Genomic DNA, 57671 nt, shown 5'->3' with positions numbered 1-57671 from the left:
GAACCATAGCGATTGTTCCATTCGCCCATACGTTGGCCCAAATAGTAGCCATCCCAGAAACCGCGATTGAACACTGTGCTCAGACGCTTGTTCCACTCGTCCACTTTTTCCTTTGAGTAGGTGCCGTCGAGCACTGCATTGATAGCTTCACGATAGCACGATGCCACTTGCAGCACATACTCTGCCGGACGGGCACGCCCCTCAATCTTGAAAACACGGACTCCGGCTTCCATCATTTTATCGATGAAACCGATGGTATTCAAGTCCTTCGGACTCATGATATACTGATTGTCCACATCCAGTTCGACGCCTGTTTCACGATCCTTCACCGTATAGCCACGCCGACAAACTTGCATACACGCACCTCGGTTGGCAGAATGGTTGAGATTGTCAAGCGAAAGATAGCACTTACCGCTAACAGCCATACAAAGGGCACCGTGGCAGAACATCTCTATACGTATCTGTTTCCCACTGGGGCCGCAGATGTTCTGCTCCACAATCTGACGATGAATATCAGCCACTTGCTCAAGATTCAACTCACGGGCCAATACCACAACATCGGCAAATTGCGCGTAAAACTTGAGGGATTCGATATTAGTGATATTGAGCTGTGTGGAGAGATGCAGTTCCTGTCCAATCTGATGACAATAGGAAAGCACGGAAACATCGGAGGCTATAATCGCACTGATCTTTGCTTCCTTCGCTGCATCACAAATTTTGCGCATCAAGGTGAGGTCCTCACCATAGATAATTGTGTTCACCGTCAGGTACGACTTCACACCATGTTCTGCCGTGATTTGGGCAATTTCATGTAAGTCGTCGATGGTGAAATGATTGGCAGAATGAGCACGCATATTGAGCGACTCAATACCAAAATAAATAGAATTTGCACCTGCTTTTAAGGCTGCTGCCAAGGACTCTCGAGAGCCCACGGGTGCCATTATTTCATATTCTTCGTTCATAATACTATTTTAGGGAACAAAAGTACGACAAGCGGCCCGTAACACAAAAAACATTCTGTAAAATAGTGTTGTAAGTGGGCAGAAGTAGTCTCTCTGTGAAGTTTCTGAACCTACAAAAGACAATGATTCACAAGCAAAATGAGGAAAAAGGAATACTTTCTGACAAGAAAAAGGGGAAATTTCGCCATCTGCTAAAACTTCACTTTTCTTGCTTCCACCTCATCACTACATTGATACAAAAAACGGTGCACATCTGAAAAAGCCTTTACCAAGCAAAGTTTTACCATCCCTCTACTTTATTACATATCAACACATTATAAACAAGATTAAACTTCTAAAGCTTTTCCCAATCAGTCTCTATGAGAGAGGAATACAATACTTAAAAGGAAATCGTAAATATCCTTATTGCGTTTGAAAATACAATAAGGCTGTCAGCTGACATCCTTATTGCGTCAGCTGACACAATAAGGATATTTTTTGCCAGGTGCTTTATAAGGAAATCGCACATAAAACAGACCGTCCGCAATGCCTTTTCTGCGACATTGCGGACGGTAATAAGTCTTTATCGAGTAGGTACTCTCTGTTTTGTCCCTCTCATCTGATTGCTCACAGTCTTTTCCTATGCAAAATCTTCGCCCAACTGGATGCGAGCTTCTTTGGCCAAACGCTTGACAAGGCCTGGATCGTTGTTCGGACAAATAAGAAGGACGTTCCCTTTATCCGCTACCAAATATCCGTCCAAACCACAAACGATGGCGGCTTTCTGCGAAGGAACCATCACGAGATTGTTCTGACTATCGGAGAGTTCCACGTGTCCTCCACCTATCACAGCATTACCATCAACGTCTTTATCAACAACGTGGTAGAGTTCGGGCCAGCAACCAATATCTGCCCAGCCGAAACTGCATTCCATCACATAGACATTCTCACACTTATCCAAGATAACGAGGTCTATACTGCGGTGTAAGTTAGCAGGGTAGAGTTGCTGAACAAGATCCAGCTCACGTTCGGTTTTTATGCTGCCATTTTCCTGCAACAACTGCTCTTCCAGCACAGGCATCATCTCGTGTAGCAGTTTCCGGAATGTGCGAGCGTTCCACACGAAGAGACCTGTGTTCCAAAGAAACTCTCCACTCTGCACAAAAGTTTCAGCGTATTCCGCATCGGGTTTTTCCAAAAACGATTGAACTTTATAGAGCTTTTCCTCGATGGAATCGCCCATTTGGATATACCCGTAAGCCGTATTGGGCTGTGTAGCTTTCACGCCCAAAGCCAGAAATACGCTGTGGCTACTCGCGAAATCGAGTGCCGCCCGCATCTCCTTCTCAAAAAGGTTTTCGTTGAGAATCATCTGGTCGCAAGGCGTCACGAAAATAGTGGCATCGGGATCGCGCAGAATGATGTGATAAGCCGCCCAAGCTGTAGCGGGCGCAGTGGACAACTGCACCGGCTCGGCCAATATTCGCTCCACTGTCACCTCCGGCAACTGCTGCTCAACGAAAGGCACATATTCCTCGAAAGTGGATATATAAATATGGTCGGTAGGCACAATCCGTGCAATGCGGTCATACGTCTGTTGCAACAGAGTACGCCCCGCCCCAAAAAAGTCCAAAAACTGCTTCGGCATATTCTTACGACTGCTCGGCCAAAGGCGCTTGCCAAGCCCTCCAGCAAGAATCACGCAATAGTCATTGTGTTTTCCCATTTTTGTGTAAGTTTTATTGATACCGCTAAAATAGACCTATTTTCTATTCTTTGCAACTCCTTTGCCATTAAAAAAACAAAAAATGCCTCCCTGCCAATACCTTCCCCGCAACATCCCTCACTTTTCCCTCAACCTCACAACGAGCCTCACCGCCACCTTTCGCCCTTTTTTCGCCCACTTTATCCCCTCCACCCTCACATTTTTCTAATTTTATTTTGCCATTACTATACATTCCCCTATCTTTGCACCCGAATCAAGCCCAGATGGCGGAATCGGTAGACGCGATGGTCTCAAACACCATTGGAGCAATCCGTGCCGGTTCGACCCCGGCTCTGGGTACAGAGTAAAAAGCTAAGTAATTGAATACTCAATACTTAGCTTTTTCTTATTTTACAAATGTTCCCAATTTGTTCCCAATCAGTATTAATCAGCATTCCATAACTGATCAGGGAAAATTCTTTTTATAGACTCTATTTCCTTTGTCCCTCTCAAATAATCCAAAGCCCTATGTCTATAATCTCCCATATTAAAATATTTCTCTATTACAGAATGCAGCCCTTTATTATTATATAACATGATGGCCTTTTTATATTTTTTGTTAGCTATTACGTCATTTATATAAGATTCCCGTTCATTGAATAACTTGTTAATATCAACTTCTGACATAAAATTTTGAAAATTTTGTTCTACTTCTTCTTTCTTGTTACCAACCGAGATATGAGATGCTTTAAAATAAGCATTGATTGCTGATGAAACATATTGGGAAATTTGTGTTTGTTTATCTTGTTCGAACTTTTTTAAAATACGTGTCTCAATATCTTCTATATCACACTCTTCGTTTTTATACTTAGCAAATCCAGTGATAACATCAGGCAATAAGAAAAGGTTTTCTATTTCTGCAACACCATAAGAGAACACATTTTGTTGTTTTAATTTCTCAAGTTGATCTTCAGAATGAAAATCACGATCAATTATACCATAAGCCTTTGCTACAGTATTAGGTATTTTATTAAATGCTTTTGTAAAGTTTATTACGTCTTTGCATGTTTCTACAGGAGTTATTGTATAGTCTTCAAATAACAATTCAAAGATTTTTGAATCCAAACTATTTCTTTTACCCTCACAAAACAATATTTTCTTTCTACTGCCTAAGAGTTTCAATAATAATTCTTCAGGAATCACATTATCTTGAATCTCTTCAATATTCCATTTAGACGGATATTCAAATGAACGTATCCAACATTTCTTCGCGTCTCTACTTGCTGCAAATTGTAAATCGTGTGTTAAATATAGAAAAACACAATCTTGTCTTTCCCATTCCAGCTTATTCCATAGTTTGTCGACAATGGTTTTATGCAAATACATCTCTGGTTCATCAATTATTATGAGAGCCCTTTCTGGAGCTAATAAGACCCGCCCAACAAGATATAAAATAATACGTTCTCCATCGCTCATTTGAAAAGCAGGGTAACTACCATTGACACCATCGCCTGTTAGAACCAAATTGTTACTATCGTCACATTGCAAGGTTCTGTGTTCTATTAGAAAATTCCATATATTTATAACCACATCCAAGGCACTCTGTAATTGTTGCCTTGCTAGTTCTTCACCTCTTTCATAGGCATCACAGAACTTGTTTCGCTTAGCCATTCTTTCAGAGTATAACGTAGCTAAAACTTTTTTAAATTCCGAGCCATATTGTCGTGTTGTTTCCCAAGGAATATCATCTTCCTTAGAAGCATTAAAGGTTTGCTTATCATCTAATATTGTTCTTTGGTATTGATTATATGTTTCTGCAGTAGTGGCATAATTGGGGGTACTGCTAAATGTTGGTATGATGAGTAGTTTTTGAGCAGGAATAACGATGCCGTCTTTTACATTTAAGGATTTCTGTAACGTATTAGCTAAGGTTGTTTTACCACAACCATTAGCTCCTACAACCACGGTGTTTTCTTGTGCAAATCCTAAACTCTTGTAGAAGTGATAACTATCTATATTTGCTACTATTTGAGACAAAAAGAACTTATCAAGATTTTCAATCTTCTCTATCGTTTTATTTCTTATATTTTGTCTTATTACATCCATCATTGGAGAAAGAAAGTCAAAGCTATTTATTAGTATATTATCATAAGAAGATGGTATTACCTCCCCTTCTAGATCTTCATTGATTTCTTTCACCCACAAGATAGTGTTAAGAATGCTTTGAGCACACTTTACATCTGTATTTTGACACTGCTCTTGTATTGCGATTAACTCACTAACATTATTTTTAAGCATTTGCTCAAACTCGTTTATCTCCATAATGTTTTTATATCTTCGCTCTAATTAATGTTTAATTTGGAACAATATTGAACTATCTTTTTGACATAGATATTCTATCACTTACTGTACCAATAAGGATATTATACAGGCTGTCGAGCAGTTTTTCGTCTAAGCCAAAACACTTTAATATAGTTGCATCAAAATTACGCCTATCAGTAAGAGTTGCCTCTTTCATAACAGAATTAATTGTTCGGTTCTTAATTGGTCGAAAAGCGGAGATAATAGCATCAACTTTTTCCTTGTTTAATAAGCTTGGATTTAACATCTTGAGTTGTTTTAAGAAATCAGCATTTAAATCTAAAGCACCCAAATTACGTGAAGTACCACGCATTTCAAGTATTAGGAATGTTATAACAGAGTTGAGTAGGGCAGCAATCAGCTCTACATCATAACCTTCCTGCACCTGCATTGCGATCAAACGCTGATCAATAACAAATGGTTCTTTTGCAAAAGTAAAGAAGAAACGCTCATATGGGTTAATTGCAGTGATAATGTGTGCCCTTTTGGGATTCAGAGAATACCAATAAGGACGGTGTCCTGCGCATGCCTCTGATATTGTTTGGCTACCATTCTTATTAGGTGCGTTCACAAATTTATCAATCCATGATTTTGTCCCTTTGTCTATTGCATTTTCCTCATCTTGGCAGACGAATGCCCTAAACTTATAATTATCATCAAACTCTATCTGTTGAAGCTCTGATGATGATTTCACATACGGAACCAAATACTTTCTTCCAATATGTGATGGCTTTACATCCTTATCTTTAATGACGAACATAGGATTCCAACCTGTTCGCTCTCCTCTAAATACTTTTACTATGCTTGGATAATATTGAGTCAAACAATTTTCAAAGCTACCAAACAAGTTGGTAGAAAGAAAGAATTGTCCCCAATTAGTCTTGTTTTCAAGACTATCTAACAAACAGACCTTAGATGCCAAGCATACAGATAAACTTCCATCTTTACGCTTATACAAATCAGCAAAGAAGTTATCCTTCTCCCATAGCTCATTATGAGAATAACTGCAATTATCTATATCACTATAAAAATCTTCAATCTGCAGTATTTGTTCGTTCTTAGATTCTGCAACAAACAACTCACTCAACTTACGATTGAGTGTGATAAACTTCGTTGGTTTACAACTTTGCATCTTATCTAAGACAAAATAAATAGTGGACACTTGAGAATCCTTAAACCAGTGTTCAGCATTGCTTTTTACAACATATCGTATATGGAAGTTATCCAACAAGAACTTCTTGAATTGAAATCCATATTCCTTGCCTAGCCACGCATTAGATGTTATTGCTGACAAGCAACCATCAGGCTTGAGAAATTTATCAGCATTATAAATACAGTATGTAAAATAATCAGAACGCTCATTAATTTTGAATGTTTTGTCTTTCAAAAAAGCTTGCTGCCCACTCTGAAATTGTTCTCTAAAGAAAGCTGATAGTTTCTCATTGGGAATATCCTCCTGCTGTATGAACGGGAAATTACTTGCTATACCATCAAAAGTTGGTAGAGGTACATCAATATGCTTATTATGGTCATGCGAATCAGGAAAAACTACCTTTTCTCCAACTTCCAAATTAAAGAAATCATTACGCATAACACGAGGGAAGTTGTCTGTAGCCACTACATCTTGCTTATATAAGTTGACAACAGATAAAATTGCAGGGAAATGAGAAACATCATTACCCCATATCTGCCTTAGTAGTTTCTCATGATCTTTTGTTCCTAAAGCTTGTAAAATCTCATAAAAAGAGCTTAGGAAAGTACCTGTCCCACAAGTTGGGTCGAACAATACGTCCTTATTGGTCTTAATAACAGGGAAAGCCACAAGTTTTGCCAAGACTTCATTAGTAAAGTATTGTCCAAACTTCTGCTTCTCATCATCAGGCACAAGGTTTTCCAATATATGTCCAATAACTTCTGTTGGCAACACTTTGAAATCAAAAGTGGTCAGCACTTCCAATAGAGCATAAATTGCTTTATCGACCAAAACAGAATATTCTATACTATCTGTAAAATATGGTCTAAAGATAGCTTGATAATCTATCTTCTTTGCTTTGTCAAAATAGCTATTCAATAAATCTTTACTAGACTCATTTTCATCAAAAGTAATCGGTTCCAACTCTCCACTTAAGTTCTCGCAAAGCGTCAAATAGAAAATGGCCTTTCCTATCAAGTTGTAAAAAGTAAACTTTGCCAACACCTGTTCTGGTATGACATACTCCTTCTTTCTTGATGAAGATTCTAAAATCTTCAAAGTGGAACTTTCATAAATTTTCCATTTATTAAATTCATCTCTAAACGCACGATTACTACCCTTCTCCTGAATTATCGCCTCTTGAAATTGTGGAATAATGGTAGTAGATGCTTCTCGTACAGCAGAAATGATATTTTTAGAAATATCAAGCGCAGGTTTCAAAGCGCCATTACGGTACAAAGAATCTAAATCATGCAGGATTTCCTCTGTACGTTCTTTCAATAATGGTTCGTGCTGTGCAAACTTTACAGGATCAGCTAAATCCTCACGACTATTGATAGTTGAAACCTTTGGATAAACTTTTAACTTTGATAGCCCATCAAGTGTATATTCTTCATCGTTTATATGCCAAATGATAGCTTCAGCACCATTCCATGTAACAAAGGAATCAGAGTGTAGCTTATGCGCCTTTTCCAGCGCATTCTCCAACATAATGGTATCGTCAACGGCAGTATCTGGAAACTTCAATTCCCAGCCATTGAATATTACACCAGAAGTCTTATCAATGAAAAGAAGAATATCAGGAAATTTAGTTCTTCCCGATTTCATTTTTACACCTGTATCATTAGTTGCATCTTGAAAAATAGTAGTCTTTCTGTCAATAGCTGATTTTATCCAACTAATCAACTGTCCTGCCCAATCTCTCTCATTTCTCTTTATATCAAGTTTCACCATGACTGCTATTTAACTGCTGAAGCATATACTTTGTTATCAAATAAACCTTGTAGAACAGGCTGTTTTTCATCGTGCTGCCTTGCCGTAACCTCTGCAAGACGATCAGCACATACTTGGATGTAGTCTATTGCTTTGACCTTATGAAGCATTACATTCTGATTTTTTTCGATTCCGATATACTTTCTATGCTCCATTGCTGCCGCAACTAAGAAACTGCCACTACCACAAGCATTATCAAGAATAATATCCCCAGGATTAGAGAAAGTTCTTATTAAGTATCGTCCCAATTCAATGGGCTTTTGGGTAGGATGATACACTGGTCCTTCTGACTCTGCCGTTTTAACATACAAAAAGTCTTCTATTGGCAATTCATTATCGTCCATAAACAGAACGTCATTTGGATAGCGCATGCCATTACTTTGAACATGCTGTGGCTTAAAATCTCCATAACTTCCTGTATATTGATTTTTACGAATACCCTTATCATAACTCTCTCCCTTTGTCATTTGAGGATTATATGTGGGTTGCTGTTTATAAAACACACAAATATCTTCATGTTTTCGCAAAGGCTGTTTCTTGGCATTTAAGAAATTCGTTGATTTTGATTTTATCCAAACTATTTTATATTTGAACCAATCCTCATTGCTTAAAATCAGTTTTGCAGTAAAAAGACCTTGTGCTGTCAGGACAATAGCACCATTATCTTTTATTATACGCATATATTGTTGCCAAAGCTTATTTAAGTCAATAACAGAATCCCACTTATTTTGTGTTGTACCATAGGGTAAATCACACAAAATCATATCTACAGATTTGTCTGGAATATTAGGCATAACTTTCAGACAATCATCTTCAATAACCTTATTAATAAAATCTTGAATATTATTTTCCATATTCACGTATATTTTCTGCAACCATATTTATTACTCCATCAGCACAATCTTCTTCTGCTAAAACATCATAGACCTTATCTGCAAGCCATAATTGCAAAAGTTCTTTTTCGTTTGTGCCAAGCAACTTTGCCAATAAAATGACTTGCTCTCTTTTGGCTTTTCTCTCCCCTCTTTCAATACGGCTATACATAGGAGTATCTATCTCCAATGCAGAAGCCAATTGCCTTTGAAGTAATTGCTTCTTTTCTCTTAATTCTTTCAATTTATCAGCAAACAGCATATTTGTCAATAGTTGATTTGTCTTTATTTGGCAAATATACTGTTTTCATATGAAATAAACAAATTATTCTCACTTTTTTACTCATTATTATATTGTAAAAATATAAATACTCCTCTCTGTGATTGTAGAAGAGTAACATACTACTCAAAATAGAATTAGATACTACTCCTTTAATATAACGTGAGTTCGACGAATTCAGAACAATGCAAGCTGTGTATCAATAGTCCTTTGTACATTGATACACGGCTTCTTTGGAAACAGACAATAGGCAGCAATTGCCCCTAATAAGTTGACGATGAAATTGTCAAAGCATCTATGTCTGGAGTGCTCCACTTGTGCAATGTTCTTAAGTTCATCATTCACCGTTTCTATAATGGCTCTTTTTCTGAGTAAAAGTCTGTCTGAAACGCTCATTAAAGCTCCTTTCATGTTACTTTTCAATTTGGTAATAAGTTGTATTCCGTCAACGAAAAGCCTTTGAAAGAGGTTCTTACTGATGTACCCCTTGTCACCGACCAGCTTACCATGTATAAACTCTACAAAAGCTTGATACTCCAAAGGTTTACGGTCATCAATATCTCCCGGCGTTATCATAAAGTTGAGAAGCTCTCCTTTCTCATTACAAATCAAATGCAATTTGAAACCGAAGAACCACCCCATAGAGCATTTTCCTCTTTGGGCTATGCCTTTGAAAACTTTGTGAATATGTATTCTTTGGTTTTTGCAGACACGCAGTGGTGTGCTGTCAACGAAGTTTATGCTCGTGCATTTTCCCAAGAGGACCTTCTTGATAAACAAGGTTAAGGGTATGACTACCTCCCTTTCCAATTCTACTAAACGGTTATAAGAAACAACTTTAGGAAACAGATGGCGAAGATGCTTACATACTTTTTCAAGATAGAAATGTTTAAAGCAGCGATAACCGGAAGTGTGGAAAAGAATCATTATCAGCATGACTTCTGCCTTTGACATTGTAGAACTTCGATGATATTTTCTTTTTCCAGTAGGTTTTAGCGTATATTTTGCTGTTATAGCATCAAATAACTTGCAGAAGTCGTCTGCCATACAAAAGATTTCTGTAATTTTGTTCTCGGTGATCATAGCGATTTTTTGTTTGTAACTGTTTGTATATTAGTTCTTTAAAGTTACAACAAATTTCGCTAATCACCAAATTTATAGACACTTATAATTCGTCGAACTCACGTTAAATAAAGAAAGATGAAGATAGTAGGAAGATTTATTGTGCTGATATTCGTGGCTTTTGCAATGATTTTCTCGTTAATATTCTGCTTCGACTCATCAGATACACTCACAAATATTGAGTTGATAGGTGGATGGATTCTCTTTTGGGGAATCGTTCTCTATGGGTTAAAGAAAATGCGAATACTGTGAGAAAAGGACAAACGGAGATCTGAAGAAAAACTTATAAAATCAAGCAACAGAACTGTGGGAGTTGGTGTATCTTTGCTTGTATAAAACGAAAGAAAGAATAATGAAGTACGATAATTCTGGAGTGCGGCGACAGGATAGGTTGCTGGATGAAGAGAGTGCGCTGGAGTTGCTCAAGGATGCTGACTTCGGATTTTTGGCGATGCAGGCTGAAGATGGCGGTGGGTATGGCGTTCCGCTCAACTATGTTTATGACGAAAGTGAGGATGTGGTGTATCTGCACTGTGCGCCAGAGGGGCGGAAATTGAGATGTATAGAGCGGGAACCGCGCGTGACGTATACGATCATCGGGAAGGACTGCCACGTTGTGTCCAATAAGTTTACGGAGGCTTACAGGAGTCTTGTGCTGACGTGTAGGGCGGAGATTGTGAAGGATGAAGAGCGGAGGCGGCAAGCTATGCGGCTTTTCGTGGATAAGCTCAGCCCGAACGACAGGATTGTGGGTTATAAATACATAGAAAAGAGCCTTCACCGTACGGCTATCATCTGCCTGCACGTGGAACACTTTACGGGAAAAACGAAGCGCGTTACGGCGCAAACGCCTATTATCAGTAAGGGAGATTGAAGATTAGAGTTTTCGGAGTACTCGACAAGGATTGCCGGCGGCAACAACGCCGGCGGGAATATCGCGCGAAACAACACTGCCTGCACCTATGACAGAATTGTCGCCAATGATGACGCCCGGAAGCACACAAACCTGCGCTCCAATCCATACATTATTGCCCACACGGATGGACTCGGCACGCTCTTCGCCACGATTGCGCTGCTCAACATCGAAGGGATGAATCGCTGTATGAAAACCACACATAGGACCGACGAAAACATTATTGCCGAAAGTTACATGCCCGCCATCGAGGATTTGGCAACCTTTGTTCATAAAAAAATGATGACCTACGCTGATATTCACGCCATAATCGCAAAGGAAAGGTTGGAGAATGCAGCACTCCTCGCCCACCTGCCCCAGAATCTGACGGATGAGCGCATCGCGCCCCTCGCTATCGGACGGGTGGAGGCGGTTGTAATCGTAGAGCAAAGCTTGCGTACGCTTCATTTGCTGCCGGAGTTCGGGATCGGCAGCGGGATTATACCACTGCCCCGATAATGCTTTTTCTCGATCTGTCATCATTCCGCAAAGATACATAAAATATAGAAAAAGTTCGAGGCTCTCGGTATTCGCATACGGAGAGCCTCTAGATGGTATTATTAAAACTTTACAAAATTTACTGTACTTGAGATTCGCATCTGAAGAGACAGCGGAGATGATAAATACTATAATAGATGAGTGTTATTATCATGATCCTCGGAAGGAGAGTCTTTTGCTCTCTTTTCCTTATTGTTGACGCAAAGATATAGGTTAAATCCAAAACTACCAAGCGTCTGCTCAATTATTTCTCAAGATTTACCTATATTTTTGTAAAGTCTATGCATCAATATTGGCATATGTAGCATTTCGCTCAATAAACTCGCGACGAGGCCCAACATCTTCACCCATGAGCATGGAGAAGGTGAAATCGGCGTTGGTAGCGTTTTCGAGCGTTACTTGCTTGAGAAGGCGCGTTTCGGGGTTCATGGTGGTTTCCCAGAGTTGACTGGGATTCATTTCACCCAAACCTTTGTAGCGCTGCGTCACGATATTGTCTTCTGATCCTTCACCGTAGTCTTTGATAAACTGCAAGCGTGCTTGTTCATTATAGCAATATTCTTCGTGGTTTCCCTTCTTACTTTTGCAACGATAGAGGGGCGGCATGGCAATGTAAAGATAACCGTCCTCAATGAGTTGTGGCATATAGCGATAGAAGAGAGTCATGATGAGCGTTGCGATGTGCTGACCATCGACATCGGCATCGGCCATGATGATAACCTTGTGATAGCGCAATTTCTCGATATTGGCTTCTTTACTTTCACCGTCCAGACCGAAGCGAACGCCCATGGCCTGAATGATATTATTAACCTCATCGCTCTCGAAAGCTTTGTGCCACATGGCTTTCTCTACGTTGAGAATCTTACCACGGAGCGGCAGAATGGCTTGCGTGCGACGACTGCGTCCCTGCTTGGCAGAACCACCTGCAGAGTCACCCTCGACAAGGAAAAGTTCGCATTCTGCAGCATCTTTGCTAGAGCAGTCGGCCAACTTACCTGGTAAACCGCCACCCGTGAGCGGACTCTTGCGCTGCACACTCTCGCGTGCCTTTCGCGCAGCGATGCGGGCTGTTGCTGCCAGAATCACTTTGTCGACAATGAGCTTTGCCTCCTTAGGATGTTCCTCCAAATAATTGGTGAAAGCCTCACCCACTGCTTGATTGACGGCACCTGTCACTTCACTGTTGCCAAGACGCGTCTTAGTTTGCCCCTCAAACTGAGGTTCGGCCACTTTGACACTGATGACAGCAGTGAGACCCTCGCGGAAGTCTTCGCCACTGATTTCGATTTTAGCTTTCTCTATCTGCTTTGCTGCTGTCTGTTCAGCGTAGTTTTTAAGCACACGCGTGAGCGCTTGGCGGAAACCTGTCAGGTGAGTACCACCTTCTATCGTATTGATATTGTTGACATAGGAATGGATATTTTCAGAATATCCTGTGTTGTACATCACAGCCACATCGATGGGCAAGCCATTTTTGTTGGTTGAGATATGGATGACATCATCGAAGAGATGTGAGCGACTGCTGTCCAGATAGCGAACAAACTCCGGCAGACCTTGCTCACTGAAGAACTCTTGCTGGCGGATGTTTCCTTCATCGTCCTTGCGGAGATCGGTCAGCGTGATTTTTAAGCCTGCATTGAGGTAGGCCAACTCACGCATACGGTTGGAAAGAGTATCGTAGTTGTAAGTCGTGGTAGAGAACACCGTATCATCCGGCCAGAACTGCTGGCGAGTACCTCTCAGTTCGGTTTCACCCACCACCTTTACACTGTAGAGTGGTTTTCCTTTTTCGTATTCCTGCTGGTAGATTTTACCATCACGGAACACTTGCGACTTCATGTGAGTGGAGAGAGCGTTAACGCAGCTCACACCAACACCGTGAAGACCGCCACTGACTTTATAGGAACCTTTGTCGAACTTACCACCGGCATGGAGCACGGTCATAACAACCTCGAGGGCAGAACGATGCTCTTTGGGGTGCATATCTACGGGAATACCGCGACCATTATCTTGCACAACGATAGAATTATCCTCACAAATTGTTACTTCAATGTGAGTACAATAGCCAGCAAGGGCTTCGTCGATAGAGTTGTCCACCGTTTCGTAAACCAGATGGTGTAAGCCTCGTTCACCTGTATCACCAATGTACATGGCAGGGCGCTTGCGTACCGCTTCCAAACCTTCAAGAACTTGGATATTGGAGGCGGAATAATTGGAGCCGTTCTGTTCGATTTCTTCCATATATTATGCTTTGTTTTTATCTTGTCTCATATAGGTTACAAATATACGATTTTTCCTAAGTAACGACAAAGGTTTAAGGGTAAAAAGGAGGATACTGCTCTACTAAGAATTACACGTCTCTATGCCTCGATGCTTTGGGAGCGTAGATACAATAAAGATGTCGGCTGACAGCCTTATTGTATCAGCTGACGCAATAAGGCTACCAGTCAGCTTCCTTATAGTATTTTAAGGCACAACAGACGCGTTTTTTAACGGCTTTGAAGCAGTATGTATACATTCAAAGGGGATGTGAGAAAAGACGCTTAGAATAAAGAAAGGGACAGTCTTCAGTGAGTGGATTCATACAGACACAAAAAAGGGCTGCCTCCTTTTGTCGGAGACAGCCCTTGAGAATTATTGAAGAAATGATTTGATTACTTTACCAAAACCTTCTTACCGTTGATGATATAGAGGCCAGACTTCACGTTCTGTACGCGACGACCCTGGAGGTCGTAAACAACGTTAGCCTTGTTGCCTTCCACTACGAGGCCGATACCCGTTGAGAGGTTCTCATTGAGAAGCTCCTGAGCAGTAACATTGTTGGGCAGAGCCACCTGGAGGTCGCCAGCTTCAGTAGTCATTGCCAAGCCAGAGAAGTAACCGCTGTTAGCGCCTACATTTCTCATGTATTCGGGGTTAGAAGCACGTACGGGAGAGAGAGTTGCAGAGTAGAAGTTCAGAGAAGTGAACTTAGTGATCTTCGTACCATCTACAGTACCAATCATACCGTTGTTAGTCTTACCTTCGAAAGCGAATGTCGGTTGACCGCCAGTGAGCGTTACACCTACGTTAACTTCATTTTCGTTAGCATCAGCTACATAGTAAACAGGAGTACCTGCGGGGATTGTGCCAGAGATTTCCTGGAATGCAAGAACAGTGTCAGTGCCAGTAGCGTGGAGACCCAAGAATGAGTATGCCTTACCATTACCATAGAAGCCATCGATATCGAACGGCATAGTGATGATTTGACCCTTACCCTTAGTAACAGCTACGAAAGTACCGTCAGTGCTGAGAGCAGATTCAGCCATAGTGAATGCACCATTGTTCAAACCTGCCTTGATATCACCGTTGTAAGCTACGATACGACCAGCAGCACCAGTGTTGAGATACTTGTCAGTACCCACCTTGATGTTCATTGCGCCAGAGTTAACATCGTAAGCAGAAGAGAGCTGGATGTCGCGAGCAGTGTCAGAGAGGGTAACATTTGCGTTCAACTGGTTCTGGAGATCCATGTAGCGACCAGTACCCATATTCTTCAGACGTACAGTCTGGTTAGCAGCATCAACGCTTTCAACAAGCCAATTGTAACCATAGTGATCGTCTACCTTCACAGAGTCAGCGCCAGACTGGTTAGGAGCCATATAGCGAATACCAGTACCGAAGCCATTGTTCACAGCGTAAACAGGAGCGTTAGCGGCACGACCGTCAGCAGTGCTGCTTGTTGCAGTGCGGATAGTGTAGATCTTACCAGCTGTTGGGAGAACCATCTTAGCTTCGAGTGTCTTCTTAGCTTCAGCCAACTTAGCTTGAGCTGCCTGAAGTTCAGCAACTGTCCAGTCGTTTGCATTAGGCTTGTTGTTTGCGAGAGTAGAAACCTCGTCTACAACAGTCTGAGCAGCTGTCTTAGCGCTTGTGGGGAAGAAACCAACAGAAGGAGTATCAGAGAACGGAAGCTTAGTGAGCTGAGTCTTCAGTGCGTTGAGCAGAGATCTAACAGTAGAAGGATCGGGCAGAGCAGCCTTCACCTTGTCGTAAGCCTGAGTCAGAGCGTCGATAGTAGCTTGCGTAGCAGCCTTATTGTTCAACTCGCGACGAGCGTCAGCAAGAGCAGTTTCGAATGCTGCAACATCAGCTGCAGGCACCTGAGAAATTGTAGAGCGAGCTGCGTCGAGCTGTGCGTTGTTGTAGACACGGAACTCACCAATGTGGAAGAACTTGAAGCCATTGAGCTGCTGATTACCCGTTGAGTTGAGGCAGACAATGCGGAAGAACTTATAAGGTTGAGAGAGAGTTGGAGCAACCATAGCTGCGCCATTCTTCAGCGTGTCGCTACCGATAATAGCATTCTGCGTGTAGTTAACACCATAGAGGCCTTCGTCAGCCCAAGTACCAGTTGTATCGTTAGTTGCGAGCAAGCGGAAGAGCTGGAGGTCGTTCACGCCATTTGCGTTGTAACGCTTAGCAAACTGGAAGAGAGGTTTCTGAACAGCATCGTTGAGGTTCACCTGCAGATAGTGGTTCTCACGGATAGCGCCCTGCCATGCAGAGTGGAAATACCAGTTGTTACCAGAAGCACCCTTAGGACCTGCAACGTTGTCGATAAGACCTTCGAAAGAACCTTCGTTGCCTTGCTTAGCATTAGAAGAGAACTGAGCTGCGTCAGTAACAAGACCAGCTTCGTCGAAAGTTACATAACCTTCTGCTGTTCTGTTGGGAACATCACAAGTATAAACGCGGCACTCTGAATTGAGAACAGACGCCTTTTCATAGACACCGTTAAGAGCCACATTGAGCTTGTTCTGAGCCACCTGGCTTACAAGAGCTGTAATCTCAGATTCGGGAACCGGAGTGAATACGAAAGCATCACCTGGATCGTTCTTTTGGTTCCACTGAGAGATGAAGCCCTGGCTTGTGTATGTATTCCAAAGACCATCGCTCTCCGTCTTACCAATATTGAATGTATTGCTGCTGAATGTACTCTTAGATACAGTCCAAGCGAACTGATCAGAAGAAGTTGCATAAGCTGTATTAGCACCCGTATACTTCACATAGTTGCTTGTACCGAAGTTCTTGATATAGAACTTACCTTCCTCACCTGTTGGGATGAACTGGAAGATGTAAGCAACATCGTTAACAGTAGCGGGAGATTCATGAGTCACACCGCTCTTGATCATCAGTTTAGAACCATTGTCGTAAGCATGGCTTGCTGTAGCACGGCTATCGTTCAGATAGTAGTAACCAGCAGTTACTGGGTTCGTATTCTTCAGAGCTTCAGCAGTAGATTTGAGGTTCTGAACGAGAGTTTCAGCCTCAGCATCCGTCAGAGCAGGGTTAGCCTGAGCTGCAACAGCAGCCTGGAATGCAGCCTTAGCAGCATCCAATGTTGCTTGAGAGATCTGACCAGGGAGAGTACCTACAGAATACTGATCCGTAGTGGGCTCGCCATTGGGATAGAACATATTGATGGCATTGCCGATATATTCTGCACCATGAGCTTCAGACACAGAGAAGATGAGCCATTCTGTACCACCCGTCCAAGGAGCGAGGTAAGGATGTACGTGCTCAGCCTCGATGTAAGTAGCTGTCAGGTTGTTGTTGTTCAGGTATGTGTAAGTTGAAGCAAACACAAAACCACCTTCAACAAACTTACCAGTCACCTTCTTACGGAAGTCGGTACTGTTTTGTTCAGCAGCCATTGCTGTGAAGACAAGAGCATCAGAAGGATTAGAAGTGTAAGGAATCCATGCACCACCCTTATCCTGAGTGTCCATACCACCATCAAGGATTACATTCTGAATGTACTTGCCGGTAGATACTTGCTTGAAGCGATAGGTGGGCTCACCATTCACTTCTTCGCCCGTGGGTTCGAAAATGACGAGGCTCTCGTCGCCCACTTGGGCGGTCAGATCCGCATCGCCATTCCAATACTTGCTATGCCCAACATTCTGGATAACAACCTTGCTACCATCTGTCGGGATTGCCGACAGCTGTTCGCCAAGACTGTACTTCTGGGCATACGCATTTACTCCTATCAGAGATAGAAGTAATAATGAAAAAAGGTAAGAAATCTTCTTCATTACGTAACAGTTTTTTGAGTTTAACAATTTATTTAAGTCTCTATTTGTAATCTTGATATACAAAATGCAGCAAAATGCGTATCCTGAAGATACTCTTCTTTCGCATAAGACGGACAAATATAATACGTTTCTTAAAACATACCAACTTTTTGCAAAGTTTTAACTACTTGAAATGACAAGAGCACTATACAAAAGAGAAGCTAAAAGCAGAAAAATCCAACAGAAATACGTAATTTCGCAGATAAAAGAAAAATAATGAACAACGAAGAATACTTACGCAACAAGGCATTGGCTGGTGATGCTGAAGCACAAAGAGAACTGGGCAATCGCTATCGCGAGTTTGATCTCATGATTACTCCTGCTGAGGGAGAAGACCGCTTTGAGCCCACGCTGAAAGAAGCCATTTACTTCCTATCCTTGGCTGCTAAACAAGGACTCGTCGAGGCACAAGTGGACTTAGCTAACATGCTTTCGCTCGAACTCCCCACACAAGCCAACTACGCAACGGCACTCACTTGGTACGAGCGTGCGGCGAAGAAAGGCAACCTCAGCGCGCTGATTCGCCTCGGGATGATGGCCGAACAAGGACAGGGACAACCGCGCAACTATCCGCTGGCGGCTAAATACTACGAGCGGGCGGCAGACAAGGGACACGCGTTGGGAATGTTCAATCTCGCCCTGCTCTATCGCTCGGGGCGCGGTGTGGAGGCTTCGCCCAAGAAAGCTATCAAATATTTCAAAAAAGCTTCCGATAAAGGCGATCTCTACGCGCCTTATTATATAGGAGAGATGCTCGAATTTGAAAAACCTGATGAAGCGCGCACTTGGTACGATATGGCCGCCTCCCGAGGATTGCTCGAGGCAGAACTCAAAATCGGGCAGCTCCTCCATCGCCAAGGTCACAACCAGGAAGCTCTCCCTCACCTCCGCCATGCGGTCAAACTGGGTGGTGCCGCTGCCCGACAAGCTTTGACTATCTTAGAAGAAATTGGCTTCGAACAATAGACAACGTTTCTCTTGGCATCTGCGCTATAGGGTTAAAAAACAGGAAAAATTTGGTATGTCTGAATTAAAAGCCTACCTTTGCCAACAGAAACGAAAAATAACATACAGGATGTAAAGGATTCTCACTTGTCTAAAGCGAGAGTTCTTTTGTTTTTGTACTATTGTTGAACAACTAATAACAACAAATAACAATGGCTTACATGACCCAAGAGGGCTACGATAAGATTGTAGCTCAGATTCGTCACATGGAACGAATCGACCGCCCCGCAGCCTCTGCAGCGATTGCAGAAGCGCGCGACAAAGGCGATCTGAGTGAGAATAGCGAATACGATGCTGCAAAAGAAGCTCAAGCTATGCTCGAAATGAAGATTAACCAACTAAAGGAAACTATTGCACACGCAAAGATCATTGACACCAGCAAGCTCAGCAACGAGACTGTGCAGATTCTCTCTACCGTGGAAATGAAAAACGTGAAGAACGGTATGACGATGAAGTACACCATCGTGAGCGAAAGCGAGGCCAACCTGCGCGAAGGTAAAATCAGCAGTCGCACACCGATTGCTCAAGGATTGCTCGGCCACAAAGTGGGCGACATTGTTGAGGTAAAAATTCCACAAGGCATCATCCAACTCGAAATCATAAAGATCTCTATTGCCTAATTGCTTAATCCGCAAATCCCCCACAAGCGGCGAACGCACGATATCTCCATCGGAGACAACTGCGCTCGCCGCTTTTTTATACACTGCTTTCTCGAGAGCAACTCAGACGAGCAGAGGTGAGTGCAGTGCATCGCATTGCAAGCGTGGAGGGAATATCTCCTCTCTCTCGTCCAAGAAAAACGCAGTTTTTGTTGTCACATTGTCACGCAGGAGAGAAAGCGTTGATAAACAATAGCTTTAATTGAGTGACAACATTTTTTGTTGTCACACTGTTGTCACGCCCATAATCTTCCTACTCAATGTGTGACAACAGAAAAAAGAAAGTCTGATACAAACGGAGCTATAAGAAGAAGAATCTAAGCATTTTTATCTACAAAAGAAGGCTGTCACCGATGCAGGAGAGCATCAAAATGACAGCCTTAAATGTTTAGTTTTGAAAACTAAGTTGCGAAAGGTCTGTGCTCAGTTTGCGGCCGACCTCATAAAGTTGGTCGGCATACAAACGGAGCGGTTACCTCAGTTTATTAATAGTTTTCAGCGTTAATCTCGAAGTAGCTCTGCGGATGGTTGCAGGTTGGGCAAACCTGAGGCGCTTTCGGACCAATCACGATGTGGCCACAGTTGCGGCACTTCCAGATGCGGTCACCGTCGCGGCTAAACACGATGCCTTCCTCGATATTTTCGAGGAGCTTGCGGTAGCGCTCTTCGTGGTGCTTCTCAATGGCTGCTACGAGTTCGAATTTAGCAGCAATCTCTGTGAAGCCTTCTTCGCGTGCTTCCTTCGCCATAGTGGCGTACATATCTGTCCATTCGTAGTTCTCGCCCGCTGCAGCATCCTCGAGGTTTTCGCTGGTAGTGCCTATGTTGCCACCATGAAGGTATTTAAACCACATTTTGGCGTGTTCCTTCTCGTTTTGAGCTGTCTCTTCAAAGAGAGCTGCAATTTGTTCAAAACCATCTTTCTTTGCCTTTGAAGCATAGAAAGAATACTTGTTGCGAGCCATGCTCTCACCTGCAAACGCGGTTTCCAGGTTCTTCTCTGTCTTAGTTCCTTTTAAATCTTTCATTGTTATGTCTTATTATGTAAAACTATATGTTATGTTCGTTTTCTCTATTTTCTTTTTTGCTCTTAGATACGGACAGGCTCTATGGTATAGCCAGCTTTCTTGAGCATTTCCACAATGCCAGGGCCTGCATCTGTGTAGGTGAGGTGGAGGAGGCCAACCACGAAGAGGTTCGATTTCTCCTTCATCATGGAGGGCATCACTTTCATCCAGCGATCGTTGCGTTCTGTGAGCGCAATCTGCTGCCCCATTTGCTGAAAGGCTTGCTTGTCGGTAGCTGCCATGACTTGAGCTGTGCGCTGCCCGTCTTGACTCATATATGCCTTGAGCATTTGATGTGCATATACCATCATCCCGTCCAGCGATGTCATGACTTCATACAGCATATTAGCTCTATTGGCGATAGGGCCGAGATTGGCAAGACCACGGTGCATCTTGTTGATAAAGGTGGAATCAATTTTCACTTTCCGGAAGTCAATCATAATCTGAGGGAGCAGACTTTTCTGATATTCGAGCGACTCCAACTGAGCGTAGTCCTTGTGAAGAGAATCGGCCAATACGTTCATATATTCATCTATCATGACTGATTTCTGCCCCGTTTTCACCCCAATGTATTCTTGTCCTAAAATGGCATACATCTCCATCGCCAGTTGCACCGCTGATGCAGCAAACACTCCTGGTTCGTAGTGCCACCAACAAGTGTCGGTAGGTACGAGAAATTTCACCAGATGATAGCGGTGTAAGAGCGAATCAACGGTATGGAATTTTGCGGGGGCTATGACCTGCATTTGGCTATCTGCGGGGAGCATGATATAAGGGAGAATCTGCTCGGAGAGAGCTTTGGCAGACGCCATGTTTGAATCGTTGTACAGCTTGCTTTGGCGATGGTCGATTTCCGTGACGATGCGCTGCACGTTGTGCGCAATCTCCATAAACTTTTGGCTACGACTCACAAACTCGTGGGGCACGGTGTGCACAGACCCGAAGATATACGATGGCGCAGTAAGTCCATTTCCCGAAATGCGATACATCAGCGCACTCGGAATCGTATCCTTCTTTGCCGTTTGAGCCGAAACCTCAGAGATGCTGATAACTCCCAGCATCAGAATAACCACAGCCCTAATCATTCCAGAGCCTCGTAAAATCGTCTTTATCATATTCTTAAGTGTTTCTGTCGCAAAGTTAAAATAAAACAATGCTTCTCACACAAATTATGCCTATAAAAAACAAAAATCATCGTTAGAAACTGAAGTTCTAATGCGTACTGATAAACAGATATTGCAATTTCACAAAAAGGAAAAAATCAGTGACTTAGATAGTTTCTAAATCACTGATTTCTTCTTTGTGTGGACCAGCTAGGGCTTGAACCTAGGACCTCCAGATTATGAGTCTGTTGCTCTAACCAACTGAGCTACAAGTCCGGCGCAAAGGTCGGTGAGTGAACTTTGCGTTGCAAAAATAGAAAAAGTTGGGGATTCTACCAAATGAGGGGACTAAAATTTACTTTTCGGCCTCGAAAGCGGTGAGAATCTTGTGGGCTGTTTGCTGCATTTCCTCGGCGGAGAGATGGAGTTTCTCCTTGCGGAAATCCATGTCGCCTTCTGTTTGCATCGGGACGAGGTGGATGTGGGCGTGGTTCACTTCCAGTCCCAGAACCGCCATACCCACTTTGATGCAGGGGAAGGCCGTTTTGATGGCGCGAGCTACGCGTTTCGTGAATACTATCATGCGGCTCAGTTCATCGTCGGTGAGATCGAAGAAATAATCCTCTTCGCGTTTGGGGATGACGAGGGTATGACCTTGTGAGAGCGGACTGATGTCTAAGAAAGCATAGAATTCTTCATTTTCTGCACAGCGATAGGAGGGAATTTCGCCTGCTACGATTTTGCTAAATAGTGTCATGCTGAATGATGTTTTGATGATATAGGGCGAAGATAAGGACTTTCGCTGGAATTGGCTCGCTTTCTCTCGGGTTTATACAGAAATTTTGTGATGTAGCATGATAGTGTTGTAGTAGTTTCCTCCCTTTCGTAATAAAAATAATGTACCCGTCTGACAATTTTTCCTACTTTTGTAATCTCTCTATAAGATATAAGAGAATTTTATGGGTATTTTTACTTATTAGCACATTAAGAAAATATGGCAAAAAACATCGCACTCATCACGGGTATAACAGGACAAGATGGTTCTTATCTCTCCGAATTTCTTTTAGAAAAAGATTACGAAGTGCACGGCATCATTCGCCGTTCTTCTGTGGACTTTCGTGAGCGCATTGCCCATCTTGAAGGACATCCGCACTTTCATCTCCACTATGCCGATTTAGGCGACTCTATGAGTCTTATGGGAGTCATTGGTAGGGTGCGCCCCACTGAAATCTACAACTTGGCGGCACAAAGTCATGTGCAGGTGAGTTTCGACTCTCCGGAATACACGGCCAACATTGATGCTACGGGTGTTTTGCGCATTCTCGAGGCTGTTCGCAATACGGGACTGACGGACAGTTGCCGCATCTATCAGGCTTCAACTTCTGAACTCTACGGCAAAGTGGAGGAAGTGCCGCAAAACGAGAATACGCCGTTCCACCCTTATAGCCCCTACGCTGTTGCAAAGCTCTACGGCTATTGGATTGTTCGAGAATATCGCGAAGCTTATGGTATGTTCTGTTGTTCGGGAATCTTATTTAATCACGAAAGCGAGCGCCGTGGCGAAACTTTCGTGACGCGCAAAATCACCCTTGCTGCTGCACGCATCAAGCAAGGGAAACAGAAAAAGCTCTACCTGGGAAATCTTAGTTCCTTGCGCGATTGGGGCTACGCCAAAGACTATGTGGAATGTATGTGGCTCATCCTGCAGAACAAAGTCCCCGAGGACTTCGTCATCGCTACAGGGGTTCAGCATAGCGTACGCGAATTTTGCTACCACGCTTTTAAGCGTGTGGGCATAGAACTTGAATTTCATGGAGAAGGTATCAATGAAAAAGGCCTCAACAAGGCTACGGGGGAAGTGCTTATTGAAGTGTCGCCCGACTTCTTCCGCCCGACCGATGTGGTCAATCTTTGGGGCGACCCGACAAAGGCTAAAGCAAAATTAGGTTGGAATCCGAATAAAACCAGTTTTGAAGAACTCGTCAACCTTATGGTTGATAGCGACATGGCTAAAGTGGCGGCAGAACGAGCCAGCGAACAAGTCAGAACAAATCTTGTGGAATATTTGGAGAAGGGAATTGTTAAGTAAAACATGTTAGAGAAAACAGCTAAAATTTACGTTGCCGGACACAACGGACTTGTTGGGTCGGCCATTTGTGAAAACCTCCTACGGCGTGGTTATACAAACCTTGTGAAACGTTCTCATCAAGAACTCGACTTGACGGATCAATACGCCGTTGAGCAGTTTTTCGATGAGGAACGCCCAGATGCTGTAGTTCTTGCAGCAGCTTTCGTGGGCGGCATCATGGCTAATTCGATTTATCGCGCAGACTTCATCATGCAAAACATGAAGATGCAGTGCAATGTCATCAGTAGTGCCTACTCGCACAAAGTTCAAAAACTCCTCTTTCTCGGCTCCACCTGCATCTATCCAAAGAATGCTCCCCAGCCCATGAAGGAGAACTGCCTGCTCACTTCGCCGCTCGAATATACCAATGAGGAATATGCCATTGCAAAAATAGCGGGGCTAAAAATGTGTGAGAGCTACAACTTGCAGTATGGTACAAACTACATTGCTGTTATGCCCACAAATCTCTACGGCCCTAATGACAACTTCCATCTGGAAAACTCACATGTCATGCCAGCGATGATGCGAAAAATCTACCTTGCCCGACTCGTCCATGACAACGATTGGGACGCCATCCGCACCGATATGAACAAACGTCCTATAAATCCTACGGACAATCTACGAGCACAGATTGGTGAGGGCAATGTGGACGGTGAAGATTCTAAGGAGCGCATTCTTCAAGCATTGGCTTTCTACGGCATCGAAGACAATCGTGTCACGCTATGGGGGGATGGGAGTCCGCTCCGCGAGTTTCTTTGGAGCGAAGATATGGCTGATGCCAGTGTCCATGTACTGCTAAATGTTGATTTCAAGGATATTATTGGTGTGGAGAAATACTCCAGTGTTTTTTACGGAACACGCACTGATGGCGCTGTAAACCGCGATAACAGTGAAGGTCGAGGTGGAGCTATTCCAGATTTGGGAGAAATCCGCAATTGCCACATCAATATCGGTACAGGTAAGGAAATCACCACCCGTTCCCTTGCTGATCTCATTGTTCATACTGTCGGATATCAGGGTGAAATCGTATGGGATGAAACCAAGCCCAATGGTACGCCACGAAAACTAATTGATGTTGACAAGCTCCATAGTCTTGGCTGGACTCATCGCGTGGAAATTGAAGAAGGTGTGAGTCGTCTCTATCGCTGGTACAAAGAAAGTCTTGAACATTAGAATAAATCACACCAATTATGTTGAAAATCTTCAGAATCTTCTGAAGATTTTTTTAGCTTTTTCTGGAGGAGATGTGTAGATATAAGAAAGGTTAGCGTAGATTTCCTTATTGTGTTTGAAAATACAATAAGGATGTGAGCTGAGAGGCTTATTGTGTCAGCTGGCGCGCTTATTGTGGCGGAGATCACAATCAAGAGAGGGGAAAGTATGGGGAAGTGCGTCCTTCTTGTGTGTTTATTTTTCTTAGAGAGAGGAAGTGATGCTCCCTCCACGCTTGCAGTGCGACGCCGCCGGAGACTAGAATGGAGCTGTATAGTTGCTACTCATCTTCAAATAAAATTCTCTTCCTATATACTTAATAAACCACAAAAAGTTGCGTTATATGGAAACTTTCTTTTTATCTTTGCCCTATGAACAGAAAGATAAGAGTTTATAAAAGATACTTTTTAGACTTTATCGAACAGCTAAGCGAAGGAGAGCGACGAAAAATTGATTATGGCTTACAGCTTCTGAAAACTCAAGAGCGGCTTTCCACAAAGTTTGTCAAACTCATTCGAGAAGGCCTATTCGAATTGCGCACGGAATTTAATGGGAACATCTATCGTGTCTTTTTTATTTTTGATGATGGACAAATAGTTGTGTTGTTCAACGGATTTCAGAAAAAGACACAGAAGACACCGAGCACGGAAATAGAAAAGGCATTAAAAATAAAAGAACAATACTATGCAGAAAAAGAATAACATCACAGACTATGATGCCATATTAGAATCACGATATGGTAAAGAGGGCAGCCCTGAACGCTTGCATTTCGAAGAAGAAGCTAAGGCTTTCTATGCAGCACAACTACTTCTTCAAGCACGCAAGGAAGCCAAAGTGTCACAAAGCGAACTTGCCCTGCGTGTAGGGACAACAAAGTCTTATATTTCTAAGATTGAGAATGGAGTGGTAGAGCCTGGCGTAGGATTGTTTTTCCGCTTGATCAATGCGCTGGGCCTGCGTATTGATATTACTAATCCTATAGGGATGTAAAGCAAACGAAGAGGGGGACAGGAGCGGATCACGTGCTCATCCACTGTCCCCAGAGGGGACACACTATGCGTAACCGCGGGGTGATGCCCAAAGGGCGAACCCGTGGAAGGTAGACAAACCCACTCTCCGACACCGGCGGTGTCGCACAGCAGCCACCCCTATCCATATAGGAGTTACTCCCTTCGCGCTTGCAATACAGAGATACAGACAGTAAGGGAAGGCTATAAATACAACAAAGGGGAGAATCTCACAAGTGCTGAGATTCTCCCCTCAATTTATTCAAAGATGAAAGGATTATTCCTCGTCTTCTGACCAGTCGGAAGCGTTCCAAATATCTTCACGTGTCCAACCACCACTATTTACTGGAGTCGTTACACCTCCATTGGCGCCCATAGAATCTGCTATGAGATTCTCCAATTCGAGATTCATCGCCTTTACGGCAGGTACGATATACTTCTTCATTTGTATTCGTTTTATTTAGTTGTTAAGATTTAGAAATTAGAGAACAACCTTCTTGCCGTTTACGATATAGAGACCTTTCTGAGCCTTCTCTACGCGGCGACCCTGGAGGTCGAAGACCTTCTGAGAAGCGTTGTTGAGCGTTGCAGCGTTCACACCTGTTGTAGTGTTATCGAAGAGCAGAGCGCGAAGACCTGCTGCTTTAGCTGCGGGGATGTATGCACGGTTAGCAACCAGAGATGTACCAGCCCAATCGTAGAAACCAACTACACCTTCGTTGTTGCCAAGGAAGAGGTCACCAGCTTCTTTTGCATGAGGAGCGAGCGTACCAACCAAAGCATTGTCGGAAACTGTTGCAGTTGCGTCATCCTTGATAGTAACGGTAGCAGTTGTAGCACCTGTTTCGTTCACGAGGAGAACACCAGTGTTTGCAGGAACTTCAGCGATTTCGTTGAGAGTAACAAACTTCTTGCTTGCATCCATCTTCAACGTATTAGCCTTAGTATCAGCAACAGTTACACCGAACGGTGCGCAGAATGTTGCATAGCTCTTGCCATTAACAGCGTTGAGAGAAACTTCGAAGTGGGTTGCATCTTCTACAGTCCATTGAGAAGCAGGAGAAGGAGCATCCCAACCCACGACAGCATAACCACGAGTATTTGCTACATGCAAATAAGAGAAAGCATCGTCAGGATTAGCAGAAAGAGCAATCACTCCAGGTTTTTTAATATCAACATAGAAGAAAGTGGGGTTTTTAGACGGAACAACTATTGTACTATTAGTAGCAGCACCTACATACTGACCTTGAACTTTGATAGCATAGAAATGATATCCTTCACTTTCATACTCCTCAAGATGAACAACAGAATTCACAGCAGGTTTAGCGGCATTACCGATAAACTGCGTGCCATCACCATAGAGATATCCATACTGGCCACCTACCGTATTCTTCAAGAAGTAGTAACCCGTTTTGGGATATTTCACAGCATGATAGAAATTCTCAACGAAATCTTCGTATTCTTCTCTTGTGCAAGTAGTCTTCAGCGTAGTGTACTGAGCCTTAAGAGAATTGTAGTCTGAAGTAGAAAGCGTGAAATAAGTATTAAGGGTAGGAGTTGTTTCAACATCAAACCAGCTAGAGAAATCAGCAATCAGTTGAGTATTGTAATCATCCTCAAGAGGAGCTTCTGTCACCTTGAAGGTAGAACCTTCATCAGAAGCTACACCGCCCCATTCTGAAGCAGAAAGCGTTGTGATACCATCATCTACACGATTGTGGAGATAGCAAGAAGCATTTTCAGTTGAACGAAGGGTGAAACCTTTATCACCATTCTTGCAAAGCATCCAAGCCATAGAGCTACCTGCAACAACCTTTATAGGGCTACCAGGACGAGCTACTTTCACTGCACCTTCGTATGCCAAAGCTGCAGTATCACCATTTGCTTTATTGATAACCTTCACTGCATAAGGATTACCAACAAAAGCCCACTTGAATTCTGCTGTATTGAATTTATCAGCTTGCCCCATCATCTTATCTTCAGTATTAGCACTCAAATAAGACTTATTGCTTGCAGGACGAAGTTGGAGATAATACCAAGTAGCGTGTTCTGCATCAGCAGAGAATTGGAAAGGAGCATTGCTTGTAGCAGTAGCAGTAATGGTTGTATGTGTAGCATCTACTGTTGCATTGCTGAGCGTATAGCTGCAATAGTCGTTCTGCAAGCTAGCGGGCAAAGCGGCAGGAGTACCAGAGAACTGTACTGAAGTTCCCGTAGCTACTGTTTCACCATTGAAAACTACATTATAAGTAATAGTCAAAGGAGCTTCCTCTACAAAAGTAACGGGATAGACAAACCAGTCGTTGTTACCGCCCTTATTTTTTACTTCTCCATTGCTCCAAAAAGCTAAAGGATTACCAGCACCATTATTATCTACAATTTTCTGAAAATCAGAACCATTTGAAGAAAGATTCCAACCAAAGTCACCAGTATCATTGCCACTGATAGCATAGAATTTATAAGTTCCCGGAGTTGCACCAGAAGTCAAATTAGAAGTAACATAGCGACCATTGGCAAACTGCACATTGTATGCACCATTATCTGTCGTAATAAAGCGTACCAAGAAATTGGTATTCTCAGATGCTTTCTTTGTATTAAAGTAGCTAGCGGTGTAAGTTGTAGATTGACGCCTCAGTGTTTGTCCGTTACCAGCATCATAAGTAGCAGATTCGCCATTACGTTTCTGAGTAAGGATGTACCAGTGATCATTGTCAGTTCCAGCAGTAGCAGCCGTCACCGAAGTTGCACGACTTGTTGCTACTTTCATTGTAGCAGTGGACGAACTTACGTTCGGCGTCCAGTTTTGTGCAAATGCACCCACTGCATAAAATAGTGAGCACATCAAGAGTGAAGTAATTTTCCTCATGTAATTGAATATTGATTAAGTAATATGGTATTGTATTGTAGTTTTTGTAATCTGTTGGGCGCAAAGATAAGCAAAGAAATAATAAATATAAAAAACTTTTTTATATTTTTTTCATTCCGTTTGTTTACAAAACGCCTACAACAAATGTTGCAGGCGTTAGGAAATGCTATTTTTCGGTAGGGATTTGGAAGTGTGAGAGTTTTTCTTGATAGTATTTTCTCACATCTTCCCACCGATAGTAGGGTGCTTGCGTAGTAGCAACAGGGAGCGACATCTCGTGCTCATTGAGTAAAACTTTAACGAGAAGATCTTTACTTTTCTTTTTACGATAGAACACCCACTGAATGTTGCACGCCATCGGGAAAATGTCATAATTGCGCCATTTTTCTGCCAACAGATTGGCATCGCCTCCCTGCTGTTTGCCACAATCGCCAAGCTCCATCAAACAAGCTAACGGCAGAACCACCACTTCATGGCCAAACCGGAGCGTTGCGCCAGGTACGGACTTCTGCAAACAACTGTCGGCCGTGGTTAAGAAATTGCGCAAGAGATTGTTCTGCAAATAGGGCATCACACCCTTTGAGAGACTATTATCGCCATAACGAATGCTCCACTCCAAATTTCTATATTTCCAAATGCCGTAGCACTCTTCTGGCGTAAAAAAGCGATAGAGATCGAGCTTTGTATCGCAACTCTGCATATTAGCCGTCACGGAAAAGAGGTTGTTGGCGAAAGAAGCCACATCCACGCTATCGCGCACATAAGCGGCATCGCGAAAGAGAACGCTCATAAGATGATCTGTCTTCACATTTTCTTCCCAAGCCTTGGTGAGTGCTGCCTTAATAGCATCGCTATGGCGGAAACGTTGAATGGCAGGCTGGTCTTCATCGTTCAAATAGTACATATCGTGATAGCTGGCATCCGTTTTGATGCGTAAACGCGGATTCTCTGCTTGCAACTGCAAACACTCATTAGCCATGGAGAGGATGCAGCGGATGACAACCGTTGAGCGAGCATCTACCACCGCTCCATCAGCAAAAACCGTGGGGAAGTTTTTGTACATGCGCTGTGCAATACCGCGATGTTGGCGCGCACCTTTTTCTGTGAGTTCGCCAAAGCGTTTGTTCGCCATGCGATACACGCTATCCACTGCAACAAGCGCCTGCTGCCCTGCAGGAGTAAGCATTCCTGCCGCAGCAGCTTTCTTCAGGACTTGCAGCGGCTTGGTGTACTGTTCTGGATGGATGAGCCAGCGCGAACCGTGACGAGCATACGCACTGATATAAACAGGTTCGTATCCCTTCGGTGCTGGTGTCAGTTTGGCATTCGGAGTGGGATAGGCATAATAGTTAGCTGCCGAGCGATGAGTATCGGCAAAGATTTCTTCGCGTGCCACCTGCGCCCAAGCAGTGCAAGCTGCAAAAACGAAGAGAAGGAGAAGTGCTGATTTCTTCATAGAGAGAACATTTTTTTAATGTCGCGAATTTAGCGATTTAGAAAGACTTTTCAAGAGAAAGGGAGAGAAAAAGAGGGAAAAGGAAGCCCCCTCCAGCTTCCCATGAGGGGAAGTGTTCGGATACCTCTTGCATTGAGAGGCTTCTCTTTTTATGCTCTAACAAAAAGCTGTACTTTTGCAGTATGAAAGAAGAAAGATACATCCGAGAGCACCGCACGGACGATGTTGCCCGCCTGGCTTTACAACTCAGTGGGCGCAACGACCTCGATACGGCTTACATCCTGCAACAGATTGAGGGGTGGCAACGACTGCGCACGAAAGTGCCATCGTGGGCGGCGGTGGACGGACTTCGCTATCCGCCACGCTTGGCGTTGGAGCAGTGCTCGGGCGAAAAGGCGGCACGCTACAAAGCGGCAGTAGTGGAACGCTTGTTGCCCGAAGGCGCTACGATGGTAGACCTCACGGGCGGATTGGGTGTTGATTTCTCTTTCGTGGCGAAACATTTTCGAGAGGCCACTTACATTGAGCGCAATGTAATGCTCGCAGAAATAGCAGCGCACAACTTCCCGCTCTTGGGGCTTGAACACGCTCATTGCTTAGCGGGCGACGGTACAGAACTGTTGCACACGATGAGCACTGTTGATTTGCTGTTTCTCGATCCTGCGCGCCGCGATGCTGCTGGGCGCAAAACGGTGCTATTAGAAGATTGTGAACCGAACGTTATAGAACTGCTCCCGCTTTTTCGAGAGAAAGCACACTATGTGATGCTGAAACTTTCGCCCATGCTCGATCTTCACCGCGCTATGAGCCAGTTGGATCGTACGGAAGAAGTGCACATCGTGGCGGAGCGCGGAGAATGTAAGGATCTTCTCTTGGTGCTCAATATGCAGCAAAAACAAATGGTTTCGCCCACTATCTTTTGTTGTGATGAAGAAACATTTAGTTTTCGCGCTGACGAAGAGAGTACCTCCCTACCCGCTTATGCCTCCACCCCCCTCCGCTATCTCTACGAACCCAATGCGGCCATCTTGAAAGCGGGAGCATACAAACTTCCGGCAGTACGTTTCGGCTTGCAGAAATTCCATCCCAATAGTCATCTCTATACTTCTGACAAACACATCGAAAACTTCCCCGGTAGAACTTTCGAGGTGGTTCGCCACAGCCATTTCAACAAGCAAGAACTAAAAGCTTTTAAGGGAGATGTGCGCCAAGCCAACTTAACGGTGCGTAACTTCCCCGCCTCTGTGGCAGAACTCCGCAAGCGGCTCAAAATAAAAGAAGGCGGTGACGAATACTGGTTTGCAACCACCTGCGGCGAGGATGAGCATTTGCTGATAGCGTGTAAGAAAAGCCCCATTTGATACCTTACTCAAATAGGGCTGAGTCTTGAATAAAACAAAATTAGTGGAGAAGAGCGCGAGCAGCCGCGGCAACAGGAGAGGAACTCTGGGCGGCTAAGCGGAGATAGTGGTGAGCTTTTGTCGCATCGGCCGTAACACCTTGACCGCGGAGGTAGAGAATACCGATGTTATATTGTGCTTCGGGTTTGCCTTGTTGAGCGGCACGTTCAAACCATGTGGCCGCTTTTTGCCAATCTTGTGCTGTTCCCGTCCCCGTGGCATAAAGTCGCGCCAGATTGTATTGCGCCTCGGCATAGTTTTGCGCCGCTGCACGGGCGTAATACTCCAACGCACTGGCAGGATTGGCAGCTGTCCCCTCCCCTGCTTCGAGCATATTTCCACAGTTATTTTGTGCCTCGGGAAGTCGTTGCTCTGCTGCCCGTTTATAAAGTTGAAAAGCACGCACAGGGTCTTTCGCCACATAACGCCCCTCGGCATAAAGATTCCCTAAATTGTTCTCCGCCTCGGCATAATGCAAACGCGCGGCGGCTTCTAAGAATGGTAAACCCTGCGCAACGTTTCCGCGACTGAAATAAAGCAGCGCCAGATTGTATTGTGCTTCGGGCAACTGCAAATCGGCTGCTTTCTGATACCAGTATTCAGCCGAGTCGGGACGCGTGGCAGCGTAGTGATAGCCCAAAGTCAGCATGGCTTGCGAATGTCCCAAACGCGCCGCTTGCTGATAATAAGCAGTAGACCGCAACGAGTCTTTTTTCACCCCATCGCCATATTCGTACATTCCGCCGAGCATAAAGAGCGCGTTGGAATCGGGGCGCGCTGCCAGTTCGGTATACCAACGCGCCGCCTCTTTGCGATCACGTTGCACGCCATTGCCGCGATAGAGCATCTCTGCCAGTTCGCGCTGCGCCTCCACATTGCCTTGGCGCGCCGCCTTAGCGTAATAGAAAGCTGCCGCTGCGGGATCTTTCGGCGTGCCGATGCCCATTTGCATCATATTGGCTAAGAGGTACTGCCCCTTGGCATCACCTTTCTGAGCTGCACGCCCGTAGTACTCAACAGCGCGCTCATCGTTCTGCTCCACACCCCGCCCTTGATGATAGAGCATACCGAGCTGCACAGCCGCGGCAGGATTGCCCTTTTCGGCCGCCTTTGTGAGCGACTTAACAGCTTCAGTATACTGCTCCGAGCGCAAATAGGCCATTCCCCATCGATACTCATTTTGTGCGGGTTGTGCAGTAAGGACGAGGGAGAGCATAAAGGAGAGGAGAAGAAAGGGGGTACGCATGGTTTGTTGAGATAAGATAAAAAGAAAAAAGCGGACGAGTCCGACCGGCTTGACCTGTCTAACTCGTCCGATTAAGTATAAAAGCTATTGAGTAGCTTCTGTTGTCTTATTTTTCGCTCTCGAGGCGGTCGATTTCTTTCAGCACATCTTTGGCGATACGCCTCAAAGGAGCAGGTCCAGTTTTGAGCAGTGGCGCAACACTGTCTGTTGCTTTGTCGAAATCCTGCTGCACATCATCAACGCCTTCCATATAGATTTGCGCCAGTGTGACATTGGCGATTGGCACTCCACCTGCTGCTGCCTCCTCTAAGAGTTGCACAGCGCGCTGGGCTTCACGCCCGTTGGGATAGCCGTCCAAACAAAAGATGGCAAGGTTATATTTTGCAGCAGGAAGACCTTTCTCTGCCAATTGTTCAAAGAGACGGTAAGCCTCATCAAGGTCTTGCTTCATCCCCTCTCCGCGCAGCAACATTCCCGCCAAGTCGCAAGAGGCATCGTCCGAACCATGGGCAGCAGCTTTCCGAATCCATTCGGCTGCCGCTTCAACATCTTTTTCGCCCACAATACCATGCAGAGCATCCAAACCCATAAAGCGTTCGGCTTTTGCTTCACCCTGCATAGCCGCCTTTTTATACCAATCATAAGCCTTATCGGGGTTCTGACCCACGCCTATACCGTTGGTATAGAAATGGGCTAACAAACTCTGCCCCTTGGCAAAGCCCTGCTTTGCTGATTTGAGCGTCCAAGCAAAAGCCTTCTTCTGCTGTTTCTTGTCGCCCTCGGACAGGAGAACACCTAAATTGTACTGTGCCGAAGCATCGCCAGCTTCAGCCGCTGCTGTATATTTTTCTAATTCTTTTTCGTCCATCTTCGAAGATATTTTGAGTGTGTCTCGAACCGGCTCGATGAGCACGAAAGTTTCTCTTACTTCACTGTGATGAGGAAGTAGTTCTTCTTACCGCGCTGCACGAGGAGATATTTTCCATCGAGGAGATCGTCGGCAGTGATAGTGCGGTCGAACGCTTCGAGTTTTTCTTTGTTCAGACTCACTCCTCCGCCCTGCACAAGTTTGCGCATTTCGCCTTTAGAAGCAAAACACTTAGTGGTTTCTGCAAAGAGATCAACGGCTTTCGCATCAAGGGCTTCGGCGCGGCTCACTTCAAAATGGGGCACACCGCTAAAGACAGCCAAGAGCGTAGCTTCATCGAGCTTGAGGAGGTTCTCCTTCGTAGCCTTTCCGAAAAGGATGTTGGAGGCTTCGAGGGCTTTCTTGTATTCTTCCTCACCGTGAACCATCTTCGTCACTTCTTCGCCAAGTCGCTTCTGCAAGGTGCGGCAACCTGGATCCTGACGGTGCTCGTCGATGATGGCTGTGATTTCGCTTTGAGAAAGTGTAGTGAAAATCTTGATATAGCGTTCGGCATCATCGTCGGCCACATTGAGCCAGAACTGGTAGAACTCATAAGGAGTAGTACGCTTGGCATCGAGCCAGATATTGCCATTTTCTGTCTTACCAAACTTGCGTCCATCGGCTTTCGTGATGAGCGGACACGTGAGGGCGAACACCTGATTTTCAGAACCGAGTGTGCGACGAATCAATTCGGCACCTGTCGTGATATTTCCCCACTGGTCCGAACCGCCCATTTGCAGTTTGCAGTTCTTTTCTTGATAGAGGTGGAGGAAGTCGTAGCCTTGGAGGAGCTGATAGCTGAACTCTGTGAAACTCAAACCATCGCGAGCTTCACCGTTCAAACGTTTCTGAACGCTATCCTTCGCCATCATGTAGTTCACCGTGATGTGCTTACCGATATTGCGAACAAAGTTGAGGAAGGAATAACCCTTCATCCAATCGTAGTTGTTGACGAGTTCGGCACGGTTGGGAGCGTCGGACTCAAAGTCGAGAAAGCGAGAGAGCTGCTCCTTGATGCAACGGATGTTGTGCGCCAAAGTCTCCTCATCGAGCAAATTGCGCTCCTGACTCTTACCGGAGGGGTCGCCAATCATACCCGTAGCACCGCCAACAAGCGCGAGCGGTTTATGACCACAATCCTGCAAGTGGCGCAACATCATGATGCCACACAGGTGACCAATATGGAGGGAATCAGCCGTAGGGTCAATACCTACATAAGCCGTTACTTGTTCTTTTGCAAGAAGTTCTTCTGTGCCCGGCATCATCTGATGGAGCATACCGCGCCATTTGAGTTCGTCTACGAAATTCATCGTTTGTTTATCTGTTTTATGATTTTGCGTACAAAGATACGCCTTTTTCTCGGAATAGTATATGTTCGCACGACAGGAGGTTTTCTCTCTCGCCCTCTGCTGCAAATATGAACGAAAAGAACAAGACATATCGATGATAAATATAGTTTCTCGCCCTCTCCTGAAAATTTCATCATTTTGTTGTCACGTTGTCACAGATCTTTCAAACATACTGAACGACAAACGCTTATATGCGTGACAACAACTCATGTGGTTCTATTTTGTTGTCACACTGTTGTTACGCTCGTAATACTCATTATTTCAAGTGTTTAACCGCAAAGTGTGACAACGTGACGACGTGACAACAAAAAATCAAACTACAGGAGAGGAGATTGTAGCTCTCTTCAGTTCAACGTTTCTTAGGTGTAAGCTCCCACGCAATAAGCGCGCTGGCTGACACAATAAGCGTGCTGGCTGACGCAATAAGGATGTGAGCTGACAGCCTTATTGTATTTTCGAACGCAATAATAATGTCCCCAGCGGGGACACACCATGCGTAACCGCGGGTGATGCCCGAAGGGCGGACCCGTGGGAGAAGTAACAATTTCCATTCCCGACCTCCGAGGTGTCGCACAGCACGCACTTCTACTCGTACACCTCTTCACTCATCTACACTTGCAATACAAAGATCCAACAAAAAACCGCAATACCAACTTAAGGATATTGCGGAAAGAAAAAGAGGGTTCATCCCCGAATTGTACAGGTATTTATGAGTAAAGAAAAGTACCAACGCAATTCGGGGATGAACCTAAACATTATATATAACCATGCCTGTTGAATCTTGTAAGTAGAGATTGTACCTGCTTGTCTTTATTTTATCGTTTTTTAGGTGACAGGTTGAACTTATAGATGGCGTGAAACATGAAGTAGGAAGGAATGACATTGTGGTAGGTTTCGGTGCGGCCTTGTGCATTGACTGTGCGTGTCACGTTGGAAAGTTCGTGCAGCAGGTCGAAACCATCAAGAGCAAAGGTCAGATTTCCGTGCAGAATGCTGCGCTCGAGGCGGAGGTTCCAAATGAAGTGGTTGGTGTTGAGCTGCGTGTCGGTGTAGCCTCGACGGCTGAATACGGTGAAGTCCGTGCTCAGTCCCACCTTGCCCGGCAAGGGGAGACGTGCAGTCAGTCCGTAACTGTAGTCCCACGCGCTGATCTCCTTGAAGTCGCTGCGTTGGCCGGTCATGCGATTGTAGCTGCCTTGCACTTTTGCTCCCAAGTGCCAACCGCGTTGCGAATAGTTGACCGAAAGTCGTTCGCGGAGATAAAGACTACCGATGGTGCTCAACTCATGTGTGGTACTGCCGACCACGTTGGCCATATCGACATTGTGGTCGTAAGAGAAAGAGGAGTGGCTGCTCCAATCGAAAGCTTTGTTCGCACCAAACTGTCCATTGGTGCTGAAAGTGCCGTCGGTGCGCCAGTTGCCGTTCACATTGACCGGGTGCGTCACATATCCTCCTGTGGTAGGATTGTAGGTGCGTTCTGTAGCCAACGCGTTGGAAGTGCGTTGGTAGGACAGATTCAAGTCGTAGAGTTTCCTATGCTTTTTCAGCGTGTTCATTGTGAACGAAAGGTTTTGTGTGGTGCTTGGCACCAAGTGGGCATTTCCCCTTTGGATGTAGAGCGGATTGGAACTGTCCTCCAATTCGAGGGCATAGATAAAGTCGGGCATTGCGCGTGACAGCGAGTAGTTGAGGATGAATACATGACTAGTCTCTCCTTTCTGAAACTGTTGGTGAAGATAGACCTGCGGAGAAAACAACGCCTGCGTTCGATTTCGGTCGAAGTGCTGCCCGACTTTGTCGAACAACAAATGCTCCAGTTCCCAACGCAACGGAAGTTGGAGGGCTATTGTAGTGCGGTTTTGATGCTTCGTGCGATATTCTAAGCGCAGGCTCACCTGATGCCGACGCTGCCACAAGCGCGAGTGTCCGCTGTTGGGCGCGTCAAGTGCCTGCATCATGTCGGCCGTTGCCGAGGGGAGCATGCCCGGTGCAAAGTCGGTGTTGGCACCCCATCCCGCAAGCCGGTCGAGACGGTAGAAACTGGTGTTGGCATCACGATAGTCTTGCGAATATTTGTAGCTCAAGGTCGGCCAAAACGCGCCAAAAGGCATTAAATAAGATGCCTCCGTATTGAAGTTGTAATGATGGGAGGGAGCACTGCGATAGCGGTTGCGGAAGTCGTTTGTTCCACTTCCCGCACCGAGATATTCCAAACGATAGTGGTCGAAAGTCTGAGCGCGATGTCGGTCGTAAACTCCTGAGAAATTAAAAGAGAAGAAGTCGTTCACCCCCGACTGCTGAAAAGGACTCCAACGTAATTGATAGGGTGCACTCAAGCGCCAATTCTCGCCATTGCCGCGCATCAGCGAATAGCGACGGTTGCGTGCCAACTGCTGCAGGCGCGTGCTGCCTGGGCGAAACAGCTCATCGAGCACCTCTCCATTGGGCACCAGCTCAAACGGATTGACGCCCACCTCGCCGGCACGTTGCGTGGCGTCATTGGTATTTTTGTCGTAGTTGAAACTGATTTGCCCTGATTGTCGCACCGCTTTTTTCAGAGAAAATCGATGACTCGTGTTGAACCACGTCGTGTGGTTGTTCGCTTCCGAACGACTGAGTGAGAAGGAGCGCTGAGTGGGCAGAAAACTCTCATGGTTGTAGGTGGTGAGCGTGTAGTTGTTGGTGTGTGTCACGTCCACATTGCTCGTCCATTCAAACGTCTTGTGGCGATTTTCGTAACTGTATTCCACTCCGGCCGTTTTGCTCGTTTGCAAGCCCTGCGGCAGATAGGACGGCGACCACTCGCCCTTTGCTCCTGGGCGCCGTGTGTCGTTAGTATTGTTGATACTGCCGAAAATCGCTAAGCGTGACAAGTCAGAGAATCGCAGTGCAAACAGTCGCATCAAGTACTTGTCTTTCGTGCCGCGTGCAGCCTCCGCATTGGCAATCCAGCCGATGGAATATTGCCGCTTGAGATTGACATCCATCACCAGCGGCCGCTCCACTTCCTTCAGACCCGTCATCTCCTCAAAGTCGCTTTGTTGCTCGTAGACCTTGACTTTGTTGACCATGTAGGCCGGAAGGTTTTCCAATGCTATTTTGGGGTCGCCGCGGAAGAAGTCCTTGCCATTGACCAGCAGACTGCTCACCCGCTTGCCGTTCACCGTGATCACGCCGCTCTCATTGAGTTGCGCCCCCGGCAGTTGCTCAATCAGCGCATCGAGCATCGATCCTTGCGAAAGTTGGAAGGCGTCGGCGTTGTAAATGAGGGTGTCGCCTTTCATTACCATTTTTATCTTCGTAGCCCTCACCACGGCCTCTCCCAGCTTTTGCTCCTTGGGACACTTACGCATGAGGGCTTTTTGAGGAATTACCACAAAACCATTGCTGCGACCGCTCAACTTTACGGTAATGGGAAAGTAGAGCGGGAAATAATTGGGGTGCTGAAGCCGAATGATATAGCTGCCTTCTTCGGGAACCTTACAATAATAGAGCGAAGCTGTCCGCACACCGTCATCGATATTGTACGCCCATTCTCCTGGAAAGAGTACCGTAGAATCGGGAGACAATACATCAATAGTTCCATCTTCAATAATTGCACCAGTGAAAGCGTCCGCAATATTGCCATACACCATAATGGAGTCCTTTTGCGAAAAAGCTGGCAAAGAGAAGAGTAATCCAAGAAAAAGGAGAAAATACTGCATATCAATATTATGGTTTGCTATGTCTATGTGGCAAAAGTAAAAAAAAAGATTTAAATAACCTAACTTTTTCTAAGTTTTTGGTTCATCCCCGAATTGTACAGGTACTTTTCTTTACTCATAAAAACCTGTACAATTCGGGGATGAACCGTGTATAAGAGGATATGTTGTACTATATCAGAGAACTACAACCAATCATCGTCGGTTTCTTCATGGCGGCGCGTGGGAGGCGTAAGGGCGAAGGATTCCTCATTGCGCTGTTTTCCGAAACTCAAATCGAAGCCCGCATCGAGCAACTGCTGAGCCAAGGCAGGACGACCACGAAAACCATGAATCGTCCATTGCTGCGTAGGGCGGAGCTTTTTCTTGAGTTGCAAGAGAATATCAAAGGCACGAACACAATGAATAGTGAGGGGCTTCTGTAAGGTTTCGGAAAGAGAAACTTGTCGACAGAACACTGCTTCTTGCAACTCCATACTTCCTCCGCGCAAACGGTCGAGCCCGCATTCTCCCAACGCCACTACCTGCGGATGCTCCAAAAGCTGTTTTAGCCCCACAAACAGAGCCTCAACATCGCCCTCCTCTGTCCACCAAGGATGAATGCCTGCAGAATAGAGCCCACCTTCCACGGGCCGAAACGTTTCCGGTTGCTGCACAATATCGAGCGGCAGATTGACGATGGCCGTTCCTGGCGTTGCTTGCTGATTGTGAGTGTGGAAATCCATGTTTTTAATGTGCTAATGTGCTAATGTGCTAATGCAGAGAATGGTGAGTTTTTTGAATGTGCTAATGTGAAAAGGTGAAAATATGGCTTGTCCTAAAGGGGAAATGTAAAACATGACAGACGAAACGGCGAAAGCCGCTACATTAGCACATTAGCACATTCCTCACATTAGCACATTGAGAAAGGTTATGGTACTGGGTCATAGCCGCTACCGCCCCAAGGGTTGCAGCGGAGGATGCGCCAAATGGCGAGTAAGAGGCCTTTGATGGGACCATGCTTCCGAATGGCCTCAACGGCATATTGCGAACAAGTCGGGGTGAACCGACAAGAGGGCGGCGTCAGGGGAGATATGAAACGCTGATAAAAACGGATGGGAGCTATCAGCAAACGGATGAGAAATTGACGGAGCATTCTGTGAGGATTTTATAAACGAACAATGAGTAATTACATCTCCGTACACCTCAGAAAGGAGCAGAGGAGTAGTAATTACTCATTGTTATTCTTTTCTTGTTCTTTTAGCAACTTATCGCCAACACCTTGCATCAGCTTGACAAGGCGCTCTTCTACCACGGCCGACTTAACGGGCTTATTGCTCAACCAGAGAAAGCCTATGTGGAGAGCTGCGTTCTCTGGAAGGGCTTCGCGCAGAATGTCTTTGTGGTGGCGGTAAGCCTCACGCAATTGTCGCTTCGCGCGGTTGCGATCCACAGCGTGTTTGAAGCAACGCTTGGAAACACTCAGCAACACCTTCACCTTCGGCCCTTTTCCGTCGTGATCCACAAGGCGATAGACAGCGCGCAGGGGATAGACACTGGAGGCTCTACTGCCTGAGGTAAAGAGTGCTTCCACATCCGTCCGCAAACAAAGATGTTCTATTTTCGGAAATCCGAAAGGCTTCTCCATGCTGAGTTCCCCGCTGAAAACGGGCGTTTAATATCTTTACTGATTTGTTTCCTTGAGGAAGAGCTCAAGCGTTCCCGTCATAGAAGGGGCTTGAACAGAAGGAGCTTCCATAGCAACAGGAATACCGGCATCTTTGAGCGTTTGTGCAGTGTTCTTTCCGAAACAACCCACCAGCACCTTGCCGTCCTTCAAAGAGGGATAGGCATCGGCAATGGCAATAGCACCACTCGGCGTGAAAGGAATGACCATATCATAACCTTCCAGCGTTTTCGGCATATCATTGGGAACAGTGCGGTACATCGTACACTCCGTGTGTTGAAGCTTCTTAGCTTCGAGCATAGCAGAGACTTCATCACCGGCCACATCGCTCTGCGGCAAGAGGTACTTCTCAGTCTTGTGTTTTGCCATAATCTGAACTAGGTCGTCCCACTTACCCGTTGCTCCGAAGAAAATCTTACGCTTACGGTACTGCACATACTTCTGTATGTAAAGCATAATTTTCTCTGAAAGCCCGAAATACTTCATGTCGTCGGGAATAGCAACGCGCAGTTCGTTACAGAGATTAAAGAAATGGTCGATGGCGTGTCGAGAATTGAAGACAATAGCCGTGTGGTCAAGGATTTGCACTTTTTGTGCACGAAATTCCTTCGTCGACACACTTTCTACTCGAATAAAAGGATGGAAGACAAATTCCACTCCATAGGTTTTCGCGAGATCAAAATACGGAGACTTATCAGAGGCCGGTTTTGGCTGCGAAATAAGAATTTTCTTTATCATTTGTCCGGATTGCTTTCTTAATCAATAGAGACTAACGCATTCAACACATAGTTCAAAGTTCTCCACAAAATAAGCGGAGGAAACAATTCTAGCGTGCAAAGGTACAAAATTATATGCAAAAAGTGTAATTTATACTCCGAAAAGATATGAAAGCACTTATAAAAGAGCAACAGCTTGAGGAGGGCATACACGCTAAAGAAGAGTACCAACATGGTTTGGAAGTCGATGTCAAAATATACAACCAAGAGAGCTACGGGGAAGAGAAGCACTCCCATGGAGAAGAGCGACAAGAGATAGGAGTCGTTCCATTGGGAAATCACTTTGCGGTCGAAAAAGACATTATTGACAAAGTAGTAGAGTGCAATCTTCAAGAAATAAAAGCCGCCGAAGATACTGGAGGAGACCAGGAGAATCTTATAGGGCGATACTGAATTGAAGATTTCTGGTTTGAATGATTGTATATAATCGAAGGTGAGCACACCCAACGTAAAACACAGCTGGAAGATGAGATAGAGCTGCCCGCGCAACTCATTCTGCGTACGTGGAGCGAAAATATCGTTATACTCGTGGGGCGAGAAGAAATTTTTGATATGGTTTTTGAGGTAGTGACGACTGCGCGAGATGACATAAATCATCAGAAAGAAAGAAAGCATGAGCGCGGTTGTCACAAAATCGTCAGAGCGGAAACGATAAGGCACGGGATCTCCCGCAACGCCTTGTGGACGAAAAGGCACTACCTCTATTTTTTGCTGTAGAGAGTCGACAAAAGCATTCTCCCACAGTGGCTTATAAAACGTGAAGTCGTGGATTTTTCCTTTCGGTGAGAAAAAATCCGTCTGCTCTACCGTGCTCACACGCGTTGGAGCAGCAGTGAGTTGCTCTTCCGTGTAAACAGCATCAGGGTCTGCCTCAAGAGGGGCCATTTTTTCCCACGTATGTTTACGATTCCCCAGCTGGTGCGAACCATGTCCGCTGGAAGATGCTTCGGAGGCTGCCGCATCAAAAGAATAGGCGTGGGTACTATCCGACTGAAAAAGTGCGATTGTCTTCTGCATTAGAGTGCAGCAAATTTTTGTAGGTTTTTATCCCATTCGGGTGTTGTCTCACAGAGGTGTACGGCTTCTTCCGCCGTTTCTGCCACTTGCCAGAGTTGAGCGTGTAAAGGACGCATGAAATGTTCTTCAACAGCGCGTTGCAACTGTTCGAGCAACGGACTGAAGCAGCCGTCGACATTGAGCACAACGATGGGTTTGAGATAAAGTCCGAGTTGCTTCCATGTGATGATTTCGAGCAATTCCTCCAAAGTGCCGACGCCGCCGGGCAGTGCCACACAAGCATCGCTCAATTCGGCCATTCGCTCTTTGCGTTCGTGCATATCGCGCGTCACGATGAGTTGTGACATCCCCTTGTGTTGCCAACCCTGCTCTATCATGAATTGTGGAATGACTCCGATGGCTTGACCGCCAGCTTCCATGCAGGCTTCGGCAGATGCTGCCATCAGCCCCATACGTCCAGCACCATTGACCAGCGCATGACCGCGCTGAGCCATTATCATGCCCAACTGGCGAGCCGTTTCAACATAAATATCTTTTACTTGCCCCGAGGAGGCACCATAGACAGTTATCTTCATGGGTCACTTTGAAATGTGGCGGAGCAAGCCCCGCCACGTTTGTTTTTTATTTATTAAAGCCCAAAAGCTTCCTTTATCTTCTCAACATAGTCGAGCTTTTCCCAGGTGAAGAGCTCAACATCCATTTCTTTCACCTCATTGCCGAGGCGGAACACCTTGTGCTTCATGCGCGGGTTGTGGCCCATGTGGCCGTAGCGTGCTGTTTCCACATAGATGGGGTTGCGCAGTTTCAGACGCTGCTCAATGGCGTAGGGACGAAGATCGAAGAGTTGCTTGATCTGTTCTGCAATCTCGCCATCGCTTAAAGAAACGTGCTTCTTACCGTAAGTATTAACATAGATACTAATGGGTTCAGCCACACCGATAGCATAGCTCAACTGAACGAGCATCTCATCGGCCACACCTGCTGCCACCATATTCTTAGCAATATGACGAGCGGCATAAGCAGCACTACGGTCTACCTTCGAGGGGTCTTTGCCCGAGAAAGCACCACCACCATGAGCGCCGCGACCTCCATAAGTATCGACAATGATTTTACGACCTGTCAGACCTGTATCACCGTTCGGTCCACCAATGACAAACTTGCCCGTGGGGTTTACATGATACTTGATGTCGCTATTTTCGAAAAGTGCTTTGATTTCTGGGGTATTGACACGCTCTTCAATGGTGCGCGGAATGAGGATATTGATAACGTCCTCACGAATTCTTGCCAACATCTGCTCATCGGCCTTCTCCTGACTGCCAGCTTCGGCTGCGGAGATGAACTCATCGTGCTGCGTGGAGATAACAATGGTATCGATAGCTACGGCGTGGTCGTTATCATCGTATTTCACCGTTACCTGGCTCTTTGCATCAGGGCGGAGATAGGTCATCACCTTCCCCTCACGACGGATGCGAGAGAGCGTAATCATCAAGTCGTGAGCCAAGGAGAGAGGCAGCGGCATGTAGTTGTCGGTCTCATTATTGGCATAACCAAACATCATACCTTGGTCGCCAGCACCTTGATTTTCTGCATCAATGCGCTCAACGCCACGATTGATGTCGGCACTCTGCTCGTGAATGGCACTGAAAATGCCACAGCTTTCAGAGTCGAATTTATAATCAGCTTTGGTATAACCAATATGGGCAATAGCGTCGCGCGCCACGGTCTGCAAGTCGGCCCAAGCGTTTGACTTTACTTCCCCAGCAACGACTACTTGTCCAGTCGTCACCATTGTTTCGCAAGCTACTTTAGAACTGGGATCGAAAGCGAGCAGTTCGTCAAGCACGGCGTCCGATATTTGGTCGGCCACCTTGTCGGGGTGTCCCTCAGACACCGATTCGGAAGTGAATAAATACATAGTTTTTTTGAAATGTAAGAATGAATAAATCTGTAGCGATGGCTTACGGAGGGAACAAAAAAATAAGCGCCCTCCGTTGGCGCTTTATCCATCAAGACGGTATTACCATTGTGGACTTAACCGTCGGTCATTTTAGCATTCTTTTTACGAGGTTGCAAGCAGCCAAATCTATCCTCGGTGTTCGTGGTGCAAACGAGGCGTAGCGCAAAAGGCTCATGCCACGTCTTTCCCACTTTGCGTTGCAAAGTTAGCGCCTATTCTCCGTACCACCAAGAAAAGGAGAAATAAATACTGTTATTTTATGTAAAACTCCCCTTTTTGTATAGTTCGGCAAGAGTAAGACATAATAAAAAATCGGGTCAGCTCATTCTGTTTGGACTGACCCGATATGAGGTTTCTCTTACTCGTTAGTGTTTGGAGCTTTATCGATAAGATCCATAAACTGATCGAGCTTCGGCGTAATAATAATCTGTGTGCGGCGGTTGCGCTGCTTGCCTAAGTCAGAATCGTTTGCGGTGATGGGGTTATATTCGCCACGACCAGCAGCTGTCAGACGGGCTGGATTCACACCATACTGATTCTGGAGTGCCTGTACAACGCTGGAGGCGCGGAGGCAGGAGAGGTCCCAGTTGTTGCGGATATTGGTGCGAGAAATGGGCACAGGGTCAGTGTTACCTTCCACGAGCACATCATAGTCCTTATAGTCCTTGATGATTTTTGCAATCTTGGAAAGCGTCTCACTGGCGCGGTCGTTGATTTCATAACTGCCGCTCTTGTAGAGCATATTGTCGGCCAGAGAGATGTAAACAACGCCCTTGAGAACTTGAACATCCACTTCCTGAAGTTCGTCGCGATTGAGCGAACGTGTCAGATTATTAGTGAGCACCATATTCAGTGAATCGCTCTTTGTCTTAGCCTCAACGAGCTGCTTGATGAAGCGATTGGAAGCGTTGATTTCGTCCACCAACTTCGAAATGTTGATATTGCCTTGGTTATTCTGTTGCAAACTCTTATCGAGGGAGCCTTGCAGCGTCTGATAGTCTTTGCGCAAATCTGCCACGCGGCGCTGCTCTTCCGCCAAACGATCTTGGAGATTCTTAGAATTCGCGTTACACTCAGCCAAATTGATACGAGTGTCTTGGTTTTGCAGTTTGAGCTCTGCATTTTCAGCTTTCAATGCCTCAAACTCTTTCTTGCTGGCACAACTGCTCAGCATAAGTGCACCTGCTAAAACAGGGAAAAGGATACTTCTGATTTTCATTATGTACATTGGATTTATTGTTCCAGCTCGCAAGATAGGCTTTTTTATCTGAACCGGACAAATCATTTAGTATGTTTTAATGATTCTTGCGGTTTTTACAAGGGTTTCTGCTTATTGCGCCCATTCCTCCCCTCCCACCCTTTTTGCTGCACAACTTTTTGGTGAAACCACAAAAAGAAGGGACCGATAGCCTTATTAGGAGCTGTTCAAAAATACAATAAGGGTGTCAGCTGACAGCCTTATTGTGTGAACTGACAGCCTTATTGTGTCAGCTGACGCAATAAGGAAAAACACGGCCCACATTATTACTTTATATATTAACACTTTACGAATGAGCAACATCCCTCTTTTGCTTACCATGAAACAATAGAAGATGACAGGGAAAAGAGGAGAGCTGATAGCGACAATCCGCACAAGAAAGCACACCCGCATAAAAAACCAAAAGCCAACGCTCACTCGCGCTGGCTATTTTTGGAACATAACAATTTAAATTTACTATAACTCATTGGGGAAAACTTCCACCTTGAATCCGAGTGCAAAGGTAGGGCAGTTCTTATAGGGCTGCAATACCACTAACAGGGTATTTAGAACTGATAGCCTAAAGTAATGAGCCCAGAAACGTTGCGCGCACCCGATTTATCAAAGGAAAGCAGGCCGAAATCTGTTTCCACGCCCACGGTGATATGAGTGGGAAATTGATAGCCTACTCCTACCGTCAGCCCCGCATCGAAGCGATGAATGCCTGCTCCTTTGAATGTAGAAGTCTTATAAAACACTTTGCGACTACCTTCTTGTTCGGCATCTCCACGCGTCTTTTGCTGACCGTTGATACCAAGAGCTGCATAAGGTCCTGCACTCAAAACAACATAGCGCGACTCATCCAGGCGCAGATAGTAGTTGAAAAGGACGGGCACTTCCAAATAATTAGCTGATGTTGTACGGCTCTTTATGCCGGTACGCTGTGTACCGTCGGCATTAAGAATAGGATTTCCTTGCTCGTCATAATACTTCACCACTTGATCCTTGTCCTTCCAGCCCTTAGCATAAGCTGTGAGCCATGGCGTCACCGTCAAGTGCTGACTAAGCTCAATCTCATAGCCCAAACCTGCCTTGAAAGCACCAACAAGTTTGGCATCAGCATGATGGGAAGCAAAACCGCCCCCGATCTTCATTTGCAAATGCTGCGCTGCTGCTGGCATAGCGAGCAACAAGAGCAGCCTCATAATGAGTTTTCTTATCATGTATTGTTATGTTTATTCAAAAAATTTCCGCCAGTCGGCTTCTTTGTTATTTTTCTTCTTCGGCCGTTTCGCTACAGTTTCTTCCGAACGACGTTTACGCGGCTTATCGAAACGTTCACCACGAGTACCGCGCTCGCCACGTCCCTTTCCTGCTTGCTTACGTCCCCTGCGCTCTTCTGTGGCAGAAGCATCCCTATCGGCATTGTCCACTACAACGGGGCGATCGCCTACCTTGGCGCGGCGCATCTTCTTGAGAACGATTTCGGCCTCGCCTTCGGGAACCTCGAAGAAAGAACAATTCTGCGTCAAATCAATACGTCCGATTTCTACATTGCCTTTCACATGGCGATTGATAAGGTTGATAATTTCTCGAGCGTAGAAATTATCGCGCTTACCTAAATTGATGAACAACCGAGTATAACCTGCTTCGGCGCGGCGTGGTCCGTCCTCACGACGTCCACGACGTGAGAAACCACCGCCTTCATCGTGCTTGCCGCCACGATCTTTCGGCTGTAGGATTTCTGGTGCGTTGGCGTAATATTTTAGGAACTGTCCGAAAGCGTCTGCAACAACGCGCTTCACGAGGTCTTCCTTTGTGAGCCAATCGAGCTTGCGAAGCACTTCGGGCATGAAGGGTGCAATTTCGTTTTCGTCGACCTCCTGATGTTCCAAGCGGTCGATGACGTGATAGAGCTGTTTGGTACAAATTTCCTTGGGCTCTGGCAGAACACCGACCTCGAACTCTTTGCCCAGAATACGCTCTATGGCGCGTACTTTCCCTTTCTCACGCTGGTGGATAATACAGATACTCGTACCTCGCTTACCTGCACGCCCCGTTCGGCCGCTGCGATGGGTGTAACTCTCAATGTCGTCGGGCAATCCGTAGTTGATAACGTGCGTCAGATCGTCCACGTCCAAACCGCGAGCAGCCACATCGGTTGCCACAAGCAGCTGAATGGTATGTTGGCGGAACTTCTGCATCGTTAGGTCGCGCTGAGCCTGGCTCAAGTCGCCGTGGAGCGCCTCGGCATTATAGCCGTCGCGAATCAAGTTATCGGCCACCTCTTGCGTCTCCATACGCGTCCGACAGAACACTATGGCATAGATACGCGGATAATAGTCCACCACACGCTTCAGTGCCGCATATTTATCGCGCGCCTGCACCATGTAGTAGATATGATTGACCTTTTCTGCCCCCTCATTACGGGAACCGACAACAATTTCTTTATGGTTGTGGAGATAGTTCTTTGCAATATTTTCCACCTCTTTGCTCATCGTGGCCGAGAACAACAATGTGTTTCTCTCCTCGGGCACTCCCGCAAGGATAGCATCAATACTTTCCGAGAAGCCCATATTGAGCATTTCATCGGCTTCATCAAGCACCACGTTCTGTACTTCGTCCAAACGAGCTACACCTCGATTCATCAAATCGATCAAGCGACCAGGTGTAGCCACAATAACCTGCACTCCTTTTTTCAGTGCACGTATCTGACTGTCGATACTGGCACCGCCATAAACAGCCTGCACATAGAGACCGTCGATATAGCGGGAATAGTCTTTCAAATCGTCTGCAATCTGCAGGCAGAGCTCACGCGTAGGACTTAGCACTATTGCCTGCGTAGATCGGCTACTGGGATTCACCTTTTGCAAAATGGGCAGCCCGTATGCTGCCGTCTTACCCGTTCCCGTTTGAGCAAGTGCAATCACGTCGTTGTTCTCGCCTAAAAGATAGGGAATCACTTCTTCTTGAACGGGCATAGGTTGTTCGTATCCCAGTTCTTCCACAGCGCGACGGATAGCCTCCGAAACGCCGAGTTCTTCAAATGTCTTCAAATCAATGTCTTTTGTAATCGTGGCAAAGGTACACCTATAATAAGGAAGTACAAAATAAATTATAGACGGAAGTATTGTGCCCGCTTTCTCTTTTGTCTTGAATTATTGACAATTTCAATCTTTTTTCTCACCTGCAGGGAGAAAACCTTACCTCGTGAGCAGAAAAAGGCGGGAGTAAGCATACTTGCACGTTCCGAGAAAAGTCCTTACCTTTGTTCGTTTAAACCAGTATGGACACAAATATGGAAAAATTGCTCCATTACGTTTGGCAACACCGAATCTACCCTCTCAGAGCGTTGCACACGGAAGACGGCGCCGAGGTTGACATCATAGATCCCGGTCTACACAACTTCAATGCTGGCCCCGACTTCTTTAACGCAAAAGTGAAAATAGGCGGGCAATTGTGGGTGGGAAATGTGGAAATTCACGAACGTGCTTCGGATTGGTTTCGACATCAGCACCAGCAGGACGCTGCATACAACAACGTAGTGCTCCATGTGGTTTCCGTTGCCGATGAGCAGGCACTTACGCTCGACGGTAAATCCTTGCCCCAACTTGTACTTACGGTTCCGCCCGAGATTCTCCGCAACTATGAAGAACTGCTTCACGAAGACACTTTTCCTCCCTGCTATCGCATCATTCCTCACCTCCCCGATATCAAGAAACACGCATGGTTGGCTGCTCTGACGGCTGAGCGCTTGGAGGACAAAACGAACCGCCTGCGCGGCTATCTACAACGCACGTGCAAAGATTGGGAGCGTACGTTCTTCATTGCCTTAGCTCGCAACTTTGGTTTTTCGGTTAATTCGGAAGCTTTCGAGGAATGGGCGTTTCTCATTGAGCCAAGTGCGGTTGGGAAACACCGTGATAATGTGTTCCAGGTGGAGGCTTTCTTTTTCGGACAAGCAGGTTTGCTGGACGATGCAGCAGTGGCGCAAGAGCGTCGGGATGATTATTTTTGCCGTCTGCAAAAGGAATACGCCTTTCTAAAGCACAAGTTCTCACTTACGCCAATGGATTTCCACCATTGGAAGTTTCTCCGACTCCGCCCACAAAACTTTCCCCACGTTCGCTTGTCGCAACTTGTAGATCTCTACTTCCGGCAAGGCGTCAACTTCTCTCGAGTCCTTGAAACACGTAATCTGAACAGCCTTCGCTCCTTGTTGCGCGCTGAGGCAACGGACTATTGGCGACGCCACTACACCTTCGGCACCGATTCCGTTGAGAACCCGAAGCAGTTGCAGAACGCCAGTCTCGATTTGATTATCATCAACACCGTTGCTCCATTGCTATTTACCTACGGAAAGGAACGTCTCGATGAAAGCCTTTGTGAACGCGCTTTCAACCTCTTGGAAGAGACGCGGGCAGAGCACAATTTCATCACGCGCTCTTGGACAGCAGCAGGACTTCCTGTACGCAATGCGGCCGACTCCCAAGCCCTCATCCAGCTGAAGCGAGAATACTGCGAAAAGCGCGACTGTATCCGCTGCCGCTTCGGCACAGAATATTTACGCAAAACTCCATAAAACATTCTATCATTATGACTCCTATCTTTGAACTTAGAATAAAAGTGCGCGATTATGAATGCGACATTCAAGGCATCGTTAATAACGCCAACTATCAGCACTATACTGAACACACGCGTAATGAATTCATTCGGTCGCGCGGACTTGCTTTCGACGAGTTGCATCACCGCGGCATCGACACCGTGGTAGCTCGTTTAGAAATGCAATTCAAGACGCCACTCCGACCAGGCGATGAATTTCTCTCTCAGCTCTCTGTTCGCAAAGAAGGCATCAAATACGTTTTCGAACAGCAACTGTTGCGCCTCCCCGACCGCCAATTGTGCTTGAAAGCCCAAACCACGGTGGTTGCTATAGTAAACGGCCGTCTGGGCGACTGTGAGGAACTCCAACAACTCGTTCCTTAACTCCACGACACTACTTCAAAACACGGTTTTCCTTTTCTGACCTCTATGAACGAACAACATTTCCTTCTCGCTCTCTCTCGCTTGCGTGGCTGTAGCCAAGCGCAAGCGCTGGAGGCTTATCAAAAATTTGGTTCGGCGCAGGCTGTTTTCGAAAGCGGCAAAGATGCTCCGGAAAAGCTCCAAGCTGCACTAAAAAATTCGCCCGAAGCTTTCAATTGGGCGGAACAGCAGGCGGAATACTGCCAAAGTAAGTCCATACGCATCCTAGGCTTTGACGACACGGACTATCCGGAGCGTTTGCGCAATTGTGCCGATGCTCCATTGCTCCTTTTCTATCGTGGAACAGCACAGCTCAATGCGCCGCACATCTTATCAGTCGTGGGGACGCGCCATATCACGGAATACGGTAAAGACCTCTGCCGCCACCTTTTGCAAGACCTGGCGCACCTTTTGCCCGACACGCTCATCGTCAGCGGCCTTGCTTATGGCGTCGACATCCACGCTCATCGCAACGCCTTAGAGTATAATCTACCCACAATAGGTGTCTTGGCGCACGGCTTAGACCGCATCTACCCTGCCTCCCATCGCGACACGGCTATACGTATGTTAGAAGCGGGCGGACTGCTCACAGAATATCCTTCCAACACGAAGCCGGACAAGGGCAACTTTGTGCGCCGCAATCGCATCGTAGCAGGCATCGCGGATGCCACGATCGTTGTAGAAAGTGCGGCAAAAGGCGGCGCACTCATCACGGCACATCTGGCGCAGAACTACAACCGCGATGTCTTTGCTTATCCTGGTCGTATTGGCGACCTTTATTCCGAGGGTTGCAACCGTATCATCGCACAACAAACGGCACAATTGGTCACATCGGCCGAGGATATCACGCTGGCACTGCAATGGACACAACCGAAAACACTGCAACCCATTCAGCGCGAGCTTTTCCCTGAACTTTCACCCGAAGAGGAATGTATCTGCAAAAGTCTTGCAGATGGGCGCCCTCACACGATTTCCAACCTTGTCACAGCAACGGCGCTCCCTTTCAATAAAGTCAACACGCTGCTCCTATCTATGGAATTACGCGGCATCATCAAAGTGCTTCCAGGCGGTATGTATCGACTGCTAAAATAAGCCCTCACACCACTACCACAAACAGGACATATCAAACTGATAATAAACCACTTAAACGGATTCGTAAGAAAACTAAACAAACAGAAATTATCTGTAAAAACAGCTTACTCTTTGGTCACTACCAAAGAGTTTTTTTATATTCGCATATTCACACTAAAACTTACAATGATGCTGAGAAAGAAAAATAACATAATAAGCCATACGCTCGTACTGCTTGCTCTGATGGCTTTCCTTACGGCTTGCACTGCTTCGCAGAGTGTTTCAGGACAGAAACGTGCGGAAAAGGCGGAACAAGTTTCTACGGTTGTGCAGAATGTACTCAACAGTAAGCATTTCACACTAAACGTCAATAATATGTACCCTGTCAGTGCATCGAGCAAATACGTTGGTGGAGAGTTCTTTCTGGAAGTTAAAGGCGATACGTTGCGCAGCTATCTTCCTTATTTCGGAGCTGTCTATCATTCGTCCTACAATATGGGTAACGCGTTGGATTTCGAACAGAAAATGGAAAGTTTTCAGCAAGTTCGGAAGAAGAAAAATTGCACCACCATCTACATCTCAGTGCGTACTGCAGAAGATTTCTTCAAATACACACTCAACATCTTCGACAATGGTCGTTTTGATTTGTATGTACTGCCGGTCAATCGCCAGTCTATCTCCTACGATGGCGAACTCAAATTCTAAATATTTTCCACGCAAGGCATAAGTTCTTAGAACAAAAACAGCCTTACATACACCTCTCAAACTCGTCGTTTTCCTTATTGCGCCAGCTGACATCCTTATTCTGTCAGCTGGCTTCTTTATTGTGTCAGCTGACGCCCTTATTGTAGCAAAGCACACCCTATAGAAAAGCATCATTTAGCACTTTTTGCGCAAAATAGCAATAATCTTAGCTCGCAATTTCTCACACACAGAGCTTGAAAAAAAGCAAAACATACTCCAACATCTAAACGAAAGAAACTCTCTACTCAATCCTTCTGCCAATAGTCCAAAACATCACCATCGAAAAGAGAGAAGAAGTGGCACAACAAATCTATATAGAGATTTTCTTCCGACATGTATAGTTTTTACTACATTTGCCTGTCAATAAATATTAAGCTTTTATGAAAATTCTCAAGTTTTTAGCAGCTGCATTTCTCTGCGCTAATAGCCTATCAGCCCAAGAATATGTGGGTGGCGATATCTCGCTTCTTCCTAAATATGAGCAGAATGGGGCGAAATATTTCGACCATGATGGCCGTCCTGTGACAGATGTCGTCGCTTTCTTCAAACAACAAGGACTCAACTCTATGCGTGTGCGCCTCTTTGTTAATCCAGAAAACGCCTCGGCAACAGATAAGGGACAAGGGGTTTGTCAAAACCTGGAGTTTGTCAAAAAACTTGCTAAACGCATCAAAACCGCGGGAATGTCACTGATACTTGACTTCCACTACTCCGACTCTTGGGCTGATCCTGCCAAACAATGGACACCAAAGGACTGGGAACAGTTGAACGATGAAGGACTCTACACGGAAATCTACAAATATACCGCGGACGTACTTAAAGAACTCGTGAAGATTGGTGCGACACCTGATTTCATCCAAACAGGCAATGAAATTAGCTATGGCATGCTCTGGGGAAAAGAAGGCTCACAAGATCATAGATGCTACATCGGCAACACAGCAAATTGGGCACGCTTCACCACTCTGCTAAAACGCGCGGGGCAGGCTTGCCGAGAAATTTGCCCGCAAGCAAAGATAATCCTCCACACAGAACGGACTTTGCAGCCCAATGTGCAAGAAAACTTCTATCAGAAAATGGCTGAAGCGGGAGTCGATTATGATATCATCGGATTGAGCTATTACCCTGCTTATCATGGTACTCTCTCTTCGTTAGATAAGGCTCTGACGGCACTTGAAAACAAGTTTGGCGATAAGAAAATCATGATTGTCGAAACGGGCTATCCCTATGCTTGGCCTGTAGGCGGAACTACCTACGATTTGACGAGTACTTATCCCTACTCTGATGCAGGACAAGAACACTTCACAGAGGATCTAATCTCTACTCTTCATAAACATCAAAACGTAAACGGACTATATTGGTGGTTTCCAGAAGCCAACGAAAACGGATTGGATTGGACGTCACACCGTGTGACAGACTCTTGGTACAATGCTCCCTTATTCGATAATCGTACAGGGAGGGCCACTTCAGCACTTTCTGCACTGAAAACATTTCTATCGCCTACTTCTGGCATCGTCTCTCTATCGACCTCGACAGCAGATAGTAGCTGGTACACGTTACAAGGTCTCCGCATCAGTCATCCACAAACTCCAGGACTTTATTTGAAGCAAAATCAAAAGATTCTCATAAGATAAAACATTCGTGCAACTTCCTTACGAGCCCCGCCATCACTTACCTTCAAAGAGAGGATAAGAGTATGGTGGGGTTCTGACTAATAATGCTCTGACTTTCACATAATCGCGTATTTTTCGTATTTTTGCGGGCTGAAAGAAAAGTAACTGAATGAACGCAGAATTTAATTTCGACGTCATTGTCATTGGAGCGGGCCACGCTGGATGTGAGGCGGCCAACGCTGCTGCCCGCATGGGGGCGAAGACCTGCTTGGTGACAATGGATATGAACAAAATTGCACAAATGTCGTGTAATCCAGCCATCGGTGGCATCGCCAAGGGGCAGATTGCGCGCGAAGTGGATGCGCTGGGAGGCTTGATGGGCATCGTGACAGATGCCTCGGCCATACAATTCCGAATGCTCAACCGCTCCAAAGGTCCTGCCATGTGGAGTCCGCGTGCACAGTGCGACCGCGCACGATACATACAGGAAATGCGCATCCTATTGGAGAATACACCCAACCTGCACATTTGGCAGGATGAAGCCCGCGAAATCCTCGTTGAAAACGGACAAATCACGGGCGTACGTACTATTTGGGATGTCGTGCTTCATGCCCGCGCCGTGGTCATTACTGCGGGAACGTTCTTGAATGGTCTGATGCACATCGGACGCAGCAAGGTGGAAGGCGGAAGGTGCGCCGAACCGGCTTCAAAGTTTTTAACCGAATCTATCGAGCATTTCGGCATACGTAAAGCTCGCATGAAGACAGGTACTCCCGTACGTATCGATAAACGTTCGGTACATTTGGAGGAAATGGGCTTAGAACCCGGTGAAACCGACTATCATCGCTTTTCCTATCTCGGTCCACAACGCAAATTACCGCAGCTTCCTTGTTGGACGTGTAATACAAACGAAGAAGTTCACAAGATTCTGCGCTCAGGACTAGCAGATTCTCCTCTCTACAACGGACAAATCCAAAGTATCGGCCCGCGCTATTGCCCGAGTATCGAGACTAAACTGGTAGTATTCCCCGACAGAGAAAGCCACCCCTTATTCCTCGAACCAGAAGGAGTAGAAACCAACGAGCTATACCTAAACGGTTTCTCATCAAGTCTGCCCATGGATATCCAGCTGCAAGCTCTGAAACAAATTCCGTGCTTCCGCGATGTAAAACTTTATCGGCCTGGCTACGCCATCGAGTATGATTTCTTCGACCCTACCCAACTAAAACATTCGTTGGAATCGAAAAAGGTAGACGGTCTGTTCTTTGCCGGACAAGTCAACGGTACGACTGGTTACGAGGAGGCAGCTGGACAAGGCTTGCTTGCTGGTATCAACGCCGCACTTAAATGCAGCGGCGGCGAAGCCTTAACTCTCCACCGCGACGAAGCTTACATCGGCGTTTTGGTGGACGACCTTGTAACAAAAGGAGTGGATGAACCCTACCGTATGTTTACTTCGCGTGCTGAATACCGTATTCTGCTGCGCCAAGACAATGCCGATGCTCGACTCACCCCTATTTCATCGCGCCTGGGAATTGCCACACCCGAGCGCACCTCTATCTGGGAAAAGAAACAGAAAAACATCGATGAAATCATCTCTTTCTGTCACAACTACCCCATAAAGATAGATAGAATCAACGCGTTCTTAGAGCAACATAACTCCACCCCATTGCAGCGCGGATGCAAACTTTTCGATCTTTTAGTGCGCCCCGAGCTCAATCTCTCTTTATTGTCCGAAGAAATAGATAAATTGAAAGAACTCATCGATAGTTTCAGCGATAAAAAAGAAGAGATTGCCGAAGCAGCAGAAATAGAAATGAAATATTCCGGATACATCGAACGAGAGAAACAATTGGCTGAAAAAATGCAACGTTTGGAGGTCATTAAAATAAAAGGCAATTTCAACTACGAGGAAATAAACTCCCTATCAACAGAAGCTCGACAGAAATTAACAGCCTTACAGCCCACAACACTCGGACAAGCCAGCCGAATCCCAGGAGTATCCCCTTCAGATATTAGTGTACTCTTGGTACTATTAGGCAGATAATGTCGATAAAAAGGTGTATTTCTATTCAGTTCCACGTGAAACAAATCTTTAGAAACCTCAAGAAATAAAGGAAATTATGAACGAGAAGTTGTTACTTGACAACCTGCGAAACATTCCCGACTACCCAAAGGCTGGAATACAGTTTCAAGATGTCTCCACGCTATTTAAGAATCCCGATTGCGTGAAGGAGATGAAAGAAGAATTAGTACGTATCTATAAAGACAAAGGTATAACCAAGGTCGTCGGCGTTGAGTCGCGCGGATTCGTCATGGGCGGAATTCTGGCGAGCGAATTAGGGGCCGGCTTCGTTATGGCCCGCAAACCGGGCAAGCTCCCTGCACTAACCTGCAAGGCCTCCTACAAAAAGGAATACGGCTACGACACGATTGAGATTCACACGGATGCCATCGAAGAAGGAGATATCGTGCTAATCCACGATGACCTTCTGGCAACGGGCGGAAGTATGCAAGCTGTTTACAATCTTTGTGCACATTTCAAACCGAAGAAGATATACATCAACTTCCTTATTGAATTGGCCATGGAAGGCCTACACGGACGCGAGACATTAGGGGCAGATAAGGACATCACTACCCTAGTCACCGTTCGTCGGTAAATACTGACAAGAAATCCGCTCTACTCAACAATCACAACGGACCTGCCGTACGCTCGCTGTACCGCAGGTCCGATTCAGTCCATACCGGTTAGAAATTCTCTTATATGAAAAAAGAAGAACGTGCTAAAATCGACGAATACCTCAAAGGTATCGTTCTGAGCCTCCCAGACTCTCCCGGATGCTATCAGTATCTCAACGAGAAAGGAGTTATCATATATGTAGGTAAAGCTAAGAATTTGAAGCGTCGCGTAAGTTCGTACTTCAACAATCCAAAGCAAACCTACAAGACACAGTTTTTAGTGCCAAAGATTCGGGATATTCGCTACATTGTCGTAGACACGGAGGAAGACGCATTACTTCTGGAGAACAAACTCATCAAGAAATACAAGCCGCACTATAATGTCCTGCTCAAAGACGATAAGACCTACCCATCGCTGGCCATTACCAACGAATACCTACCTCGGCTCGTCAGAGTGAGGAAAAGGATGGGCAAAGGCGCACAATTCTTCGGTCCTTACAGCCATACGCCCACAATGTACGCTCTATGGGACCTCTGCAAAGACCTCTACAAGCCCCGGCCGTGCCACACGGCTATGACGCGCGAAGGAATAGAGGCAGGCAAGTACGAAGTGTGTTTGGAATACCACTTACATAAATGTTTAGCCCCATGCGTAGGGCGTCAGAGCCGACAAGACTATATCAACAACATCGAGGCTTGTCGTGAGATTCTGAAAGGCAATACGGCCGAAGTGGCGCGAAAGATGAAAGAACAAATGATGGCCTTGGCCGCAGAACTACGTTTTGAGGAGGCAGAACTCGTCAAGCGGCAATATATAATGATAGAGAACTACCGCGCAAAGAGCCAAGTGATCAGCGACATTCTCTATAATATAGACGTTTTCAATATTGAAAGCGAGGAAAAGCTGGCTTATATCAACTACCTACACGTGGTGAATGGTGCTATCGTGCAGGCTTTCACTTTTG

General features: G+C 45.6%; 47 protein-coding genes and 2 tRNA genes (2 of these 49 cut by a window edge). 17 read left to right on the top strand and 32 right to left on the bottom strand.

Features of this window, described 5'->3' with window-relative positions; all coding sequences use genetic code 11:
- Together ACO4R2_RS06730 and ACO4R2_RS06725 are read right to left on the bottom strand one after the other, a co-directional pair.
- On the bottom strand, positions 1-962 hold the 5' portion of the coding sequence (locus ACO4R2_RS06730) for a peptidase U32 family protein (protein ID WP_484769653.1). The gene continues 283 nt to the left of window position 1, outside the view; the window shows 962 of its 1245 coding nt (coding positions 1-962); it begins with the start codon at positions 960-962; its stop codon lies off the left edge, out of view.
- A 619-nt stretch (positions 963-1581) separates the two neighbouring features.
- Positions 1582-2667 carry a mannose-1-phosphate guanylyltransferase gene (locus ACO4R2_RS06725; RefSeq protein WP_484769652.1) on the bottom strand — a complete coding sequence of 362 codons (1086 nt, stop codon included), beginning with the start codon at positions 2665-2667 and terminating at the stop codon, positions 1582-1584.
- A gap of 257 nt (positions 2668-2924) precedes the next feature.
- Between ACO4R2_RS06725 and ACO4R2_RS06720 the strand changes: the two genes are divergently transcribed.
- A tRNA-Leu gene (locus ACO4R2_RS06720) sits at positions 2925-3006 on the top strand.
- Positions 3007-3090: 84 nt separating this feature from the next.
- On the opposite strand, the gene ACO4R2_RS06715 is transcribed toward ACO4R2_RS06720, so the two are convergent.
- The 5 genes from ACO4R2_RS06715 to ACO4R2_RS06695 form a co-directional block, all read right to left on the bottom strand.
- Positions 3091-4968: an AAA family ATPase gene (locus ACO4R2_RS06715; RefSeq protein ID WP_484769651.1), complete on the bottom strand. Its 1878-nt coding sequence runs from the start codon at positions 4966-4968 to the stop codon at positions 3091-3093.
- A 52-nt stretch (positions 4969-5020) separates the two neighbouring features.
- Positions 5021-7933: an N-6 DNA methylase gene (locus ACO4R2_RS06710; protein WP_484769650.1), complete on the bottom strand. Its 2913-nt coding sequence runs from the start codon at positions 7931-7933 to the stop codon at positions 5021-5023.
- Between the two features lie 5 nt (positions 7934-7938).
- Positions 7939-8826: a DNA-methyltransferase gene (locus ACO4R2_RS06705; protein WP_484769649.1), complete on the bottom strand. Its 888-nt coding sequence runs from the start codon at positions 8824-8826 to the stop codon at positions 7939-7941.
- Positions 8816-9106 (bottom strand): helix-turn-helix domain-containing protein, encoded by a 291-nt coding sequence (locus ACO4R2_RS06700; protein WP_118866103.1) that lies wholly within the window; start codon positions 9104-9106, stop codon positions 8816-8818. The genes ACO4R2_RS06705 and ACO4R2_RS06700 overlap by 11 nt, the downstream gene beginning before the upstream one ends.
- 195 nt (positions 9107-9301) lie before the next feature.
- Complete coding sequence (locus ACO4R2_RS06695; RefSeq protein ID WP_484769648.1) at positions 9302-10207, bottom strand: IS982 family transposase; 906 nt, start codon at positions 10205-10207, stop codon at positions 9302-9304.
- A gap of 391 nt (positions 10208-10598) precedes the next feature.
- Between ACO4R2_RS06695 and ACO4R2_RS06690 the strand changes: the two genes are divergently transcribed.
- A complete protein-coding gene (locus ACO4R2_RS06690) occupies positions 10599-11120 on the top strand; it encodes a pyridoxamine 5'-phosphate oxidase family protein (RefSeq protein ID WP_484769647.1) in 522 nt (173 codons plus the stop codon).
- A gap of 3 nt (positions 11121-11123) precedes the next feature.
- Here the strand turns inward: ACO4R2_RS06690 and ACO4R2_RS06685 are convergent, their stop codons facing one another.
- The 3 genes from ACO4R2_RS06685 to ACO4R2_RS06675 all read right to left on the bottom strand — a co-directional run bounded on the left by ACO4R2_RS06685 (position 11124) and on the right by ACO4R2_RS06675 (position 17773).
- A complete protein-coding gene (locus ACO4R2_RS06685) occupies positions 11124-11681 on the bottom strand; it encodes a maltose acetyltransferase domain-containing protein (RefSeq protein ID WP_311489866.1) in 558 nt (185 codons plus the stop codon).
- Between the two features lie 294 nt (positions 11682-11975).
- Positions 11976-13937, bottom strand: a complete 1962-nt coding sequence (gene gyrB, locus ACO4R2_RS06680; protein WP_311489865.1) for a DNA topoisomerase (ATP-hydrolyzing) subunit B — start codon at positions 13935-13937, stop codon at positions 11976-11978.
- Positions 13938-14350: 413 nt separating this feature from the next.
- A complete protein-coding gene (locus ACO4R2_RS06675) occupies positions 14351-17773 on the bottom strand; it encodes a hypothetical protein (RefSeq protein ID WP_484769646.1) in 3423 nt (1140 codons plus the stop codon).
- A gap of 255 nt (positions 17774-18028) precedes the next feature.
- Here ACO4R2_RS06675 and ACO4R2_RS06670 point away from each other — a divergent pair, with 255 nt between their 5' ends.
- Together ACO4R2_RS06670 and greA are read left to right on the top strand one after the other, a co-directional pair.
- On the top strand, positions 18029-18778 hold the full coding sequence (locus ACO4R2_RS06670) for a tetratricopeptide repeat protein (RefSeq protein WP_484769645.1): 750 nt from the start codon (positions 18029-18031) through the stop codon (positions 18776-18778).
- Positions 18779-18969: 191 nt separating this feature from the next.
- Complete coding sequence (gene greA / locus ACO4R2_RS06665; RefSeq protein ID WP_311489862.1) at positions 18970-19437, top strand: transcription elongation factor GreA; 468 nt, start codon at positions 18970-18972, stop codon at positions 19435-19437.
- A gap of 524 nt (positions 19438-19961) precedes the next feature.
- On the opposite strand, the gene rbr is transcribed toward greA, so the two are convergent.
- The 4 genes from rbr to ACO4R2_RS06645 form a co-directional block, all read right to left on the bottom strand.
- Positions 19962-20504: a rubrerythrin gene (gene rbr / locus ACO4R2_RS06660; protein WP_311489861.1), complete on the bottom strand. Its 543-nt coding sequence runs from the start codon at positions 20502-20504 to the stop codon at positions 19962-19964.
- A 62-nt stretch (positions 20505-20566) separates the two neighbouring features.
- Complete coding sequence (locus ACO4R2_RS06655) at positions 20567-21658, bottom strand: TraB/GumN family protein (protein ID WP_484769644.1); 1092 nt, start codon at positions 21656-21658, stop codon at positions 20567-20569.
- 190 nt (positions 21659-21848) lie between these two features.
- Positions 21849-21922: transfer RNA gene (locus ACO4R2_RS06650), tRNA-Ile, on the bottom strand.
- A 79-nt stretch (positions 21923-22001) separates the two neighbouring features.
- The gene (locus ACO4R2_RS06645; RefSeq protein WP_347719909.1) at positions 22002-22403 is read right to left on the bottom strand and encodes an HIT family protein; all 402 of its coding nucleotides are present in this window, start codon (positions 22401-22403) and stop codon (positions 22002-22004) included.
- Positions 22404-22640: 237 nt separating this feature from the next.
- Here ACO4R2_RS06645 and gmd point away from each other — a divergent pair, with 237 nt between their 5' ends.
- From gmd to ACO4R2_RS06625, 4 genes are all read left to right on the top strand, one after another.
- On the top strand, positions 22641-23735 hold the full coding sequence (gene gmd, locus ACO4R2_RS06640) for a GDP-mannose 4,6-dehydratase (RefSeq protein ID WP_484769643.1): 1095 nt from the start codon (positions 22641-22643) through the stop codon (positions 23733-23735).
- A 3-nt stretch (positions 23736-23738) separates the two neighbouring features.
- Complete coding sequence (locus ACO4R2_RS06635) at positions 23739-24947, top strand: GDP-L-fucose synthase family protein (protein ID WP_484769642.1); 1209 nt, start codon at positions 23739-23741, stop codon at positions 24945-24947.
- Between the two features lie 410 nt (positions 24948-25357).
- Positions 25358-25687, top strand: a complete 330-nt coding sequence (locus ACO4R2_RS06630) for a type II toxin-antitoxin system RelE/ParE family toxin (RefSeq protein ID WP_315091791.1) — start codon at positions 25358-25360, stop codon at positions 25685-25687.
- Entirely contained in the window at positions 25671-25976 is a 306-nt protein-coding gene (locus tag ACO4R2_RS06625) for a helix-turn-helix domain-containing protein (protein WP_484769641.1), read from the top strand. Before ACO4R2_RS06630 ends, ACO4R2_RS06625 begins: the two co-directional genes overlap by 17 nt.
- A 294-nt stretch (positions 25977-26270) precedes the next feature.
- Here the strand turns inward: ACO4R2_RS06625 and ACO4R2_RS06620 are convergent, their stop codons facing one another.
- The 3 genes from ACO4R2_RS06620 to ACO4R2_RS06610 form a co-directional block, all read right to left on the bottom strand.
- Positions 26271-26438, bottom strand: a complete 168-nt coding sequence (locus tag ACO4R2_RS06620; protein WP_484769640.1) for a hypothetical protein — start codon at positions 26436-26438, stop codon at positions 26271-26273.
- A gap of 36 nt (positions 26439-26474) precedes the next feature.
- The gene (locus tag ACO4R2_RS06615; RefSeq protein WP_484769639.1) at positions 26475-28859 is read right to left on the bottom strand and encodes a hypothetical protein; all 2385 of its coding nucleotides are present in this window, start codon (positions 28857-28859) and stop codon (positions 26475-26477) included.
- A 166-nt stretch (positions 28860-29025) separates the two neighbouring features.
- Complete coding sequence (locus ACO4R2_RS06610) at positions 29026-30315, bottom strand: histidine phosphatase family protein (RefSeq protein ID WP_484769638.1); 1290 nt, start codon at positions 30313-30315, stop codon at positions 29026-29028.
- Between the two features lie 182 nt (positions 30316-30497).
- Between ACO4R2_RS06610 and ACO4R2_RS06605 the strand changes: the two genes are divergently transcribed.
- Complete coding sequence (locus ACO4R2_RS06605; protein ID WP_484769637.1) at positions 30498-31676, top strand: THUMP-like domain-containing protein; 1179 nt, start codon at positions 30498-30500, stop codon at positions 31674-31676.
- Between the two features lie 40 nt (positions 31677-31716).
- Here ACO4R2_RS06605 and ACO4R2_RS06600 read toward each other — a convergent pair whose 3' ends face one another.
- The 15 genes from ACO4R2_RS06600 to ACO4R2_RS06530 all read right to left on the bottom strand — a co-directional run bounded on the left by ACO4R2_RS06600 (position 31717) and on the right by ACO4R2_RS06530 (position 48633).
- Positions 31717-32961 carry a tetratricopeptide repeat protein gene (locus ACO4R2_RS06600; protein ID WP_484769636.1) on the bottom strand — a complete coding sequence of 415 codons (1245 nt, stop codon included), beginning with the start codon at positions 32959-32961 and terminating at the stop codon, positions 31717-31719.
- 106 nt (positions 32962-33067) lie between these two features.
- Positions 33068-33829, bottom strand: a complete 762-nt coding sequence (locus ACO4R2_RS06595; RefSeq protein ID WP_484769635.1) for a tetratricopeptide repeat protein — start codon at positions 33827-33829, stop codon at positions 33068-33070.
- A 56-nt stretch (positions 33830-33885) separates the two neighbouring features.
- A complete protein-coding gene (tyrS, locus tag ACO4R2_RS06590) occupies positions 33886-35181 on the bottom strand; it encodes a tyrosine--tRNA ligase (RefSeq protein WP_484769634.1) in 1296 nt (431 codons plus the stop codon).
- A gap of 854 nt (positions 35182-36035) precedes the next feature.
- The gene (locus ACO4R2_RS06585; protein WP_484769633.1) at positions 36036-38927 is read right to left on the bottom strand and encodes an outer membrane beta-barrel protein; all 2892 of its coding nucleotides are present in this window, start codon (positions 38925-38927) and stop codon (positions 36036-36038) included.
- Between the two features lie 182 nt (positions 38928-39109).
- Positions 39110-39649: a TatD family hydrolase gene (locus tag ACO4R2_RS06580; protein WP_484769632.1), complete on the bottom strand. Its 540-nt coding sequence runs from the start codon at positions 39647-39649 to the stop codon at positions 39110-39112.
- Between the two features lie 185 nt (positions 39650-39834).
- On the bottom strand, positions 39835-40059 hold the full coding sequence (gene yidD, locus ACO4R2_RS06575) for a membrane protein insertion efficiency factor YidD (RefSeq protein ID WP_315092404.1): 225 nt from the start codon (positions 40057-40059) through the stop codon (positions 39835-39837).
- A gap of 75 nt (positions 40060-40134) precedes the next feature.
- Positions 40135-40551: a ribonuclease P protein component gene (gene rnpA, locus ACO4R2_RS06570; protein ID WP_311489845.1), complete on the bottom strand. Its 417-nt coding sequence runs from the start codon at positions 40549-40551 to the stop codon at positions 40135-40137.
- A gap of 36 nt (positions 40552-40587) precedes the next feature.
- Entirely contained in the window at positions 40588-41328 is a 741-nt protein-coding gene (locus ACO4R2_RS06565) for a uroporphyrinogen-III synthase (RefSeq protein ID WP_484769631.1), read from the bottom strand.
- 17 nt (positions 41329-41345) lie between these two features.
- Positions 41346-42383 carry a DUF4271 domain-containing protein gene (locus ACO4R2_RS06560; RefSeq protein ID WP_311489843.1) on the bottom strand — a complete coding sequence of 346 codons (1038 nt, stop codon included), beginning with the start codon at positions 42381-42383 and terminating at the stop codon, positions 41346-41348.
- Complete coding sequence (locus ACO4R2_RS06555; protein ID WP_484769630.1) at positions 42383-42958, bottom strand: LOG family protein; 576 nt, start codon at positions 42956-42958, stop codon at positions 42383-42385. Before ACO4R2_RS06555 ends, ACO4R2_RS06560 begins: the two co-directional genes overlap by 1 nt.
- A 53-nt stretch (positions 42959-43011) precedes the next feature.
- Positions 43012-44298: a methionine adenosyltransferase gene (gene metK, locus ACO4R2_RS06550; RefSeq protein WP_484769629.1), complete on the bottom strand. Its 1287-nt coding sequence runs from the start codon at positions 44296-44298 to the stop codon at positions 43012-43014.
- A 116-nt stretch (positions 44299-44414) separates the two neighbouring features.
- Entirely contained in the window at positions 44415-44543 is a 129-nt protein-coding gene (locus ACO4R2_RS06545; protein WP_484769628.1) for a hypothetical protein, read from the bottom strand.
- A 155-nt stretch (positions 44544-44698) separates the two neighbouring features.
- A complete protein-coding gene (locus ACO4R2_RS06540; protein ID WP_311489839.1) occupies positions 44699-45568 on the bottom strand; it encodes an OmpA family protein in 870 nt (289 codons plus the stop codon).
- Positions 45569-46143: 575 nt separating this feature from the next.
- Complete coding sequence (locus ACO4R2_RS06535) at positions 46144-46800, bottom strand: porin family protein (protein WP_484769627.1); 657 nt, start codon at positions 46798-46800, stop codon at positions 46144-46146.
- A gap of 12 nt (positions 46801-46812) precedes the next feature.
- The gene (locus tag ACO4R2_RS06530; RefSeq protein WP_484769626.1) at positions 46813-48633 is read right to left on the bottom strand and encodes a DEAD/DEAH box helicase; all 1821 of its coding nucleotides are present in this window, start codon (positions 48631-48633) and stop codon (positions 46813-46815) included.
- A gap of 242 nt (positions 48634-48875) precedes the next feature.
- On the opposite strand from ACO4R2_RS06530, the gene ACO4R2_RS06525 reads away from it, so the two are divergent.
- From ACO4R2_RS06525 to uvrC, 8 genes are all read left to right on the top strand, one after another.
- Complete coding sequence (locus ACO4R2_RS06525) at positions 48876-50159, top strand: DUF2851 family protein (RefSeq protein ID WP_484769625.1); 1284 nt, start codon at positions 48876-48878, stop codon at positions 50157-50159.
- A gap of 14 nt (positions 50160-50173) precedes the next feature.
- Positions 50174-50563, top strand: coding sequence for an acyl-CoA thioesterase (locus ACO4R2_RS06520; RefSeq protein ID WP_484769624.1), 390 nt, complete (start codon positions 50174-50176; stop codon positions 50561-50563).
- A gap of 45 nt (positions 50564-50608) precedes the next feature.
- On the top strand, positions 50609-51694 hold the full coding sequence (gene dprA, locus ACO4R2_RS06515; RefSeq protein ID WP_484769623.1) for a DNA-processing protein DprA: 1086 nt from the start codon (positions 50609-50611) through the stop codon (positions 51692-51694).
- A gap of 165 nt (positions 51695-51859) precedes the next feature.
- A complete protein-coding gene (locus ACO4R2_RS06510; RefSeq protein ID WP_484769622.1) occupies positions 51860-52378 on the top strand; it encodes a DUF4251 domain-containing protein in 519 nt (172 codons plus the stop codon).
- Between the two features lie 419 nt (positions 52379-52797).
- Positions 52798-54048, top strand: a complete 1251-nt coding sequence (locus ACO4R2_RS06505) for a glycosyl hydrolase 53 family protein (protein ID WP_484769621.1) — start codon at positions 52798-52800, stop codon at positions 54046-54048.
- 148 nt (positions 54049-54196) lie between these two features.
- Entirely contained in the window at positions 54197-56074 is a 1878-nt protein-coding gene (mnmG, locus tag ACO4R2_RS06500) for a tRNA uridine-5-carboxymethylaminomethyl(34) synthesis enzyme MnmG (RefSeq protein WP_484769620.1), read from the top strand.
- A 76-nt stretch (positions 56075-56150) separates the two neighbouring features.
- The gene (locus ACO4R2_RS06495; protein WP_315091756.1) at positions 56151-56687 is read left to right on the top strand and encodes an adenine phosphoribosyltransferase; all 537 of its coding nucleotides are present in this window, start codon (positions 56151-56153) and stop codon (positions 56685-56687) included.
- A 104-nt stretch (positions 56688-56791) separates the two neighbouring features.
- On the top strand, positions 56792-57671 hold the 5' end (the start) of the coding sequence (gene uvrC, locus ACO4R2_RS06490) for an excinuclease ABC subunit UvrC (RefSeq protein WP_484769619.1). It continues 962 nt past the right edge of the window; 880 of the gene's 1842 nt are visible here — the first part of the coding sequence; it begins with the start codon at positions 56792-56794; its stop codon lies beyond the right edge, outside the window.

This window comes from Alloprevotella sp. (assembly GCF_057240785.1).
The sequence above is the reverse complement of the archived record's forward strand: the minus strand, read 5'-3'. Positions and strand labels throughout refer to the sequence as shown.

Coding starts and splice junctions, on each gene's coding strand:
- ACO4R2_RS06645 (WP_347719909.1), bottom strand. CDS start 22,403: ATGACACTATTTAGCAAAATCGTAGCAGGCGAAATTCCCTCCTATCGC.
- ACO4R2_RS06540 (WP_311489839.1), bottom strand. CDS start 45,568: ATGTACATAATGAAAATCAGAAGTATCCTTTTCCCTGTTTTAGCAGGT.
- ACO4R2_RS06700 (WP_118866103.1), bottom strand. CDS start 9,106: ATGCTGTTTGCTGATAAATTGAAAGAATTAAGAGAAAAGAAGCAATTA.
- ACO4R2_RS06595 (WP_484769635.1), bottom strand. CDS start 33,829: ATGGACGAAAAAGAATTAGAAAAATATACAGCAGCGGCTGAAGCTGGC.
- ACO4R2_RS06615 (WP_484769639.1), bottom strand. CDS start 28,859: ATGAGGAAAATTACTTCACTCTTGATGTGCTCACTATTTTATGCAGTG.
- ACO4R2_RS06605 (WP_484769637.1), top strand. CDS start 30,498: ATGAAAGAAGAAAGATACATCCGAGAGCACCGCACGGACGATGTTGCC.
- ACO4R2_RS06520 (WP_484769624.1), top strand. CDS start 50,174: ATGACTCCTATCTTTGAACTTAGAATAAAAGTGCGCGATTATGAATGC.
- gmd (WP_484769643.1), top strand. CDS start 22,641: ATGGCAAAAAACATCGCACTCATCACGGGTATAACAGGACAAGATGGT.
- ACO4R2_RS06580 (WP_484769632.1), bottom strand. CDS start 39,649: ATGGATTTCCACACTCACAATCAGCAAGCAACGCCAGGAACGGCCATC.
- ACO4R2_RS06555 (WP_484769630.1), bottom strand. CDS start 42,958: ATGAAGATAACTGTCTATGGTGCCTCCTCGGGGCAAGTAAAAGATATT.
- mnmG (WP_484769620.1), top strand. CDS start 54,197: ATGAACGCAGAATTTAATTTCGACGTCATTGTCATTGGAGCGGGCCAC.
- ACO4R2_RS06565 (WP_484769631.1), bottom strand. CDS start 41,328: ATGATAAAGAAAATTCTTATTTCGCAGCCAAAACCGGCCTCTGATAAG.
- ACO4R2_RS06625 (WP_484769641.1), top strand. CDS start 25,671: ATGCAGAAAAAGAATAACATCACAGACTATGATGCCATATTAGAATCA.
- ACO4R2_RS06560 (WP_311489843.1), bottom strand. CDS start 42,383: ATGCAGAAGACAATCGCACTTTTTCAGTCGGATAGTACCCACGCCTAT.
- ACO4R2_RS06535 (WP_484769627.1), bottom strand. CDS start 46,800: ATGATAAGAAAACTCATTATGAGGCTGCTCTTGTTGCTCGCTATGCCA.
- ACO4R2_RS06620 (WP_484769640.1), bottom strand. CDS start 26,438: ATGAAGAAGTATATCGTACCTGCCGTAAAGGCGATGAATCTCGAATTG.
- dprA (WP_484769623.1), top strand. CDS start 50,609: ATGAACGAACAACATTTCCTTCTCGCTCTCTCTCGCTTGCGTGGCTGT.
- ACO4R2_RS06630 (WP_315091791.1), top strand. CDS start 25,358: ATGAACAGAAAGATAAGAGTTTATAAAAGATACTTTTTAGACTTTATC.
- ACO4R2_RS06690 (WP_484769647.1), top strand. CDS start 10,599: ATGAAGTACGATAATTCTGGAGTGCGGCGACAGGATAGGTTGCTGGAT.
- yidD (WP_315092404.1), bottom strand. CDS start 40,059: ATGCTCCGTCAATTTCTCATCCGTTTGCTGATAGCTCCCATCCGTTTT.
- ACO4R2_RS06610 (WP_484769638.1), bottom strand. CDS start 30,315: ATGAAGAAATCAGCACTTCTCCTTCTCTTCGTTTTTGCAGCTTGCACT.
- ACO4R2_RS06725 (WP_484769652.1), bottom strand. CDS start 2,667: ATGGGAAAACACAATGACTATTGCGTGATTCTTGCTGGAGGGCTTGGC.
- gyrB (WP_311489865.1), bottom strand. CDS start 13,937: ATGGAAGAAATCGAACAGAACGGCTCCAATTATTCCGCCTCCAATATC.
- ACO4R2_RS06655 (WP_484769644.1), bottom strand. CDS start 21,658: ATGATAAAGACGATTTTACGAGGCTCTGGAATGATTAGGGCTGTGGTT.
- ACO4R2_RS06635 (WP_484769642.1), top strand. CDS start 23,739: ATGTTAGAGAAAACAGCTAAAATTTACGTTGCCGGACACAACGGACTT.
- ACO4R2_RS06695 (WP_484769648.1), bottom strand. CDS start 10,207: ATGATCACCGAGAACAAAATTACAGAAATCTTTTGTATGGCAGACGAC.
- ACO4R2_RS06715 (WP_484769651.1), bottom strand. CDS start 4,968: ATGGAGATAAACGAGTTTGAGCAAATGCTTAAAAATAATGTTAGTGAG.
- ACO4R2_RS06675 (WP_484769646.1), bottom strand. CDS start 17,773: ATGAAGAAGATTTCTTACCTTTTTTCATTATTACTTCTATCTCTGATA.
- ACO4R2_RS06670 (WP_484769645.1), top strand. CDS start 18,029: ATGAACAACGAAGAATACTTACGCAACAAGGCATTGGCTGGTGATGCT.
- ACO4R2_RS06495 (WP_315091756.1), top strand. CDS start 56,151: ATGAACGAGAAGTTGTTACTTGACAACCTGCGAAACATTCCCGACTAC.
- metK (WP_484769629.1), bottom strand. CDS start 44,298: ATGTATTTATTCACTTCCGAATCGGTGTCTGAGGGACACCCCGACAAG.
- ACO4R2_RS06600 (WP_484769636.1), bottom strand. CDS start 32,961: ATGCGTACCCCCTTTCTTCTCCTCTCCTTTATGCTCTCCCTCGTCCTT.
- ACO4R2_RS06710 (WP_484769650.1), bottom strand. CDS start 7,933: ATGGTGAAACTTGATATAAAGAGAAATGAGAGAGATTGGGCAGGACAG.
- greA (WP_311489862.1), top strand. CDS start 18,970: ATGGCTTACATGACCCAAGAGGGCTACGATAAGATTGTAGCTCAGATT.
- ACO4R2_RS06685 (WP_311489866.1), bottom strand. CDS start 11,681: ATGATGACAGATCGAGAAAAAGCATTATCGGGGCAGTGGTATAATCCC.
- rnpA (WP_311489845.1), bottom strand. CDS start 40,551: ATGGAGAAGCCTTTCGGATTTCCGAAAATAGAACATCTTTGTTTGCGG.
- rbr (WP_311489861.1), bottom strand. CDS start 20,504: ATGAAAGATTTAAAAGGAACTAAGACAGAGAAGAACCTGGAAACCGCG.
- ACO4R2_RS06505 (WP_484769621.1), top strand. CDS start 52,798: ATGAAAATTCTCAAGTTTTTAGCAGCTGCATTTCTCTGCGCTAATAGC.
- ACO4R2_RS06525 (WP_484769625.1), top strand. CDS start 48,876: ATGGAAAAATTGCTCCATTACGTTTGGCAACACCGAATCTACCCTCTC.
- ACO4R2_RS06705 (WP_484769649.1), bottom strand. CDS start 8,826: ATGGAAAATAATATTCAAGATTTTATTAATAAGGTTATTGAAGATGAT.
- ACO4R2_RS06585 (WP_484769633.1), bottom strand. CDS start 38,927: ATGCAGTATTTTCTCCTTTTTCTTGGATTACTCTTCTCTTTGCCAGCT.
- tyrS (WP_484769634.1), bottom strand. CDS start 35,181: ATGAATTTCGTAGACGAACTCAAATGGCGCGGTATGCTCCATCAGATG.
- ACO4R2_RS06510 (WP_484769622.1), top strand. CDS start 51,860: ATGATGCTGAGAAAGAAAAATAACATAATAAGCCATACGCTCGTACTG.